47 protein-coding genes and 2 tRNA genes (1 of these 49 running past the window's edge) are annotated in these 45,413 nt (G+C 67.6%); 20 read left to right on the top strand and 29 right to left on the bottom strand.

Annotated features, from left to right (window positions below):
* Positions 1–85 precede the first annotated feature (85 nt).
* Entirely contained in the window at positions 86–1,372 is a 1,287-nt protein-coding gene (locus VK92_RS28820; protein WP_048022923.1) for a D-amino acid dehydrogenase, read from the bottom strand.
* Between the two features lie 145 nt (positions 1,373–1,517).
* Between VK92_RS28820 and VK92_RS28815 the strand changes: the two genes are divergently transcribed.
* Positions 1,518–2,006: an Lrp/AsnC ligand binding domain-containing protein gene (locus VK92_RS28815; protein WP_042975180.1), complete on the top strand. Its 489-nt coding sequence runs from the start codon at positions 1,518–1,520 to the stop codon at positions 2,004–2,006.
* 90 nt (positions 2,007–2,096) lie between these two features.
* A complete protein-coding gene (locus VK92_RS28810; RefSeq protein ID WP_048022924.1) occupies positions 2,097–3,284 on the top strand; it encodes a PA0069 family radical SAM protein in 1,188 nt (395 codons plus the stop codon).
* 49 nt (positions 3,285–3,333) lie between these two features.
* Here the strand turns inward: VK92_RS28810 and VK92_RS28805 are convergent, their stop codons facing one another.
* Together VK92_RS28805 and VK92_RS28800 are read right to left on the bottom strand one after the other, a co-directional pair.
* Positions 3,334–3,801, bottom strand: coding sequence for an NINE protein (locus tag VK92_RS28805; RefSeq protein ID WP_048022992.1), 468 nt, complete (start codon positions 3,799–3,801; stop codon positions 3,334–3,336).
* A 109-nt stretch (positions 3,802–3,910) separates the two neighbouring features.
* Positions 3,911–5,050, bottom strand: a complete 1,140-nt coding sequence (locus VK92_RS28800) for a PQQ-dependent sugar dehydrogenase (RefSeq protein WP_048022925.1) — start codon at positions 5,048–5,050, stop codon at positions 3,911–3,913.
* Positions 5,051–5,203: 153 nt separating this feature from the next.
* Between VK92_RS28800 and rpsP the strand changes: the two genes are divergently transcribed.
* From rpsP to VK92_RS28770, 6 genes are all read left to right on the top strand, one after another.
* On the top strand, positions 5,204–5,458 hold the full coding sequence (rpsP, locus tag VK92_RS28795) for a 30S ribosomal protein S16 (RefSeq protein WP_006476550.1): 255 nt from the start codon (positions 5,204–5,206) through the stop codon (positions 5,456–5,458).
* Positions 5,459–5,500: 42 nt separating this feature from the next.
* On the top strand, positions 5,501–6,178 hold the full coding sequence (gene rimM, locus VK92_RS28790; RefSeq protein WP_048022926.1) for a ribosome maturation factor RimM: 678 nt from the start codon (positions 5,501–5,503) through the stop codon (positions 6,176–6,178).
* A gap of 1 nt (position 6,179) precedes the next feature.
* On the top strand, positions 6,180–6,974 hold the full coding sequence (trmD, locus tag VK92_RS28785) for a tRNA (guanosine(37)-N1)-methyltransferase TrmD (RefSeq protein ID WP_006476548.1): 795 nt from the start codon (positions 6,180–6,182) through the stop codon (positions 6,972–6,974).
* 133 nt (positions 6,975–7,107) lie between these two features.
* Positions 7,108–7,500 carry a 50S ribosomal protein L19 gene (gene rplS / locus VK92_RS28780; protein ID WP_006753174.1) on the top strand — a complete coding sequence of 131 codons (393 nt, stop codon included), beginning with the start codon at positions 7,108–7,110 and terminating at the stop codon, positions 7,498–7,500.
* 87 nt (positions 7,501–7,587) lie between these two features.
* Positions 7,588–8,274: a CoA pyrophosphatase gene (locus VK92_RS28775; RefSeq protein ID WP_021159741.1), complete on the top strand. Its 687-nt coding sequence runs from the start codon at positions 7,588–7,590 to the stop codon at positions 8,272–8,274.
* A 120-nt stretch (positions 8,275–8,394) separates the two neighbouring features.
* Positions 8,395–9,333: a CobD/CbiB family protein gene (locus VK92_RS28770; protein WP_021159740.1), complete on the top strand. Its 939-nt coding sequence runs from the start codon at positions 8,395–8,397 to the stop codon at positions 9,331–9,333.
* Positions 9,334–9,400: 67 nt separating this feature from the next.
* Here the strand turns inward: VK92_RS28770 and VK92_RS28765 are convergent, their stop codons facing one another.
* From VK92_RS28765 to VK92_RS28755, 3 genes are all read right to left on the bottom strand, one after another.
* Positions 9,401–9,718, bottom strand: coding sequence for a putative signal transducing protein (locus tag VK92_RS28765; RefSeq protein WP_048022928.1), 318 nt, complete (start codon positions 9,716–9,718; stop codon positions 9,401–9,403).
* A gap of 67 nt (positions 9,719–9,785) precedes the next feature.
* The gene (gene rsgA, locus VK92_RS28760; RefSeq protein ID WP_021159738.1) at positions 9,786–10,727 is read right to left on the bottom strand and encodes a ribosome small subunit-dependent GTPase A; all 942 of its coding nucleotides are present in this window, start codon (positions 10,725–10,727) and stop codon (positions 9,786–9,788) included.
* The gene (locus VK92_RS28755) at positions 10,724–11,983 is read right to left on the bottom strand and encodes a M48 family metallopeptidase (RefSeq protein WP_048022930.1); all 1,260 of its coding nucleotides are present in this window, start codon (positions 11,981–11,983) and stop codon (positions 10,724–10,726) included. Before VK92_RS28755 ends, rsgA begins: the two co-directional genes overlap by 4 nt.
* Positions 11,984–12,100: 117 nt before the next feature.
* Here VK92_RS28755 and orn point away from each other — a divergent pair, with 117 nt between their 5' ends.
* The gene (gene orn, locus VK92_RS28750; protein ID WP_048022931.1) at positions 12,101–12,721 is read left to right on the top strand and encodes an oligoribonuclease; all 621 of its coding nucleotides are present in this window, start codon (positions 12,101–12,103) and stop codon (positions 12,719–12,721) included.
* 34 nt (positions 12,722–12,755) lie between these two features.
* Here orn and mog read toward each other — a convergent pair whose 3' ends face one another.
* The gene (mog, locus tag VK92_RS28745; RefSeq protein WP_048022994.1) at positions 12,756–13,370 is read right to left on the bottom strand and encodes a molybdopterin adenylyltransferase; all 615 of its coding nucleotides are present in this window, start codon (positions 13,368–13,370) and stop codon (positions 12,756–12,758) included.
* Complete coding sequence (gene yjgA / locus VK92_RS28740) at positions 13,354–13,956, bottom strand: ribosome biogenesis factor YjgA (protein WP_272481918.1); 603 nt, start codon at positions 13,954–13,956, stop codon at positions 13,354–13,356. Before yjgA ends, mog begins: the two co-directional genes overlap by 17 nt.
* A 127-nt stretch (positions 13,957–14,083) precedes the next feature.
* Here yjgA and pmbA point away from each other — a divergent pair, with 127 nt between their 5' ends.
* Positions 14,084–15,454: a metalloprotease PmbA gene (pmbA, locus tag VK92_RS28735; protein WP_027788039.1), complete on the top strand. Its 1,371-nt coding sequence runs from the start codon at positions 14,084–14,086 to the stop codon at positions 15,452–15,454.
* Positions 15,455–15,540: 86 nt separating this feature from the next.
* Here the strand turns inward: pmbA and VK92_RS28730 are convergent, their stop codons facing one another.
* The gene (locus VK92_RS28730) at positions 15,541–16,041 is read right to left on the bottom strand and encodes a dihydrofolate reductase (protein WP_048022935.1); all 501 of its coding nucleotides are present in this window, start codon (positions 16,039–16,041) and stop codon (positions 15,541–15,543) included.
* A gap of 270 nt (positions 16,042–16,311) precedes the next feature.
* The gene (locus tag VK92_RS28725; RefSeq protein WP_048022937.1) at positions 16,312–16,638 is read right to left on the bottom strand and encodes a hypothetical protein; all 327 of its coding nucleotides are present in this window, start codon (positions 16,636–16,638) and stop codon (positions 16,312–16,314) included.
* A gap of 501 nt (positions 16,639–17,139) precedes the next feature.
* Here VK92_RS28725 and VK92_RS28720 point away from each other — a divergent pair.
* Together VK92_RS28720 and VK92_RS28715 are read left to right on the top strand one after the other, a co-directional pair.
* The gene (locus tag VK92_RS28720; RefSeq protein WP_021159730.1) at positions 17,140–18,537 is read left to right on the top strand and encodes a sigma-54 dependent transcriptional regulator; all 1,398 of its coding nucleotides are present in this window, start codon (positions 17,140–17,142) and stop codon (positions 18,535–18,537) included.
* A 41-nt stretch (positions 18,538–18,578) separates the two neighbouring features.
* On the top strand, positions 18,579–19,550 hold the full coding sequence (locus tag VK92_RS28715) for a thymidylate synthase (RefSeq protein ID WP_048022996.1): 972 nt from the start codon (positions 18,579–18,581) through the stop codon (positions 19,548–19,550).
* A 103-nt stretch (positions 19,551–19,653) separates the two neighbouring features.
* Here the strand turns inward: VK92_RS28715 and VK92_RS28710 are convergent, their stop codons facing one another.
* Both VK92_RS28710 and VK92_RS28705 read right to left on the bottom strand, forming a co-directional pair.
* Positions 19,654–22,197: a DUF6600 domain-containing protein gene (locus VK92_RS28710; protein ID WP_048022997.1), complete on the bottom strand. Its 2,544-nt coding sequence runs from the start codon at positions 22,195–22,197 to the stop codon at positions 19,654–19,656.
* A 162-nt stretch (positions 22,198–22,359) separates the two neighbouring features.
* Positions 22,360–23,067 carry an ArsR/SmtB family transcription factor gene (locus tag VK92_RS28705; protein ID WP_048022939.1) on the bottom strand — a complete coding sequence of 236 codons (708 nt, stop codon included), beginning with the start codon at positions 23,065–23,067 and terminating at the stop codon, positions 22,360–22,362.
* Between the two features lie 195 nt (positions 23,068–23,262).
* Between VK92_RS28705 and VK92_RS42610 the strand changes: the two genes are divergently transcribed.
* Positions 23,263–23,403: a hypothetical protein gene (locus VK92_RS42610; RefSeq protein ID WP_006753078.1), complete on the top strand. Its 141-nt coding sequence runs from the start codon at positions 23,263–23,265 to the stop codon at positions 23,401–23,403.
* Between the two features lie 130 nt (positions 23,404–23,533).
* Entirely contained in the window at positions 23,534–24,046 is a 513-nt protein-coding gene (locus VK92_RS28700; protein ID WP_012328135.1) for an acyl-CoA thioesterase, read from the top strand.
* 71 nt (positions 24,047–24,117) lie between these two features.
* Here the strand turns inward: VK92_RS28700 and fumC are convergent, their stop codons facing one another.
* From fumC to VK92_RS28685, 3 genes are all read right to left on the bottom strand, one after another.
* On the bottom strand, positions 24,118–25,512 hold the full coding sequence (gene fumC, locus VK92_RS28695) for a class II fumarate hydratase (protein ID WP_048022942.1): 1,395 nt from the start codon (positions 25,510–25,512) through the stop codon (positions 24,118–24,120).
* 155 nt (positions 25,513–25,667) lie between these two features.
* Entirely contained in the window at positions 25,668–27,056 is a 1,389-nt protein-coding gene (norM, locus tag VK92_RS28690) for a multidrug efflux MATE transporter NorM (RefSeq protein ID WP_048022944.1), read from the bottom strand.
* A 134-nt stretch (positions 27,057–27,190) separates the two neighbouring features.
* Complete coding sequence (locus VK92_RS28685) at positions 27,191–27,409, bottom strand: RNA-binding S4 domain-containing protein (RefSeq protein ID WP_021159725.1); 219 nt, start codon at positions 27,407–27,409, stop codon at positions 27,191–27,193.
* A gap of 269 nt (positions 27,410–27,678) precedes the next feature.
* Between VK92_RS28685 and VK92_RS28680 the strand changes: the two genes are divergently transcribed.
* A complete protein-coding gene (locus tag VK92_RS28680) occupies positions 27,679–28,080 on the top strand; it encodes a hypothetical protein (protein WP_027788030.1) in 402 nt (133 codons plus the stop codon).
* A 123-nt stretch (positions 28,081–28,203) separates the two neighbouring features.
* On the opposite strand, the gene VK92_RS28675 is transcribed toward VK92_RS28680, so the two are convergent.
* The 8 genes from VK92_RS28675 to fdxA all read right to left on the bottom strand — a co-directional run bounded on the left by VK92_RS28675 (position 28,204) and on the right by fdxA (position 32,587).
* Positions 28,204–28,986 (bottom strand): DUF4088 family protein, encoded by a 783-nt coding sequence (locus VK92_RS28675; protein ID WP_021159723.1) that lies wholly within the window; start codon positions 28,984–28,986, stop codon positions 28,204–28,206.
* 161 nt (positions 28,987–29,147) lie between these two features.
* On the bottom strand, positions 29,148–29,486 hold the full coding sequence (locus tag VK92_RS28670; RefSeq protein WP_021159722.1) for an AzlD domain-containing protein: 339 nt from the start codon (positions 29,484–29,486) through the stop codon (positions 29,148–29,150).
* Entirely contained in the window at positions 29,483–30,250 is a 768-nt protein-coding gene (locus VK92_RS28665) for an AzlC family ABC transporter permease (protein WP_048022946.1), read from the bottom strand. The genes VK92_RS28670 and VK92_RS28665 overlap by 4 nt, the downstream gene beginning before the upstream one ends.
* Before the next feature lie 122 nt (positions 30,251–30,372).
* Positions 30,373–31,272 (bottom strand): AraC family transcriptional regulator, encoded by a 900-nt coding sequence (locus VK92_RS28660; protein WP_021159720.1) that lies wholly within the window; start codon positions 31,270–31,272, stop codon positions 30,373–30,375.
* 61 nt (positions 31,273–31,333) lie between these two features.
* Positions 31,334–31,819, bottom strand: a complete 486-nt coding sequence (locus VK92_RS28655; protein WP_027788025.1) for a CreA family protein — start codon at positions 31,817–31,819, stop codon at positions 31,334–31,336.
* Positions 31,820–31,938: 119 nt separating this feature from the next.
* Positions 31,939–32,014: transfer RNA gene (locus VK92_RS28650), tRNA-Asn, on the bottom strand.
* A gap of 71 nt (positions 32,015–32,085) precedes the next feature.
* Positions 32,086–32,161: transfer RNA gene (locus VK92_RS28645), tRNA-Asn, on the bottom strand.
* 102 nt (positions 32,162–32,263) lie between these two features.
* Positions 32,264–32,587: a ferredoxin FdxA gene (fdxA, locus tag VK92_RS28640; protein WP_011351384.1), complete on the bottom strand. Its 324-nt coding sequence runs from the start codon at positions 32,585–32,587 to the stop codon at positions 32,264–32,266.
* 300 nt (positions 32,588–32,887) lie between these two features.
* Here fdxA and pncB point away from each other — a divergent pair, with 300 nt between their 5' ends.
* The 5 genes from pncB (at position 32,888) to rmuC (ending at position 38,858) form a co-directional block, all read left to right on the top strand.
* Positions 32,888–34,087 (top strand): nicotinate phosphoribosyltransferase, encoded by a 1,200-nt coding sequence (gene pncB / locus VK92_RS28635; RefSeq protein ID WP_048022948.1) that lies wholly within the window; start codon positions 32,888–32,890, stop codon positions 34,085–34,087.
* An 88-nt stretch (positions 34,088–34,175) separates the two neighbouring features.
* On the top strand, positions 34,176–34,838 hold the full coding sequence (locus VK92_RS28630; RefSeq protein WP_048022949.1) for a LutC/YkgG family protein: 663 nt from the start codon (positions 34,176–34,178) through the stop codon (positions 34,836–34,838).
* A gap of 43 nt (positions 34,839–34,881) precedes the next feature.
* Entirely contained in the window at positions 34,882–36,312 is a 1,431-nt protein-coding gene (locus tag VK92_RS28625; RefSeq protein WP_048022950.1) for a sodium:proton antiporter, read from the top strand.
* A gap of 81 nt (positions 36,313–36,393) precedes the next feature.
* On the top strand, positions 36,394–37,383 hold the full coding sequence (locus VK92_RS28620) for a 2-hydroxyacid dehydrogenase (RefSeq protein WP_021159714.1): 990 nt from the start codon (positions 36,394–36,396) through the stop codon (positions 37,381–37,383).
* Positions 37,380–38,858, top strand: coding sequence for a DNA recombination protein RmuC (rmuC, locus tag VK92_RS28615; RefSeq protein WP_048022952.1), 1,479 nt, complete (start codon positions 37,380–37,382; stop codon positions 38,856–38,858). Before VK92_RS28620 ends, rmuC begins: the two co-directional genes overlap by 4 nt.
* Before the next feature lie 88 nt (positions 38,859–38,946).
* Here the strand turns inward: rmuC and VK92_RS28610 are convergent, their stop codons facing one another.
* The 6 genes from VK92_RS28610 to VK92_RS28585 form a co-directional block, all read right to left on the bottom strand.
* Positions 38,947–39,432, bottom strand: a complete 486-nt coding sequence (locus VK92_RS28610; RefSeq protein WP_027788021.1) for a GNAT family N-acetyltransferase — start codon at positions 39,430–39,432, stop codon at positions 38,947–38,949.
* Positions 39,429–39,704: a hypothetical protein gene (locus VK92_RS28605; protein ID WP_006401288.1), complete on the bottom strand. Its 276-nt coding sequence runs from the start codon at positions 39,702–39,704 to the stop codon at positions 39,429–39,431. The genes VK92_RS28610 and VK92_RS28605 overlap by 4 nt, the downstream gene beginning before the upstream one ends.
* 39 nt (positions 39,705–39,743) lie before the next feature.
* A complete protein-coding gene (gene moeA, locus VK92_RS28600) occupies positions 39,744–41,042 on the bottom strand; it encodes a molybdopterin molybdotransferase MoeA (protein ID WP_048022954.1) in 1,299 nt (432 codons plus the stop codon).
* 105 nt (positions 41,043–41,147) lie between these two features.
* On the bottom strand, positions 41,148–41,765 hold the full coding sequence (gene mobA / locus VK92_RS28595) for a molybdenum cofactor guanylyltransferase MobA (protein WP_048022956.1): 618 nt from the start codon (positions 41,763–41,765) through the stop codon (positions 41,148–41,150).
* A gap of 27 nt (positions 41,766–41,792) precedes the next feature.
* Entirely contained in the window at positions 41,793–42,905 is a 1,113-nt protein-coding gene (gene moaA / locus VK92_RS28590) for a GTP 3',8-cyclase MoaA (protein WP_021159709.1), read from the bottom strand.
* Between the two features lie 131 nt (positions 42,906–43,036).
* A protein-coding gene (locus tag VK92_RS28585) for an Rne/Rng family ribonuclease (RefSeq protein ID WP_048022958.1) crosses the window boundary here: on the bottom strand, positions 43,037–45,413 show its 3' portion. Its footprint extends 758 nt past the window's final position; only the last 2,377 of its 3,135 coding nucleotides appear in the window; its start codon lies beyond the right edge, outside the window; the stop codon is at positions 43,037–43,039.

Raw genomic sequence — 45,413 nt, 5'->3', positions numbered from 1 at the left:
CCTTAACTGAACGGCATTAGCCCCCCGGGGCGCCTTTCTTTTTGATGCCGGCCGGCAGGCCCGCATTGCTGCGGGCGGCAGCGGCTTATGCGTAGGCCGGGCGCGTCTGGCCTGCCACGTCCTTCAGGTAACGGTGTACCGACAGGTCGTCAGCCTGGATCGCAGGCATCTTGCCCGAGATCAGGTCCGCGAGCAGTTGGCCCGAACCGCACGACATCGTCCAGCCGAGCGTGCCGTGGCCGGTGTTCAGGAACAGGTTCGACACCGGCGTGCGACCGACGATCGGCGTGCCGTCCGGCGTCATCGGGCGCAGGCCCGTCCAGAACGTTGCCTTCGACGTGTCGCCGCCGCCCGGGAACAGGTCGTTCACGCACATTTCGAGCGTTTCGCGGCGCGCGGCGCGCAGCTTCTTGTCGAAGCCGACGATTTCCGCCATGCCGCCGACGCGGATGCGCTGGTCGAAACGCGTGATCGCGATCTTGTAGGTTTCGTCGAGCACGGTCGACACGGGCGCGGCCGCTTCGTTGACGATCGGCGCGGTGATCGAATAACCCTTCAGCGGATAGACGGGGATCTTCATCAGGTTCGAGATGAAGCTGGTCGAGTACGAGCCGAGCGCGACGACGTACGCGTCCGCACGCACCGTCTCGCTGCCGCACTGCACGCCGGCGATCTTGCCGCCCGCGATCGCGAGCGCATCGATCGGCGTGTTGTAGCGGAACTTGACGCCGAGCGATTCAGCGAGTGCCGCGAGGCGCGTCGTGAACAGCTGGCAGTCGCCCGTTTCGTCGCCCGGCAGGCGCAGGCCGCCCGTCAGCTTGTGCGAAACGGCGGCGAGGGCCGGTTCGGCATTCTTCAGTTCGGCCGGCGACAGCAGTTCGAACGGCACGTTCGCTTCCTGAAGGACGGCGATGTCCTTCGCTGCACCGTCGAGTTGCTGCTGCGTGCGGAACAGTTGCAGCGTGCCGCCCGTGCGGCCTTCGTACTGGATGCCGGTATCGGCGCGCAGCGCCTGCAGGCAGTCGCGGCTGTATTCGGCGAGGCGAACCATGCGGCCCTTGTTGACTGCATAGCGCTCGGCCGTGCAGTTGCGCAGCATCTGGTACATCCACTGGAGCTGGAAGCGCGTGCCGTCGAGGCGGATCGCGAGCGGCGCGTGTTTCTCGAACATCCATTTGACGGCCTTCAGCGGCACGCCGGGGGCGGCCCACGGTGCGGCATAGCCGGGGGAGATCTGGCCAGCGTTCGCGAAGCTCGTCTCGAGCGCCGGGCCGGCCTCCCGGTCGATCACCGTGACTTCATGACCGGCGCGCGCGAGGTAATACGCGCTTGCCACGCCCACCACACCGCTGCCCAGAATGACGACTCGCATAGCTGCTCCAGATGGAAGGGACCAGATCGAGGCCGGGCGCACCTGCGGCTCCGTGTAACCTCTAGCTGATCTAGTTTTTTGCGCTATGGTATTGTCGAATGTGTAGGTTTTGTTATCGTATTTTTCAGGTTTTCAGCATAAACAAATGAGAACGCAACGTCAGCCCGTACGCTCGCTCGACAAGCTCGACCGGCGCATCCTGAAACTGCTCCAGGACGACGGCCGGATGGCGATGAAGGACCTCGCGGAACAGGTCGGACTGACCGTCACGCCGTGTATCGAGCGTGTGCGGCGCATGGAGCGGGACGGCGTGATCACCGGTTATCACGCGCGTGTCGATCCTCACCAGTTGGATGCCTCGCTGCTGGTGTTCGTCGAGATCACGCTCGGCCACAAGGGCGGCAACATGTTCGAGCAATTCCGCCGGGAAGTGATGAAGATCGACGAGGTGCTCGAGTGTCATCTCGTGTCCGGCGATTTCGACTACCTGATCAAGGCGCGGATCGGCGAAATGGCCGACTACCGCAAGCTGCTCGGCGACATCCTGCTGCAGTTGCCGGGCGCCGTGCAGTCGAAGAGCTATGTCGTGATGGAGGAAATCAAGGAGACGCTGACGATCGCGGTGGGCGACTGACGTACCGGCAGCAGTCCGCCGGGCCCTTTATCCCGCCCTTGGCACGCTGCGCCCAATACTGTATAAATGTACAGTATTGGGCGCAGGCGAATGGGTGGGCATATGGACGATCGATCCGACAACGAATTTCCGATAGCGCCGCCCGTGCCCCGCAAGGGGCGCGGTGCGGTCGACAACCTGCAGGGGCGATACGAGATCGCGCAGCGTGAAGCGGTCGACGACGGCTGGACACACGAGTCGGACGATGCCGATTTCCCCGCGCCGCTGCGCACGCAGGTATTCGAGGAGCGGGCGAAGAGCATCCTGACGCACAACCAGTCGCCCGATATTCCATTCAGCGTATCGCTCAATCCGTATCGCGGTTGCGAGCACGGGTGCATCTACTGCTTTGCGCGTCCGACGCACAGTTATCTCGGCTTGTCGCCGGGGCTCGATTTCGAAAGCCGCATCTATGCGAAGGTCAATGCGGCCGAACTGCTCGAGCGCGAGATTTCGCGCAAGCGCTACGTGCCGGAGCCGATCGCGCTCGGCGTCAATACCGACGCCTACCAGCCGGTCGAGCGCGACTTGCGCATCACGCGCAGCGTGATTCAGGTGATGCACGATCGCGGGTTGCCGTTCGCGGCGATCACGAAGTCGTCGCTGATCGAGCGCGATCTCGACTTGCTCGCGCCGATGGCCGAGCGCAAGCAGGTGATGGCGGCGGTCACGATCACGACGCTCGACGCCGATCTCGCGCGCACGCTCGAGCCGCGCGCGGCGACGCCGGCGCGACGGTTGCGTACGATTCGTGCGTTGAGCGAGGCGGGCGTGCCGGTCGGCGTGAGCATTGCGCCGATGATTCCGTTCGTCACCGAGCCCGACATGGAGCGTGTGCTCGAGGCGTGCGCGGAAGCCGGCGCGACGCATGCGAGCTACATCATCCTGAGGCTGCCGTGGGAAGTCGCGCCGCTGTTCAAGAACTGGCTGGCCGCGCATTTTCCCGACCGCGCGGAGCGCGTGATGAACCGCGTGCGCGACATGCGCGGCGGGAAAGACTACGACTCGGATTTCTCGAAACGGATGAAGGGCGAGGGAATCTGGGCCGACCTGCTGCGGCAGCGCTTCCGCCAGGCCGTCAAGCGGCTCGGGCTGAACGAGCGCACGAACGGCATTCTCGATCTGTCGCAGTTTCGCGGCACGCCGGCCGCCGCGGCGCCGGTGCCGCGTGTCGCTGTGCGTTCAGCCGGCACGCGATCGACGCACGCGCGCGACGACATGCAATTGAACCTGTTCTGATCGGCGCGCCAAGCCGGCGCGGGGTGCCGGTGCGTCGCGTTCGTTGCGCTTACTGCGAAATCTGCTTGGCTGCTTCGACCTGCGACTCGAAATACGTCTGGAACGACAGTGCGAGCGCGGTCATCAGCAGGAACGCGCCGATCAGCAGCGAGAAGATCACCACGAAGATCACGGTCCAGCCCGACTTGCTGTGCCTGCCCGTCTCCGCGTTGAATTGCGCGTCCCATTTTTCGTCGGGACGCAGCCCGTAGACGAGCGCGGCGAGGAAGGCGGCCAGCAGCGAGATTGCGCCGGGTACCGCAAGCCACCAGCCGAGGCCGGCGCTGCGCTGGGTCTCGGCGAGCAAGAGGAAGCCCGGGATGCCGACGATCGTCGCGAGCAGGTGCGCCCAGCCGTACACGTCGCGAAAGCCATACAGATAGAAGCGGTGCGCGCCGAGCGAACCGAACAGGAACGCGAGGGCGGCGGTGAGCGTCTTGGAGCGGAAGCGGCGGGACGGTGCGGTGCTGCTGGACATGGATGGCGGCGTATTGTCGTTGGCATGGGCGGCCGGCGGGCCGGCGCGGGCGCGCGGCCCGGCACGCATTCTACGATGCCCGGTCGGGGCCGGTCATCCCTGTACTGCGTCAAGGTGCCGCATAGGTCACGCGATAGATTGCGCCCGCGTAGTCGTCGCTGACGAGCAGCGAGCCGTCCGGCAGCGGCAGCACGTCGGCAGGGCGTCCCCATACCGTGCCGTCGGGCCGCAGCCAGCCGGTGACGAACGGAGTCTGGCGCGCGTGGCTGCCGTCTGCCGAGACCACGACACGCATCACGCGGTAGCCGACCTTCGTGCTGCGGTTCCACGAGCCGTGTTCGGCGATGAACACGTTGTTGCGGTACGACGCCGGAAACATCGGCCCTGTATAGAAGCGCATGCCGAGGGCCGCGACGTGCGCACCGAGTTTCAATACGGGCGGCACGTAGCGGCGGCAAACGTCGGGGCTGCCGAATTCGGGGTCAGGCGTGTCGCCGCCATGGCAGTACGGGAAGCCGAAGTCGAGGCCTGCGCGCGGTGCGCGGCTCAGCTTGTCGTCGGGCACGTCGTCGCCCATCATGTCGCGCCCGTTGTCGGTAAACCACAGCTCGCCCGAATCGGGGTGCCATGCGAAACCGACCGTATTGCGTATGCCGCGGGCGACAACCTCGTTCCCGCTGCCGTCCGCCTTCATGCGCGCGATGATCGCGTAGCGGCTGCGATCGGCGAGACAGACGTTGCACGGTGCGCCGGTCGGCACGTACAGCTTGCCGTCGGGGCCGAACGCGATGAATTTCCAGCCGTGATGGTGTTCGGCCGGCAGCGCGTCGGTGACGACGGCGGGTGCGGGCGGCGTGGCGAGCCGGTCGTCGATGCGATCGAGCCGCAGGATGCGCGATACGGCTGATATATAGAGTGCGCCGTCACGGTAGGCGACACCGACGGGCATGTCGAGCCCGGACGCGATCACGTAGCGCGCGCTGATCCGGCCCTCGTGCATCACGAACGCGTGCACGCGGCCTTCCCGCGTGCCGACATACAGGATGCCGCGTGGCGACCACGCCATTTCGCGAGCGGTCGGTACCGCGTCGGCCAGCACTTCGACGTGGAAGCCGGGCGGCACGACGAGTTCGCCCACCGGCAGCGGCGCGGCTGACGCCATTGCGGATACGAGGCAGGCAAAGCCGGCAAGCAGCGCCGCGAAACGGTGCTGCGCGCGGCACATCGAGGCGGCGCGAAGGGGCGGCATGACGGTGTGGAACGTCCCGGACACGACGATTCTATGCCCGGCGGACAGGCCGCCCGCGGATTTTTTGCGCGTAAGTGTTTGTTGTACCTCTGGTTTCCGGCTATAATCGCGTGTTTCAGTAGTTTCGAACCCGGTTTTCCCGAAGGACATCATATGGTTATCATCCGTCTGGCTCGTGGCGGCTCGAAGAAGCGCCCGTTCTACAACATCGTTGCTACCGATTCGCGCAACCGTCGTGACGGCCGCTTCATCGAGCGCGTCGGCTTCTACAACCCGGTCGCCACGAAGGGCGAATCGCTGCGTATCGCTCAGGATCGCCTGACGTACTGGCAAGGCGTTGGCGCGCAACTGTCGCCGACCGTCCAGCGTCTCGTGAAGGAAGCGCAAAAGGCGCAACCGGCTGCCTAACATGGCACGGTGTGCCGGTCGTGCCGGCTGTGAGGTGCATTGATGGCGGGTCACGATTCCGGTAATGCAAGGCGCGGGCGTGCGTCGTTTGGCGCATTCGTCCGCAAGCCGGTCGAGCGCGGCGTTGTCGCGAACGCCGGTCAGGCTGCCGAGCAGGGCAGTCTCGAAGTGGCGCAGGCCTGGCCCGACGATGCCGTCGAGGTCGGGGCAGTGGTCGACGCCTATGGCCTGAAGGGTTGGGTCAAGGTGGCGACACATGCCGACGCCGGTCGCGGTGGCGATGCGCTGCTCAAGGCGCGCCACTGGTGGCTGGAGCGCGGTGCGGAGCGGCTTTCCGTCCGCATCCTGCAGTCGAAGACGCACAGCGACACTGTCGTTGCGCAACCCGCGGGCGTGAGCGACCGCGATGCCGCGCTGGCCATGCGCGGTTTTCGCGTGTTCGTGCGCCGGGAAGATTTCCCGGCATTGGCCGCGGACGAATTCTATTGGGTCGACCTGATCGGTCTCGATGTCGTCAACGAGCAATCGGTGGCGCTCGGGAAGGTGAGCGGGATGATCGACAACGGCGTGCATTCGATCATGCGTGTCGAGTATCCGGCGACCGGCAAAGACGGTCAGCCGACCACCGACGAGCGGTTGATTCCGTTCGTCGGCGTATACGTCAAAACGGTGGATCAGGCGGCGCGTCGCATCGTCGTCGACTGGGAAGCCGATTACTGAAATGAACCAGGTTACCGAGAGCGCGGTGCAGTTCGACGTCGTCACGCTCTTTCCCGAGATGTTCCGTGCACTGACCGACTGGGGGATCACCAGCCGGGCCGTCAAGCAAGGGCGCTTCGGGTTGCGCACCTGGAACCCGCGTGATTTCACGACGGACAACTACCGCACGGTCGACGATCGTCCGTACGGCGGCGGTCCGGGCATGGTGATGCTGGCCAGGCCGCTCGAAGCCGCGATCGATGCCGCGAAAGCGGCGCAGGCGGAACAGGGTATCGCGAGCACGCGCGTCGTGATGATGTCGCCGCAAGGCGCACCGCTCACGCACGATCGTGCGGTGCGGATGGCGCAGGAACCCGGCGTTGTCGTGCTGTGCGGTCGCTACGAGGCGATCGACCAGCGCCTGCTCGACCGTTGCGTCGACGAGGAAATCAGCCTCGGCGATTTCGTGCTGTCGGGTGGCGAATTGCCGGCGATGGCGATGATGGATGCCGTCGTGCGGTTGCTGCCCGGCGTGCTGAACGATTCGCTGTCGGCCGTGCAGGACAGCTTCGCCGATGGCCTGCTCGATTGTCCGCACTACACGCGCCCCGAGGAATACGACGGCGTGCGCGTACCGGACGTGCTGCTCGGCGGGCATCATGCCGAGATCGAGAAGTGGCGGCGCCAGGAAGCATTGAGGAATACGTTGCGGAAGCGGCCGGACCTGATCGTCCGGGCGCGCCGCGAGAAGTTGTTGAGCCGGGCCGACGAGGCGTGGCTCGCGAACCTCGCACGCGAAGCGAAGGACGCCTCCTGAGGCGGCTGCGCGAGCGGGAATTGGCGGTGCCGTACATGCGTGTGCGGCGCCTGATGTGAATCCATCCTCTATCGGGGCCAGGCCTGGAAGCAGGCGGGTGTGAACGCCGACACGATGGCATAAGGAGTCAGTAATGAATCTGATCGCAAAACTTGAGCAGGAAGAAATCGAGCGCGCGCTCGCCGGCAAGACGATCCCCGAATTCGCCCCGGGCGACACGGTGATCGTGAACGTGAACGTGGTTGAAGGTAACCGCAAGCGCGTTCAGGCCTACGAAGGCGTCGTGATCGCTATTCGCAACCGTGGCCTGAACTCGAATTTCATCGTCCGCAAGATCTCGTCGGGCGAAGGCGTCGAGCGTACGTTCCAGACGTACTCGCCGCTGCTGGCAAGCATCGTCGTGAAGCGCCGCGGCGATGTGCGTCGTGCGAAGCTGTACTACCTGCGCGAGCGTTCGGGCAAGTCGGCTCGTATCAAGGAAAAGCTGGTGTCGAAGGATCGCGCCGCAGCAGCTTCCCAAGAGTAAGAGCTGTAAGGAAAAAGCACCCACCCGGGTGCTTTTTTCATTCTGGCGCGACAATATGCTCGATACGACACAAACACGAGAGCCCCATTGAATCGCCGCCCCATCATCGATCCCGAAGTCCTGCCGGTCGAAGGCACCGGCGCCGGCCTGCCGGCCATCGATTCCCGCCTGATGACACCGTCCGGCCTGCGCGACCGTTTCGCGCGCACGCTCGAGTGGAGCGTCGAGCCCGACGAGGCGAGATTGCAGGAGGGCGTCGATCCGCGTAGCGCGGCCGTCCTCGTCCCGCTCGTCGTCCGCGAGTCCGGCCTCACCATGTTGCTGACCCAGCGCGCCGACCACCTGAACGACCACGCCGGACAGATCAGCTTCCCCGGCGGTCGCCGCGAACCGTTCGATCGTGACGCGACCGCAACCGCGTTGCGCGAGGCGAAGGAAGAGATCGGGCTGGCGGACGAGCGTGTCGAGATCCTCGGCGCATTGCCCGACTACCTGACCGGCACGGGCTTCTGCGTGACGCCGGTGGTCGGCCTCGTGCATCCGCCGTTCACCGTGCAGGCCGACACGTTCGAAGTGGCCGAGATTTTCGAGGTGCCGCTCGCGTTCCTGATGAATCCCGCCAACCATCAGGTCCGGGTGTTTCGCTGGGAAGGCGGCGAGCGTCGTTTTTTTGCGATGCCCTATCCGAATGGCGAACCCGGCGGGCATTACTTCATCTGGGGCGCAACTGCCGGCATGTTGCGCAATCTGTACCGCTTCTTGGCCGCCGGCTAGGCGCGCACGGCGGCTGGCGCGCGCGGCCGGCTGCCGCACGACCGCGCCGGCAGCCATCCGGTGCTTACGCTGTGCTATCGTTATGCAAAAAATGACATAACTCCGAAGACGGCGCCACGCATGACTTTCTTTTCGGTTCTCCTCGCCCTCATCATCGAACAGGTCCGCGCGTTGTCGCCGAACAATCCGGTGTTCGCGTTGTTCCAGTTTCATGCGGAAACCGTCGCGCATGGTCTAGACGCAGGCAAGCAGAAGCACGGCATCCTCGCATGGCTCGCAGTCGTGCTGCCGTGGGTGCTGATCGTCGCGCTGATCTATTTCCTGCTGTACAAGGTGAGCTTCGTGCTCGCGTTCATCTGGAACGTCGTCGTCGTGTATTTCACGCTCGGCTTCCGCCAGTTCAGCCACTACTTCACCGACATCCACCTCGCGCTCAACAACGATGACGTGCCCCGTGCGCGCGAAATCCTGCACGAGTGGACGGGTATCGACACGGTCGACATGCCGGTCGGCGAAATCGTCCGCCATACGCTGATTCACGCCGTTGTCGCATCGCATCGCCACGTGTTCGGCGTGTTCTTCTGGTACGTGCTGCCGATCGGCCCGGCCGGCGCCGTGCTGTACCGGATTTCCGAATACCTCGCACGCAGCTGGTCGACGCCGGGCGACGACCGCACGGCGGCCTTCTCGACGTTCGCGCAGCGCGCGTTCTTCGTGATCGACTGGATTCCCTCGCGACTGACCGCACTCGGCTTTGCAATCGTCGGTAACTTCGAGGACGCGATCTACGCGTGGCGAAACCATACGCGCCAGTGGCCCGATCCGAACGACGGCGTCCTGCTCGCAGCCGGTAGCGGCGCGCTCGGCGCACGCCTCGCAGGGCCGCTCGCGGAACCGTCGAGCCTCGATGCGCTGGCGGTCGGTGACAGCGGTCCGTTGACGGTCGGTGACGATTGCACGCCGCGCACGCTGCAATCCGCGGTTGGCCTTGTCTGGCGCGCCGTGATCCTGTGGATGATTCTGCTGCTGATGCTGACACTGGCCGTCTGGGTGTCGTGACGGGGCAGTGCGGTACCCGATGAAAGACAAAAGGCCGGCTCGATGCCGGCCTTTTTTGCTGTGCGGGTCAATCGTCGCGCGGGTCGCGCACGGCGCCACATTGCCAGCAGGCCGTGAACTGGGCCTCGAGCGCCTCGCCGCACTGCCGGCAGCGCCAGGGCGCGGCGCCGGCCGACGGGCCATGCGAAGCGGCATCGAGGAGCCGGCGCGCGAGCGCGTCGTCGCGTTCGTCGGCGAGCCACAGCTCGGGCGTGCACGCGTCGGCAGGCAGGCCGCCGAGTGCGCCGGTCGCGTAGCAGTTGTGCAGCTCGCAACCGATGCCGGCCACCTGGAGGACGTTGGCCCAATGCTGCGCCGTCGCGAGATCGGGTGCCTTGAAACGCATCGCGGCTCCTGTCGGTGAGGGCCGGCCCGCATGGCACCGGCTGGCCGCCGCGCGCGTGCCGCGCGGGTCAGCGGACGATCTGGCTTGCCTCGTGCACGAGTTGCGCATACAGCGCATGCCGTGTCGGCGCGATGCGGCCGTCGGCGACGGCTTCGAGAATCGCGCAGCCGGGTTCGTGCAGATGATGGCAATTATAGAAACGGCAGTCCGCGAGCAGCGGCCGGAACTCCGGAAACGCGCGCTCGAGACGGCCTTCCGTCAGGTGGTAGAGGCCGAATTCCTGGAAGCCCGGCGAATCGATCAGGGCGCCGCCGCCTTCCAGCGGGTAGAGGCGCGTGAACGTCGTCGTGTGACGGCCGCTGTTGAGCGCGGCCGAAATCTCGCGCGTGGCGGCTTCGGCGTCGGGAACGAGCAGGTTCACGAGCGTCGACTTGCCCATCCCGGACTGGCCGAGCAGGATCGTCGAATGCCCGGCGAGGTGCGGCATCAGTTGTGCGCGCGCGTCGTCGGGCGAGCCTTTCACCGACAGCTCGAGCACGTCGTAGCCGAGTGCGCGGTAGGGTGCGAGGCGCTCGCGCGCGACCGGCAGCGCGGCTTCGACGTCGATCTTGTTCAGCACGACGAGCGGCTTCAGCTCGTTCGCCTCGGCGGCAATCAGCGCGCGGCCGAGCAAGTCCTCGCTGAAATAGGGCTCGGTCGCGAGCACGATCAGCAACTGGTCGAGATTGGCCGCGAACAGCTTCGACTTGAACTGGTCGGAACGGTACAGCAGGTTGCGCCGTTCGCCGATCTCGACGATGACGCCCTGGTCGGCCGAGGCGAGTTCGTATGCGACCCGGTCGCCGACCGCGATATCGCTCTTCTTGCCGCGCGGGAAGCACTGCAGCATCGGGCCGCCATCGTCGGGCGCGACGATGTAGTGGCGCCCGTGCGCCGCGATCACGCGGCCTTCGGCACGCTGCGCGCCCGACGCGCGCGGGGCCGGCTTGCGGGAGGTCGGCCGGCTCATGCGTGCTGCAGCAGGCGGTCGATCCGCTGCGAGGCGGGCGGATGCGAGTAGTAGAAGGCCGTGTAGACAGGGTCGGGCGTCAGCGTCGACGCATTGTCCTCATAGAGCTTCACGAGCGCGCTGACGAGATCCTGCGCGTCGGTCTGGCTGGCCGCGAATGCGTCGGCCTCGAATTCGTGCTTGCGCGACGTGAGGCTGCCGAACGGCGTCGCGAAGAACAGGAACACGGGAATCGCGAGGAAAAACAGCACGAGCGCGGCGCCCGCGTTGCTCGTGTCGAGCGACGGCGTGACGCCGAGCCCCGTGTAGAACCACGTGCGCTGTGCAAGCCAGCCGAGCAGCGCGAGCAGCACGAGGCTCAGCACGAACGACACGAGCATCCGCTTCATCACGTGGCGGCGCTTGAAGTGGCCGAGTTCATGCGCGAGCACGGCCTCGATTTCCTGGCCGGACAGGCGTGCGAGCAGCGTGTCGAAGAACACGATCCGCTTCGAGGCGCCGAAGCCCGTGAAGTACGCATTGCCGTGCGCGGAGCGGCGGCTGCCGTCCATCACGAACAGGCCCTTCGCCGCGAAGCCGCAGCGCTTCATCAGCGACTCGATGCGCGCGCGCAGCGCGTCGTCCTTGAGCGGTTCGAACTTGTTGAAGATCGGTGCGATGAAGGTCGGGTAGATCAGCAGCACGAGCATCTGGAACGCGACCCAGACGATCCAGGTCCACAGCCACCACAGGCTGCCGGCCTGGTTCATCAGCCACAGCACGACGAACAGCAGCGGCAGGCCGAGCGCGGCGCCAAGCAGCGAATTTTTCAGCATGTCGGTGAAGAACAGCCGCTTGGTCATCCGGTTGAAGCCGAAGCGCTGTTCGATTCCGAACTGGCGGTAATACTCGAACGGGACGTCGATCACGCTCGTGATCACGAGCACCGCGGCGACGAGCGCGACCTGCTGCCCGTAGCCGCGGCCGAGCCAGCCGGTGAGCAGCGTGTCGAGGGCGCCGACGCCGCCGAGCAGCGTGAGGCCGACCAGCACGGCCGCGCTGACGACGATCTCGAGCATCGTCAGCCGGGTGCGCTCGACCGTATAGTCGGCCGCGCGCTGGTGGGCGGTCAGCGGGATGGTCGCGCTGAACTGCGCGGGGACGCCGTTGCGGTGCGCGGCGACGAAGCGGATCTGCCGCGACGCGAGCCACAGCTTGGTGACGACCATCGCGAGCACGGCGAGCGCGAACAGCAGGGTGAACGAAAAGGGTGACATCGAAGGCGCCAAAGGGTTCTATGCGAGAATTATATGTTCTTGCGGACCGGGCCCGCTGATGCGATGCCGGCCGCCCGGGCGGCGCCGCGCGCTGCCCGCCATTTTCCAGGATGACTCATGACCGATACCGCCGCTTCCACCAGCCAGCCCGCGCTCGTGCGCAACGAGTTGAACCTCGTCTGGCTCGACATGGAGATGACGGGCCTCGACCCGGATAACGACCGCATCATCGAGATCGCGGTCGTCGTGACCAATTCCACGCTCGACGTCGCCGTCGAAGGCCCCGTGTTCGCGATCCACCAGAGCGACGAAACGCTCGCGAAGATGGACGACTGGAACAAGTCGACGCACGGCCGCTCGGGCCTGATCGACCGCGTGCGCGCGTCGACCGTGACCGAGGCGGACGCCGCCGCGCAGCTGCAGGCCTTCCTCGCGCAGTACGTGTCGCCCGGCAAGTCGCCGATGTGCGGCAACTCGATCTGCCAGGACCGCCGCTTCATGGCGCGCTGGATGCCCGAATTCGAGCGGTTCTTCCACTACCGCAACCTCGACGTCAGCACGCTCAAGGAGCTGTGCCGCCGCTGGCAGCCGGCGATCTACAAGGGGTTCCAGAAGCGGGCGATGCACACGGCGCTCGCGGACATCCACGAGTCGATCGACGAGCTGAAGTACTACCGCGAGCATTTCCTGATTCCGGCCGCGTCGGCTTCGGCAGGCGAGTCCGCGCCGGCCGCCTGAGCGGGCCGGCACGCGCCCGGCGCCGGGTACAGGCTCAGCGCCGCGCGCTTTTCGGCCGGAACGCCGCAACCACCGCGTCGTCGGTCTCGATATACGGGCCGCCGATCAGGTCGATGCAGTAGGGCACCGCGGCGAAGATGCCGGGCACGGTCGACTTGCCGTCGGCATCGCGCAGCCCTTCGAGCGTTTCCCGGATCGATTTCGGCTGGCCCGGCAGGTTGATGATCAGCGCCGCATGGTCGGCCTGGGCCGTTTCGCGGATCACCGCGACCTGCCGGGACAGGATCGCGGTCGGTACGAAATTCAGGCTGATCTGCCGCATCTGTTCACCGAACCCGGGCATTTCCTTCGTCGCCACGGCCAGCGTGGCCTCGGGCGTCACGTCGCGGCGCGCGGGGCCCGTGCCGCCGGTCGTCAGCACGAGGTCGCATCCCGCGACGTCGACGAGCTCGGCGAGCGTGGCGGAGATCGTGGGCGCATCGTCCTGGATCAGGCGCGTTTCGGCGCGCCACGGCGACGTAAGCGCGCCGCCGAGCCATTCCTGCAACGCCGGAATGCCCTTGTCTTCGTAGACGCCCGTGCTCGCGCGGTCGCTGATCGACACGAGGCCGACGACGAGCTCGTCCGGGTGGTTACGCTTCGTCGTCATGGTCGTCTCCGGCGTCGTCCGCCGCTTCGTCGTCCGCATCGGACGCGCCGCCGGCGGCCTTGATCCACTGGAACAGCTCGCGGAAATAGCGCGGCGGCTTGCCCTGCTGCGCTTCCTTGCGTGCGTTGCGGATCAGCGTGCGGCCTTCCTGGATATCGGCTTCCGGGTGCTGGCGCAGGAATTCGGTCAGCGCGTCGTCGTTCGCGAGCAACTGTTCGCGAGTGCGTTCGATCCAGTGCAGGCGGGCCGTCGCGGCCTTGTTCACGCCACGCTGCGCGTCGAGCGCGGTGCGCAGCGCGGCCGTCTCGTCGTCGGTCAGCGAGCGCATCACGCGGCCGACGTACTGGAGCTGGCGGCGCTTGCCTTCGTGATCGGTGATCCGGCGGGCTTCGCGCACGGCGTCCGCGAGATCTTCGGGCATCGGCATGCGCTTGAGGGCGTCCTTCGGCAGGTCGACGAGCGCCTGGCCGAGCTCCTGCAGCGCGTGCATTTCGCGTTTCAACTGGGATTTGCTGGGGCGATCGTAGCCATTGTCGTCGTCCTCGACGGCATGCTCGATCGGCTGGATTCGGGTTTTGCGTGTCATGGACGGCATTGTATCGCGCCGCGGACACGCCAAGCTTGTCGGTGTCCGGCCCCGGACCTTGCTATGATCGCGGGATACGCAATATTTTGAACATGCGGGCGCCCGCCCGCCACCGGATATCAAGACGATGGCAGCCAATCTCGACGTACAAGCGCGCTATTTCCCGCACACGCAGGACCAGCTCAAGGAAATCGCCTCGGACATCCTTCGCCATGCGAAGGCCCTCGGCGCGACGGATGCCGCGACCGAAATCTCGGAGGGCGACGGCCTGTCGGTGTCGGTGCGCCGCGGCGAAGTCGAAACGATCGAGCACAACCGCGACAAGATGGTCGGCGTGACCGTGTTCATCGGCAAGAAGCGCGGCAACGCGAGCACGTCGGATTTCTCGCCGGGCGCGATCAAGGATACCGTCGCCGCCGCCTACAACATCGCGCGCTTCACGGCCGAGGACGAGGCCGCGGGCCTCGCTGAAGCCGAGCTGCTCGAAACCGACCCGCGCGACCTCGATCTGTACCACCCGTGGGCACTGACGGCCGACGAGGCCGTCGAACTCGCCCGCCGCGCGGAAGATGCCGCATTCGCGGTCAGCCCGCAGATCCGCAACTCGGAAGGCGCGAGCGTGTCGGCCCAGCATTCGCAGTTCGTGCTCGCGACGTCGCGTGGCTTCCTGTCCGGCTACCCGTACTCGCGCCACTACATCGCATGCGCGCCGATCGCGGGCAGCGGCCGTCACATGCAGCGCGACGACTGGTATTCGTCGAAGCGCAGCGCGACCGATCTCGCGGCGCCCGAAGCGGTGGGCCGTTATGCGGCCGAACGTGCGCTTGCGCGGATGGGCGCGCGCCGTCTCGACACCCGCAAGGTGCCCGTGCTGTTCGAGGCGCCGCTCGCGGCCGGCCTGCTCGGCGCGTTCGTACAGGCGGTGAGCGGCGGTGCGCTGTATCGCAAGACGTCGTTCCTGGTCGACAGTCTCGGCAAGCCGGTGTTCGCGCCGCACATCCAGGTCGTCGAGGATCCGCACGTGCCGCGCGCGATGGGCAGCGCGCCGTTCGACGAGGAAGGCGTGCGCACGCGTGCGCGCAGCGTCGTCAAGGATGGCGTGGTCGAAGGCTACTTCCTGTCGACCTATTCGGCGCGCAAGCTCGGCACGCAAACCACCGGTAACGCAGGCGGCTCGCACAATCTCGCGCTGCGCAGCTCGAACACGCAGCCGGGCGACGATTTCGACGCGATGCTGAAGAAGCTCGGCACGGGCCTGTTGCTGACCGAGCTGATGGGGCAGGGCGTGAACTACGTGACGGGCGACTATTCGCGCGGCGCGGCGGGCTTCTGGGTCGAGAACGGCGTGATCCAGTATCCGGTCGAGGAAATCACCGTCGCGAGCACGCTGCAGGAAATGTTCCGGCATATCGTCGCGATCGGCGCCGATTCGATCGTGCGCGGCACGAAGGAAACGGGCTCGGTGCTGATCGAGCAGATGACGATCGCCGGGCAGTAAGCGGCGCGCGGCCTCGGCCGCCATCAAACAAAAAAAGCCCGACGGCGTGAGTGAGCCGGTCGGGCTTTTTTATTGCGCGCGATGCGTCAGCCGCGCTTGCGCTCGTAGACGACGAACGCATAGCCGAACGTGTTCGGCGCGGCCGCCTGGTGCGCGTCGCGGGACACTTCCTGCCAGTGCGCGGCGTCGGGTGCCGGGAACGACGCGTCACCGTCGAAGTCGGCATCGATCTCGGTGACGACCAGCTTGTCGGCGAGTGCGAGACCTTCCGTGTAGAGTTGCGCGCCACCGATCAGGAACGCCTCGGGCACCCCGTCGCGCGCGGCAAGCGCCAGCGCATCGGCGAGCGACGTGACCGTGTCGCAGCCGTCGAAGCGTCGCGCCGCATCGCGCGTGACGACGATGTTGCGGCGGCCCGGCAGCGGCCGGCCGATCGACTCGTGGGTCTTGCGGCCCATCACGATCGGTGCGCCCATCGTCGTGCGCTTGAAGAAGGCGAGATCCTCGGGAAGTTTCCAGGGCAACTGGTTGTCGCGGCCGATGATGCCGTTGCGGGCACGCGCGACGATCAGGGTCAACGTCGTCATGAAGGTGGGGAGAGGAAAACCGGAATGGCGCCGATTCTACCGGAACGGCGGCGCGCACCGGTTCAGGGTGCGCGCATCCGCCTTCCGGCGCTGCGCGCCGCGACGGTCGAAGCCACGCGGCGCGGCGACGGAATGAATAAAAAGCGTGCCCGCCGGGGGACGGAGCACAAAACCGTTTCGTGTCGAGAGATCGCGAATGCAGCCTCTGATCGATGCTCTCCGGCTTGCCCGGATCGATACGTCATCCTGATCAAATGGTTCGATCGACGGTCACTGATGCGTACTGCCTTGTGCGGTGCCTTCCATCGCATGCTGCACGTCGCCCGGCTGCGGTATCGGGAGCGGCATCGGCAACTGGGGCGGCGGGGGGATCTCGTCCCACAAGGTCACCGATGTCCTGCCGGCCGGCAGCGGTTGCGGTGCCGACACGGTCACGATGCCGAACCCGACGCCGTGCTGCATGCCCGGCGCGTTCGATGCAAGCAGCACGGCGTGATCCGGCTTCGAGCTTTCGTCTGCGTGTACGGGCGTGGGCGGGCCGGCGGCCGCGACCGCAATGGTCATCGGCACGAAAGAAAGTAAAAGATGTTTTCGCATGGTCGCTGTCTCCGACGGTTTCCCTATTCAGCGAAATGCATGCCATCGCGCCGCGACCGTTGTCGAGACTGCGATTCGTGCGCAAGCGTTGCGAATTGTGGCGGAAAACGGCTGAAAATGTTTCAGGCCTGAAACGAGGGGGCTCGGGAATACTGCGGATTCAATCGATACGCTTCAAGGACGAAAATCGTCGCATGCGTCGATGACTGCACGCATTGCTGCACAGGTGCTATGTGCAGACGATTGACATACATCGACCTCCTGAGCGATTCGGCCGTATCGCCCACGGCACTGAAATCGGATTGTCGTATTCAGTGCCTATAACTAAGCTATCTTGATCAAAATAACTGGACGCGAGATAAGCGCCATCATGCGAGGCTTTGTCGTTGCCGAGCATCGGCATGGCGAATCGAGCCGCCTTCGGCTGCCCCGATTCGATCCTTTCGCACGCATACTGACGTGCACGGCAATCGTTAGACGGTTGAGGAACGGGGTGAGCATATGGGAGTCGATCAGCGGCATGTGATCTACTATTCGCGCGAGCCGAACGACGCGTTGCGCGGTCATTTCGACGAATGCGGCTGGCGTGTCGATCTCGCGGAGACCGTGCGGGACGTACGGCGCGTCGTGCAGCACGGTGTCGCAACGGCCGGGCTGCTCGATTTTTCGCCGGGCTTCAAGCCCTCGGACCTGCGCGAACTCGAATCCTGTCTGAGCATTCAGCACATCGGCTGGATCGCGGCGACGCGCCGCGGCCAGTTGCAGGACGCCACGCTGCGCCATCTCATTCGTGACTACTGTTTCGACTACGTGACGATGCCGTACGAGACGGCGCGGATCGTCGAGACCGTCGGTCATGCGCACGGCATGGTCGCGCTGACCGAAACCGCTGCGCCGCCCGTCGGCACGGGACGCAGCGAGGGCGAGATGGTTGGGACCTGCGATGCGATGCTCGGGCTCTTCAGGACGATTCGCCGCGTCGCGGCGACCGACGCACCTGTGTTCATCTCCGGCGAATCGGGTACGGGCAAGGAGCTGACGGCGGTCGCGATTCATGAGCGCTCGTCGCGCGCGCACGCGCCGTTCATCGCGATCAATTGCGGCGCGATCCCGTCGACGCTGCTGCAGGCCGAGCTGTTCGGCTATGAGCGCGGCGCGTTCACCGGCGCGAACCAGCGCAAGATCGGCCGCGTCGAGGCCGCCAACGGCGGCACGCTGTTTCTCGACGAGATCGGCGACTTGCCGCTCGAAAGCCAGGCAAGCCTGCTGCGCTTCCTGCAGGAAGGCAAGATCGAGCGGCTCGGTGCCCACGTATCGGTGCCCGTCGACGTGCGCGTGATCTGTGCGACGCACGTGGACATGGACGCAGCGCTGCGCGAAGGGCGGTTCCGCGAGGACCTGTTCCATCGCCTGTGCGTGTTGAAGATCGAGGAGCCGCCGCTGCGCGCGCGCGGCAAGGATATCGAGATACTTGCGCGTCACATGCTCGAGCGTTTCAAGGGCGACGCACATCGCCGCCTGCGCGGTTTTTCGCCTGATGCGGTCGCGTCACTGTACGGCTATTCGTGGCCGGGCAACGTGCGTGAACTGATCAATCGTGTGCGCCGCGCGATCGTCATGTCGGAGGGGCGGATGATCACCGCCGCCGATCTCGAGCTGAGCGAATTTGCGACACTCGCACCCGTGTCGCTGCTGGAGGCGCGTGAGGCGGCCGAACGGCAGGCGATCGAGCAGGCGCTGTTGCGCCATCGTGGCCGTTTCGCGGATGCCGCGCGCGAACTCGGCGTGTCGCGTGTCACGCTCTACCGGCTGATGTGCGCGCACGGCATGCGCGATCGCGGCGACACGCTGGCAGGGTTTTCGGCGCCGTTGCAGGAGCTTCCGCGTCACGCTTGCTAAAATTGGCGGGTACGGCCGCCCTCGCGGCCGAAGGAACCCGCATGAAACAGTATCTCGATCTCGTTCGCACCATTCTCGATACCGGCACCTGGCAGGAGAACCGCACGGGGATCCGCACCATCAGCATGCCGGGCGCGATGCTGCGCTTCGACCTGCAGCAAGGCTTCCCGGCCGTGACGACCAAGAAGCTCGCGTTCAAGTCGGCGATCGGCGAACTGGTCGGTTTCCTGCGCGCGTCCCGCAGCGCGGCCGATTTCCGCGCGCTCGGCTGCAAGGTGTGGGACGCGAACGCGAACGAGAATGCCCAGTGGCTTGCGAACCCGTATCGCCAGGGCGTCGACGATCTCGGTGACGTGTACGGCGTGCAATGGCGCCAGTGGCCGGGCTACAAGGTGCTCGACGCGGGCGCCGACGCGCAGATCGCCGATGCGACGCGCCGCGGCTTCCGGATCGTGACGCGTTTCGACGAAGACGGCGCACCGAAGGTGCTGCTGTACAAGGCGATCGACCAGTTGCGCCAGTGCCTGGACACGATCATGGAGAACCCGTCCGATCGTCGCATCCTGTTTCACGCGTGGAACCCGGCCGTGCTCGACCAGATCGCGTTGCCCGCGTGCCATCTGCTGTACCAGTTCCTGCCGAACGCGACGAAGCGCGAAATCTCGCTGTGCCTGTACATCCGCAGCAACGACGTCGGCCTCGGCACGCCGTTCAACCTGACGGAAGGGGCCGCGCTGCTGGCGCTCGTCGGCCGGCTGACCGGCTACACGCCGCGCTGGTTCACGTACTTCATCGGCGACGCGCACATCTACGAGAACCAGCTCGACATGCTGCAGCGCCAGCTCACGCGCGAGCCTTACGACAGCCCGCGGCTCGAGATTTCCGGGCGTGTTCCGGAATACGCGAAGACGGGTGTTTATGAGCCCGAGTGGCTGGAACGGATCGAGCCGTCGGATTTCTCGCTCGTCGGCTATCGCCACCACGAGCCGCTGACCGCACCGATGGCCGTCTGATCGCGCGGCCCGGGACGCGCGGGAGGAATCGATCCGCTTCCCGCAGGAAAATGGCCCGACCGGCTGATACCGGTCGGGCCATTTTGTTTCACGTTTGCGGCGCCTACTGGCGGTGACGCTCTTCGTGGCCGCCTTGCGGCGGCGGGTTGCTCGGGTGTGGCGCCTCGACGTGCGGCGCCGGTTGCGGCCGCGGTTCCATGTGCGGTGCGGGCATCGACGGGCGCGGCTCCATGCGTGGCGCCGGTTGCGGTCTCGGCTCCATGCGCGGCGCCTGCGGTTGCGGGCGCGGCATGTCATGCACGGCGGGGGCCGGCGGCCGGTACTCGTTCACACGTGGCGGGGCGACTTCGCGGTGCGGCGCCGGTTGCGCGAATTCGGGATGCGATTGCGGCGCGGGCGCCGCGCGCTCCGGTTGCGGTTGCCCATGCTGCGCCGGTGTCGGGAATTCGGGGCGCGGGCGCGGCTGCGGAATCTGCGCCGTATTGTCGAGCCTTGGTTGCGGCAGTGCGCGCGGCGTTTCGTTCCGGCCACTGGGCTGCGCGCCCTGCAGCGCCGGCGCGCCCTCCGGATGCGGGATCGCCGCGCTGCGCACCGGCGGCAGCGCATTCTGTCCCGCCGCATGCAGTGCGGTAGGCGGAGCGGGGCGCTGGCGCTCCATCGGTGTGTGCGGCTGCATCCACGCGGGCGACGGCGCCTCGGCCGCGTGCGCATTGCCGATGCCGGCCGGACTGTTGTTCGCTACCGGCGGATGGGGGACACCGTTACCGGGCCCGAACGCCTGATGTGGCGCCGGGTTGCCGGGTGCCTGCGGCATGCCGCCGTTGGCGAAGTGCGGTGCGCCGGGGTTTTCGCCGTTCGTGGGCCGCGTGGCATTCGGCACGCCGGGCATCGGTGTTCCCGGCCGCCCGGCCTGCAAGGCGGCCGGCTGGCCTTCGCGAGGCGCGCGAGCCGGCTGCACGACGGGGCCGTGCGGATTCACGAGCTGCACGTTGTGCATCGCCCATGCGCCGCCACCCGGTTTGCCCGGTACGCGGACCGGACGCGCCGTATAGTCGGCCGGCACGTTCGTCTTCACGACGGGCGCGCCGGCACCCGGCACGCGCCCGCCTTGCTGCGCGAGGTGGGCGGCGGCCTGGTCGCGATACGCGGCCGGCACGGCGGGATTGCGCGTGGCGACGTACGGATGCTGGGCAATTGCCGCCGGCGGGCGGTAGCTCGCATTGCGCAGCCCGCCGGTGAAGCTCTGGCGCACCGGCGCAATGCCCGGCGTACCCGGCGTGACATGCGCATTGCGCCATTGCTGCGGGTCGACGTGCTGCGAGAAGTGCGCGACAGGCTGGCCGTGCACGAACGCGGCAGCCGGTACGGCCGTGATCGCGTGCGGCGCACGGAAGTTGACGTAGGTCTTGTTGATGTTGGTGATATTGGTGATGTTCGTCACGTTCACGGTCTTGTTCACGTTGACGTTGTTCACCACGATGTTGCGGTTCACCCGGTCGTAGTAGTGCGGGCTCCAGCCGCCCCAGCCCGGATGCCACGGTTCGCCCGGGCCGAGCGCGAACCACGCGCAGCCGGCCGCGGCGACGCCGCCCACCGTGAGCGCGACGCTCCAGTCGGGGCCGCCGCCACCGCCGACGAACGCGACGAGTGCCGGTGCATAGGCCGGCGGCTGGCTGACGGCCAGCGGGCCCGGTACCCAGGCCCAGCTATCGTCCACGTACGCCCAGCGGCCGTAGTGATACGGCGCGAAACCCCATGGCGCGTCGTCGACCCACGTCCAGCCCCACGGGGCCTGCCAGATCCAGTGGCCGTCGTGATACGGCGCCCAGTCCGCCGGCGTATCGTTCGGCACCCATACCTGGCCGTAATTCGGGGTGTTGCGCCACGTGCCGTTTGCGTCGAGATCCTGGTAGCCGGGAATGTCACGGGACACATAGCGGGCAGACACCGAGCGTTCCTCGGCCGCGTCGCGGCTGGCGGCCCACTGGTCGAGCGCATCGGGGCCGGGGGCGGCGGCTTGCTGCGCGACCTGCAGGTCGGTGCCCGTGAACACGACCTGCTGCCCCGGTGACAGCGGATACTGGCCGTTGCTGCCGTAGACGGTCGCACTGCCGCTGCGCACCGTGACCGTCGTGCTCGCGCCGTTCGGCGCGACGTCGACGCGATAGTCGCCGGGGCCCGTGATGCCGAGCGCGAGGTTCGGCGTGTCGATTTCGTACGATCCGCCGGCCGGCAGATCGCGCACGTGAGTCGATACGGTGCCGAGCCCCACTTTCAGCTGGGTCGTCGTGTCGTCGAGGTTCAGCACCGACAGGCTCGTCGACTCGCCGAGCCGCACCGCGGTCGAGCCGATGTGCAGTTCCGACCGCGCACCGGCATCGTTCCAGAGCTGGTCGCCGGTCGTCAGCGGCCGGTTCACGGCGGCATACGACCACGTATCGGTGCCGGCCGGCTCGGTCGTCACGGCGCCCGACAGGTAATTGAGCCGTGCGACACGGCTGGGCGGATCGCCGCCCGGTTGCCGTGCCGCGGCCGCATATGGAGGGGCGTCGGCCGATTGCGCGAATGCGGGGGGCAGGGCCGCAAGCGCGACGAACGCGAGCAGTGTGCAGCGGGCGGTTCGCTTGAGCGTGAACAGGGTGGCCATGGTGAGCGTCTTCGTCATTGTCGCGGCGCGTCGATTCGTGCCGTTGAGTTCACAATATCCGCTCGGCCTGTTTCAATGCTCGGTGTTTTGTAAGTCGAATGGCACGCGATGTAACAAAACCTGTCGATCGCGCGCCGTTGTCGTGCAGACGCAATGCGGGCGTCAAGCGGACGTAAGCCACTCGTCGAAAACCTGCTGTCCGGGCACGGTGACGCGCAGCACGCGCGGCCGTGCCGCACGCTCGATCCAGCCGTGCGCGCAGAAGCTCTCGAGCAGTGCCGCACCGAGCGCGCCGCCGAGGTGTGAACGCCGCTCGCTCCAGTCGAGGCATCCGCACGCGAAGCGGCGCCGGCGCGTGCGCTGCTGTGCGACGTCGATGCCCCATTGCGCAAGCGCCTGGGTGCCGAGTTCGGTGGTCTCGATCGCATCGCCGTCCGCCTGCAGCCAGCCGCGTGCGGTGAGCCCGTCGAAGATGCGCACCGCGAGTTCGCCGGCCATGTGGTCGTAGCAGGTGCGCGCATAGCGCAATTCGGCCGGGACCGTGCGGGACGGCGGCGGAACCGCGCGATGCGGCGCGGCCGCGCGGGCGACGTTCGCGAGTGCCTCGAGCGATGCCGCGATGTCGGCCGATGCGATCCGGTAGTAGCGGTGCCGGCCGCGCACGTCGAGCGCGAGCAGGCCGCCTTCGGTCAAGCGCGAGAGGTGGGCGCTTGCGGCGGAGGGCGACAGCCCCGCGATCATCGTCAGCTCGCCTGCCGGTCGTGCGCTGCCGTCCATCAGCACCCACAGCATCGCGGCGCGTCCTGGGTCGGCGATCAGCGAACCGATGCGGCTCAGGCCCGGAAAGTGGTGGTCGTCTTGGTCGGTCATCGTCGTGTCTCGTCAGGCGGGATGGTCTCCAGTGTAGTGGGCGCGCGCATTCGATGTTTCGGTTCCGGCTGAAATGTCGGATGCAGACTTGCCGGCGGCGTCGATGCGGCGAACCGGGCCGCGGCCGGGTGCGGCGCGCGCGTAGAATGGCCGAAAGCGGCGGCAGCGGGCTGCCGCACGTGACACGACGCAACGATGAAGACGATTTTCTGTTTGCTGGCGGCGGCGCTCGTCTGCGCGGCCTGTGCGCAGGGCGGTGCGGGCGCGGCCGGCGAGCGCGGCGGCAGCCTCGAGATGTACGGGACGATCGATCAGGGCATCACGGTGCGCCGCTGACCGGCGCCGGCCACAGGCACGCCGGGCACGGCCCCCACGGCCGCGCCACACGGGGCGCCCCGCGACGCGTTGCCGCAGTGCAACGTATAATCGGCCGATTACAGCGCCCCTGCCGCCTGGAGCCAACACGATGTCCCAACCGTCCCCCGTACCGGCCGCCCTCGACCGCACCGAAACCGTATTCCGCTTCCTCGCCGAACCGTCGTCCGTGAACTTTGGCGGCAAGGTGCATGGCGGCGCGCTGATGAAGTGGATCGACGAAGTCGCGTATGCGTGCGCGGCCGTCTGGTCGAGCCGCTATTGCGTGACGGTCAGCGTCGGCAACATCCGCTTCCAGCGTCCGATCCTGGTCGGCAATCTCGTCGAGCTGAAGGCGCGCGTCGTTGCGACGGGCCGCACCAGCATGCACATCCATGTGTCCGTCCATGCCGGGGATCCGAAGGGCGGCGTGCTGCGCCAGACGACCGATTGCCTCGTCGTGTTCGTCGCGGTCGACGAGAACGGCAACCCGGTGCCGGTGCCGCCGTTCGTGCCCGAGACCGACGAGCAGAAGGTGCTCGCGAAATATGCGGCCGACGTGCGGGCCGCGCTCGACAAGATCGTCGAGATGAAGCCGGAAGAAGTCGCGAAAGGCGCGGTCTGACCGCGGCGGGCGCCGCGCATCGCGCCGCGCCCGCGATTCCGTAGAACGTCGTACCGCCGATCGTCTTACCGTCAGCGCGACCCGATCATCTGCTCGGGGCGCACCCACGCATCGAATTCCGCCTCGGTCAGGTAGCCGAGCGCGAGCGCGGCGGCCTTCAGCGTCGTGCCTTCCTTGTGCGCCTTCTTTGCGATCTGCGCCGACTTGTCGTAGCCGATGTGCGGATTGAGCGCCGTCACGAGCATCAGCGATTCGTTCAGCAGCAGGTCGATCCGCGAGCGGTTCGGCTCGATGCCCACCGCGCAGTGGTCGTTGAAGCTCTGCGCGCCGTCGGCGAGCAGCCGCACCGACTGCAACACGTTGTGCGCGATCATCGGCCGGAACACGTTCAGCTCGAAATTGCCGCTCGCGCCGCCGACGTTGACCGCGACGTCGTTGCCGAACACCTGGCAGCACAGCATCGTCACGGCTTCGGACTGCGTCGGGTTCACCTTGCCCGGCATGATCGAGCTGCCCGGCTCGTTTTCCGGAATCGACAGTTCGCCAAGCCCGCAGCGCGGCCCGCTTGCGAGCCAGCGGACGTCGTTCGCGATCTTCATCAGGCTGGCAGCAACCGTCTTCAGCGCGCCGTGCGCGAACACCAGCGCATCGGCAGCAGCCATCACCTCGAACTTGCTCGGCGCCGTCACGAACGGCAGCTTCGCGAGCCGGCCGATTTCATCGGCGACACGCACCGCGAACTCCGGATGCGCGTTCAGCCCCGTGCCGACCGCGGTGCCGCCGAGCGCGAGCTCATACAGGTGCGGCAATGCCGATTCGACGTGACGGATGCCCTGGTCCAGCTGTGCGACATAGCCGGAAAACTCCTGGCCGAGCGTGAGCGGCGTGGCGTCCTGCAGGTGCGTGCGGCCGATCTTCACGATGTCGGCGAAGGCCTTCGACTTCGCGTCGAGCGTCGTGCGCAGCGTGCGCAGCGCCGGCAGCAGGTGGTTGACGATCGCGTACGCGGCGGCGACGTGCATGGCGGTCGGGAACACGTCATTCGACGACTGGCCGCGGTTCACGTCGTCGTTCGGATGAACCTTGCGCGCTTCGCCGCGCTCGCCGCCCATCAGTTCGCTCGCGCGATTCGCGATCACCTCGTTGAGGTTCATGTTGGTCTGCGTGCCGGAGCCCGTCTGCCACACGGCGAGCGGGAATTCGCGCGGATGCTTGCCGGCGATGATCTCGTCGGCCGCGTCGATGATGGCGCGCGCCTTGTCGTCGGCCAGCACGCCGAGCGACTGGTTCACGGCCGCCGCGGCGCGCTTGACGATCGCGAGCGCGTGGATCAGCTCGGGCGACTGCTTCTCGGTCGAGATCCGGAAATTCTGCAGCGAGCGCTCGGTCTGCGCGCCCCAGAGCCGGTCGGCCGGTACGGCGATCTCGCCGAACGTATCGCGTTCCATCCGAACTGCTTCGTTCATGATCCACTCCTCCAGGAAAGGGGAAAGGCCGCGCGTCGTCGCGCGGCATCAGGCATAACCAGACGTATCGTGAGGCAGTCGCGCCGCTGGCGCGGCGTCTCGAGGTCTTCAGCCGACTAGCATAGCGCCGGCCGGGATTTCGCGTCGTGTCGCGCTCAGTGCGGCGACGTCGTGAGCGACGCGCTCTTCAGATGAAAGCGCCACCCCATCAGCACGGCCACGCTGGCAAGGCCGGCCGCGAGACCCCACCAGAGGCCGCGGGCACCGAGGCCCACGTGGAACGCGAACCAGTAGCCGGTCGGAAAACCGATGCCCCAGTAGCCGAGGGTCGCCGCGAGCATCGGGATGCGCGTGTCCTTCAGGCCGCGCAGCGCGCCCGACGCGACGGTCTGCGCGCCGTCGACGATCTGGAACACCGCGGCGATGCCGAGCAGCGACGCGGCGAGCGACACCGTGGCCGCGTTCGACGGATCGTCGAGGTTCAGGTACAGGCCGACGATCGCGTGCGGCGCGACGATCAGCACGATGCCCGACAGCGTCATGAACGCGACACCGAGGCCGAGTGCGACGAAACCCGCGTGCCGCGCGGCGACGGGCGCCCCCGCGCCGACCCAGTAGCCGACGCGCACGTTGGCGGCCTGGCCGATCGCGAGCGGCACCATGAAGGCCACCGACGCGACGTTCAGCGCGATCTGGTGCGCGGCCAGCGACGTCGCGCCGAGCACGCCGATGGTCAGGCCGGTTGCGAGGAACAGCGTCGACTCGACCCCGTACGTGATCGCCACCGGCCAGCCGATGCCGATCAGCTCGCCCATCATGGGCAGCTTCGGGCGCGCGGCGGTGACGAAATGACGGAAACGCTGCCGGCCGTGCAGCAGCCAGATCAGGGCGAGCGCGGTGAGCCAGATCGTGATCGTCGTCGCGACCGCCGACCCGAGGAAGCCGAGGCGCGGCAGCCCGAACGCGCCGTGGATCAGGCCGTAGTTCAGCACGGCGTTGACGCCGACGCCGCCGATCGACACCCACAGCAGCCGCCGCGCCGCGCCGATCGCCGGAAGGAATGCGCGCATCAGCCCGACACCGATCAGGCTGCCGAGCGCGGCGAAGCGCAGGATGCCCGTGTATTCGCCGACGTGATGCGCGAGCAATGGCGGCTCGTGGAACATCAGCAGGATCGGTTCGGACAGCGACAGCGCGATGATGGCCGGAATCGCGAGCAGCACGGACAGTGCGAAGCCGGTCCAGTAGATGTGCGGTACGCGCTCGTCGGCCTTGGCGCCGCGCGCGTGCGCGACGCTGACGCTGACCGACGACAGCACGCCTTGCAGCACGGTCACGATGACGAAGAAGAAGTTCGCGCCGAGCCCGCCGGCGGCGAGCGAATCGGGGCCGAGCGAGCCGAGCAGCACTGTGTCGGTGACGCTCATCGCCATCTGCGAAAGCTGCGCGATCGCGAGCGGCGCGGCGAGGCGGGCGGTATCGGCGGCATGACTGGACAGGGACGGCGGCGCGGCGGCCGCCCGCGTAAGACCGGAATGCGACATGGAGTGGGCGCTCGCGCGGGTGCGGGCCCGCGCTATATGTATTTATTTTGAGAGACGGCTAGCTTACGGCTTTATTCGAACCGTGTCGAACGCGCGCGCCGATGGCCATGTCGCAGGCAGGGGAACCGTCGGCCCTAGGCTTCGCGCACCGCAATGCGCGTGTCGCCGAGCAGGACGACCTGGCCCGCGCGGATCTTGCAGGTCTTGCGCAGTTCGACCGCGCCGTCGACTTTCACCGCGCCGGACGCGACGATCAGCTTCGCGCTGCCGCCGCTGTCCGCGAGGCCGGTGATCTTGAGAAGGTTGTGCAGCTCGACGTATTCGCCGGTCAGCGTGAAATCCAGGTTGGGCATGACGAAGAAGGTGCGCAAGGCGCGGGAGGAAACGCTCCGCATCATACGGCACCACGGGCCGGCACGCGAGCGCGGGCCGCCGCGGCATGCAGTTGTTAAGGACTGTGAGCGACTCGTCAGCAAATGAAACGGTGGGTAACAGTCTGAGAGATTCGAGAACCGGCCGGGCGCGCCGCGGGTCTTTTTCGTACCTGCTGCGTGTTGCGGCAGGGGAAGCGACGGACCGCATCGCTGCGGTTCGGGCTCACAACTTCCTGAGGAGAATTGCCATGTCCAAGATTCGTACGATGCTGATCGGTGCCGCGCTGACGGCGTTCGCCACTTCGGCCGCATTTGCCCAGACGGGCACGGCGGTGCAGGGCACGGCCGGTGCCGGCGTGCAGGCGCAGACGCCGGCGGCGGGTGTCGGTGCCGGCATGCAGGGCAGTGCGGGCGCGAACGCGTCGGGCAATGCCGCCGGCGGGGCAACCGATGCGGTCGGCGCGGCAGCCGACGGCGCGAAGGATACGGCGTCGTCGGCCGTCCACTCGGCCAAGAAGCACACGAAGCATGCCGCGAAGTCGGCCAAGAGCCATGTCGGTTCGGCCAAGGCGAAGGCCGGCGAAGCGACCGAAGGCGGCGCATCGGTCGGTGCGGAGGGCGGGGCATCGGCCCAGGGCGCCACGCAGTAAGCGGTGCCTGGCGCCGCGCGACGCTTGTCCCTGGCGGTGCGTCGCGACGGCGGTCATCCAGCGGCCCGGTTCGCATTGCGCGAACCGGGCCGTTTTCGTGTGTCGATGCGCATGGGGGCGCCGTTACGGACGGCGCTGTCCTTGCCCTTGTCCCGGACCCTGTGCCGGCCGCGCGGCAGCCGGGGTGAATACGCTGCGCAGCCACGCGGCGAGCCGTGCGAAGACGTCGTACGGCTCCTCGACGAAGATCTCAGGCTTCAGCAGCCGCAGGTATTCCATGATCTGCTGCGCTTCCTGTTTCTGGAACGAGCCGTGCGCGAGCCCGAGCCGCAGCAGCCCGCGCAGTTCGCCGAGCTTGTCGCGCGCGGTGCTGCCGACGCTCATCTCGCACGCGAGCTTGGCCTCGTAGACCCGTTGCCGCAGCGATTCCGCGAGGCGCCATGCCGGCGTCTGCATCAGTTCCTCGAGTGCCTGGATATCTTGCGCCGCGCCCTTGATCTGCGACGCGAGCGGGTCGATCAGCGACGGGTCGCCCTGCGCTTCGGCGACGATCGCCTTCGCCCAGTCGCGGCACGCCTTCGCGAGTTCGTCGGGGGTCCATTCGGAGCGGCACGCGAAGCCGAAGCCGAATTCGCCGGCCTGTCGCATCAGGATCGCGACGACGTCCGGGAATTCCTTGTCGAGCGTGCGTTTGGCCCACGCGTACTGGCCGCCCTGCAGCATCCGCTGCACCGCGTGCTCGGTCAGCGGCACCATGTTGTCGAGCAGTTTGGCGCGCAGGAAATCCTCGAACGACGGCGTCGCGAACTGCGGGTCGAGTTTCAGCGACACGCGGACGAACGCGTCGTAGTCCTTGCGCAGGGACTCCAGCGTGTCGTCCTTGAGGGAAAGGGTGATCTGGCCCATGAATCGTCTCGATGGCGGCCCGCGCAAGCCGGCGGCCGGCACGGCGCACCGGGGCGGGCGCAGCGTCGACTGACCGGTGCGCGCCGAGGCCGGTGGCGGGTCTTCATCCGCTATATCGGCCTGCCGGGCGGAAACTTGAGCGCGCGTGACCGAGCGTGTGCTCAGGCGGGCAGCCAATGGGGCAGCACGACCCCTTGCCAGAAAAAGAACACCGCGAGCCCTGCCGCGATCGTCACGAGCGGGCGGCGGGTCGCTGCCGACACGAGCACGGCCGCCAGCGCGCCGACGAGCTGCGGATTGCGCCAGGTCAGCTCGGCCGTGCCGCCGTGCGGCGAGACGGTCATCGGCACGATGATCGCGGTCAGCACGGTGACCGGCACGAAGCCGAGCGCGGTCCGCACGAGCGGCGGGAAGGCCAGCCGTTCGCCGAACAGGAACAGCGTCGAGCGGATCGCGTACGTGATGACGGCCATCCCGAGAATCAGCAGCGCGTAGCTCACGATGCGGCCTCCGTGCGCGAGCCGGCACGCGATCGTTCGTGCAGCAGCATGAGCGCGACGCCGATCGCGACGCCGGCGGCGACCGCGCCGAGCAGTCCGAGCTTGTACGGCCAGCCCTGCCAGAAGTACGCCAGCGTGCCGGCCGTCACGGCCGCCGCGAAATAGCGCAGGGTGCCGAGTTGCGGGACGACGATCGCAATGAAGGTGGCCGCCATCGCGAAATCGAGGCCGAGCGACTGCAGCCCCGGGAACGCCGCGCCGAAACCGATGCCCGCGAGCGTCCAGACCTGCCAGTTCAGGTACATCGCGAGCCCCGAGCCGAAGAAGTAGTGGGGGCCGATCGCGCCGGGCGGGAAATGCCGGTAGTGCGCATAGGCGACCGCGAACACCTCGTCGGTCATCAGCGCGCCGAGCGTTGCGCGCCAGCGCAGCGGCAGGTGCGCGACATAGGGCGCGAGCGTTGCGCTATACAGCAGGTGACGCAGGTTCACGATCAGCGTGGTCGCGAGCACGACGACGAAGCTTGCGCTACCCGCGATCAGGCCGAGCGCGATGAACTGCGCGGAGCCCGCGAACACGGCGAGCGACATCAGCGTGCCATGCCACGCGGCGAGCGGGCCGCCGCCGACGAGCGTGCCGAAAATCACGCCGAACGGGGCGGCGCCAATCATCATCGGGATCGTGTCGCGCGCGCCGTCGAGCCATTCGTTGAACGGGCGGCGAGCGGGCGATGCGGGTGTCGGGTTCAAGGGGTGCTCCTCCATGAGCGGGAGGATAGCGGGCGGGGGGCGAGCCGGCTTGTATGTTCTTGCGCTTGGGCGGCGCGCCGGTGCTTGCCTGCTTGCAGGCGCCGGCGGCATCGCGTTGGCGGGCCGGACGCCGCGCGTCAGCTCGCCTGCCAGCGCCCGGGCGGTACGCCGAACATGCGTTTGAAATGCCGTGTGAAGTGGCTTTGGTCGACGAAGCCGCTGGCTGCGGCGACGTCGGCGACGGGCACGCCCGCGCGCAGCGGCGCCAGCGCGCGCTGCAGGCGCAACTGGTTGCGCCACGCATGCGGCGGCATGCCGTTCGTGCGGGTGAACAGGCGCGCGGCGTGGAACGGCGACAGGCCGGCCGCCTGCGCGACCTCGTCGAGCGTCACCGTGCACGTCAGATCGGCGGCGAGCCGTTCGCGCATCGCGTCGACGCGGGGTTCGTCCGCCGCGAGCGGCGCCGGTCGCGGCAGGGCGTCCGCATGGCGCACGATCAATGTCGACAACGCATCGAGCATCGCCGTTTCGGCGGCGAGCGGATCGTAGATGCGGGGTGCGCCCGTCGCGGGAACGTCAGCTGCTTGCCCGTGCGCCTGCGAGGGCAGTGCGTGCTCGCTGCCGGCCTCCATCATCCGGTGTGCCAGCGTGAGCCGCGCCGCCAGGTCGGCGTCGCGAATCACGTCGGGCGCAAACCACGGCGCGTCTTGCGGGCGGCCGGCGATCGCGCTGGTGAGTTCCCGGATGAAATCGACCGGGATGTAGCTGACGCGATAGCACCAGCCCTCGTCGGCGGCACGCGACCCCGTATGCACTTCGCCCGGATTGATCACGGGCACGGTGCCGGTTTCTGCGACATGGCCGCTGCCGCGATAGGTGTAGCGTTCCGCGCCTTCGAGAATCACGGGGATCGTGTACGCGTCGTGCCAGTGGGGCGCGAACGTGTGGTCGCGATAGGTGGCCGTGACGAGATCCGCATCCGGCAGCAGCGGCGTGCGCCAGTAGCGTGCGGAGTCGGGAAGGCGGGTGGCGGACATGAGCGGGCGCGGAGCGGTCGAACCGACAGTGTATCGCTCGCGCGCCCGGCAGGCGCGGGCCTTACTTGACCGGAATCGTCGTGCCGGCCGGCATCGGCACCGCGGTGACGGCGTTCTTCGGGCTGCCGCTGACGATGCGGTCGCTGTAGGTCAGGTAGACGATCGTATTGCGCTTGGTGTCGACCACGCGCACGACGTGCAGGGTCTTGAAGATGAACGACATGCGCTCGCTGAACACGTCGGTCTGCTGCTTGAGCGGCTCCTTGAAGCTGATCGGGCCGACCTGCCGGCACGCGATCGACGCTTCGCTCGGATCCTCGGCGACGCCGAGCGTGCCCTTGATCCCGCCGGTGCGCGCGCGCGACACGTAGCAGGTCACGCCGTTCACGACCGGATCGTCATACGCCTCGACGACCACGCGATCGGAGCCCGTGACGCGGAAATGGGTGTTGACGCTGCCGACTTCCTCCGCGTGCGCGAGCGGTGCCGCGGCGAATGCGGAAAGCAGGAGGGCGAGTGGTGCTGAGCGGAGGAGACGGTGCTTCATCGACGGAACCGGATGCGAATGCGGGACAGAGACTCTAGCATGCGCGCGACCGGGCGACGAAAACCGAAAGGCGGGCCGGAAAAACAAAAGGCCCGTCGAATGACGGGCCTTTCGCTATTTGGCTCCCCGACCTGGGCTCGAACCAGGGACCTACGGATTAACAGTCCGGCGCTCTACCGACTGAGCTATCGGGGAATAAATCGGTACATCTGCTTGTTTGTCTACCAGCAAAAAGCCCGTCCACTTTCAACGGGCCTTTGCGTTTTTGGCTCCCCGACCTGGGCTCGAACCAGGGACCTACGGATTAACAGTCCGGCGCTCTACCGACTGAGCTATCGGGGAACAAACAACAACAGCAGAGAAACGAGATTGTATGGAGCGTTGATCAACCTGTCAACACTTTTGGGCCGCGGCGCACAAAAATTTTTTGCGGCCGCTGCGCGATCAGCGCTCGAGCAGGTGCAGTTTGTCCTGCACGTCCTTCCACTCGTCCGCGTCGGCCGGTGCCGGCTTGGTCTTCGTGATCGACGGCCAGTCCTTTGCCAGCTCGGCGTTCAGCGCGGTGAACTGCTGCTGGTCGCCCGGAACGTCTTCTTCGGCATAGATCGCATTGGTCGGGCACTCGGCGACGCACACGGCGCAGTCGATGCACTCGTCCGGATCGATGGCGAGAAAGTTGGGACCTTCACGGAAGCAATCCACCGGGCATACATCCACGCAGTCCGTGTATTTGCACTTGATGCAGCCTTCGGTCACAACGTGAGTCATTAAAACGCTCCTGCTTGGCGGTATATATGGGGTGGCGTTTGCGCCAAAACCGGCATTGTAACTGAAGCGCAAAACCCGCATGGCGTGGTCGGCTATCCGGCTTATATCGTTTCGTGATTAGTTTATGGCGGCCCGCAGAAGGGACTCGCCGACGGGGCGCGTGTGCCGTACGGCGGCGCGGCCGGGCAGGGCGACCGGCGGTTTCGCGATGGTCGGGCCCGCATTCGGGTAACATGGCCGGCAGACCGGGCGGCGCGCGGTGCGCCGGGGCCCTGTCACGATACTGGCGGTGCCGTAATCATGATCATCACTTCGCTGCTCGACACGGATCTCTACAAGTTCACGATGATGCAGGTCGTCCTGCATCACTTTCCTGCCGCAAACGTCGAGTACCGCTTCCGGTGCCGTACGCCCGGCGTCGATCTCGTGCCGTACATCGACGAGATCCGCGACGAGGTGCGCGGCCTGTGTTCGCTGCGCTTCACCGACGTCGAACTCGACTACCTGCGGCGCATGCGCTTCATCAAGAGCGATTTCGTCGACTTCCTCGCGCTGTTCCACCTCAACGAGAAGTACATCTCGATCACGCCGTCGCCGAAGGGCAACGGCGAGATCGACATCGTGATCGAGGGGCCGTGGCTGCACACGATCCTGTTCGAGATCCCGGTGCTCGCGATCGTCAACGAAGTCTATTTCCGCAACACGCAGCGCGAGCCCGACTATCGCGAAGGCCGCGAGCGGCTGTGCGAGAAGATCAAGCTGCTCGGCGCGAAGCCCGAGTTCGCCGACTGCAAGATCGCCGACTACGGCACGCGCCGGCGCTTCTCGAAGGTGTGGCACGAGGAAGTCGCCCTCACGCTGCGCGACGGGCTCGGCCCGCAGTTCGCCGGCACGAGCAACGTGCTGTACGCGATGAAGCACGGCATCACGCCGCTCGGCACGATGGCGCACGAGTATCTGCAGGCGTGCCAGGCGCTCGGCCCGCGGCTGCGCGATTCGCAGATCTACGGCTTCGAGATGTGGGCGAAGGAGTATCGCGGCGACCTCGGGATCGCGCTGTCGGACGTCTACGGGATGGACGCGTTCCTGAACGACTTCGACATGTACTTCTGCAAGCTGTTCGACGGCGCGCGCCACGATTCGGGCGATCCGTTCGAGTGGGGCGAGCGCATGCTGCGCCACTACGAGGCGAACCGCTGCGACCCGCGCACCAAGGTGCTCGTGTTCTCGGATGCGCTCGACATCCCGAAGGTCATGCAGTTGTACGAACGGTTCCGCGGCCGCTGCAAGCTCGCATTCGGCGTCGGCACCAACCTCACGAACGACCTCGGCTACGTGCCGCTGCAGATCGTGATCAAGATGGTTCGCTGCAACGGGCAGCCGGTCGCGAAACTGTCGGATACGCCGGGCAAGAGCATGTGCGACGACAAGGCGTATCTCACGTACCTGCGCCAGGTGTTCGGCATCGCGCAGCCGGTCGAGGAAGACGCGTCGAAGTAAGCATCGGCCGAACGGCCAAAACTGCGTCGCGGCGAAGCCGGCCGGTATAATCCGACGGTATCGCCCGCCAACGTCACGAGGACCGTTCATGGACACTTCCGCTGCCCGTCGCCAGATCCTCGCGCGCATTCGCGCGGCGCAGGGGCGTGCGGCCGAACCCGATGCGGCCGAGCGCGACGGCGTTGCCGACTATCTCGCCCGTCATCCTGAGGGCCCGCGTCCGCCGGCGCTGGCCGACCTCGTCGCGGCATTCGTCGACGAAGCGGCCCGTCTGTCGACGACGGTCGACGAAGTCGCGGCGCTTGCCGATGTGCCGGCCGCCGCAGCCCGCTACCTGTCCGCTCACGGACTGCCGACGCAGGCCGTCGCATGGCGCACGCTGGCCGATTTCGACTGGGCGGGCGCAGGCCTGTCGGTCGAATGCCGCAAGCCGCGCGACGGCGATCTGGTCGGCCTTACCGGCTGTTTTTGCGCGACCGCCGAAACGGGCTCGCTGGTGCTGCTGTCCGGCCCCGACACCTATGCGTCGGCGGGCCTGCTGCCGGAAACGCACATCGCGATCGTTCCCGCGTCGCGGATCGTCGCCGGTCATGAGGACGCCTTTGCGCTGATCCGCGCGGAGCGCGGCGAATTGCCGCGCGCGGTCAATTTCGTGTCGGGCCCGTCGCGCACGGGCGATATCGAGCAGACCATCGTACTGGGCGCGCACGGCCCGTACCGCGTTCACGTGATCGTCGTACGGGGCGCATGACGCGCCCGCCGCATCCACCACCATTCGAACAAGGAAGTTCTGCATGAAACGACATGCCGCCTGGGCGGGCATGGCGTCGGGGATCGCGCTTGGCGCCGTTCCCGCGCTTGCATCGGCCGCAACGCTCGACGGTGCCTCGCTGTCTGCCCTCTGGGGCATTCCGTTCGCCGGAATCCTGCTGTCCATCGCACTGTTCCCGCTCGTCGCCCCCGTCTTCTGGCATCACCATTTCGGCAAGATTGCGGCCGCGTGGGCGGTCGTGTTCCTGATCCCGTTCGGATTCGCGTTCGGCGCGGGCACCGCGTTCGGCACGCTCGTGCATGCGCTGCTCGAGGAATACATTCCGTTCATCGTGTTGCTCACCGCGCTCTATACGGTCGCGGGCGGCATCTGCGTGAACGGCAATCTGCACGGATCGCCGAAGCTCAATACCGCGATCCTCGCGCTCGGCACGCTGCTCGCGAGCGTGATGGGCACGACGGGGGCCGCGATGCTGCTGATCCGGCCGCTGCTGCGCGCCAATGACAACCGCAAGCATGTCGTGCACGTCGTGATCTTCTTCATCTTCCTCGTCGCGAACGCGGGCGGCTCGCTGTCGCCGCTCGGCGATCCGCCACTGTTCCTCGGGTTCCTGAACGGCGTGAGCTTCTTCTGGACGACCACGCACCTCGCACTGCCGATGCTGTTCATCTGCGCGGTGCTGCTGACACTGTTCTTCGTGCTCGATACGTACTTCTACCGGAAGGGCGGCGAGGAGCGGCTGGCCGTGCTCGACCCGACGCCGGACGGCGCGGCGCTGTCGATCGACGGGAAGATCAACTTCGTGCTGCTCGCGGCCGTGGTCGCGCTCGTGCTGATGAGCGGCATCTGGAAGCCGGGCATCGCGTTCGACGTATGGGGCACGCACGTCGCGCTGCAGAACCTCGTGCGCGACGTCGCGCTCGTGGGCGTGACGCTCGCGTCGCTCGCGCTGACGCCGCGTTCCGCGCGCGAGGGCAACGCGTTCAACTGGGCGCCGATCGAGGAAGTCGCGAAGCTGTTCGCGGGGATCTTCGTGACGATCGCGCCGGTGATCGTGATCCTGCGCGCCGGCGCCGACGGCGCGTTCGCGCAGATCGTCCACCTCGTCACGGGGCCGGACGGCAAGCCGATCGACGCGATGTACTTCTGGGCGACGGGCATCCTGTCGTCGTTCCTCGACAACGCGCCGACCTATCTCGTGTTCTTCAACCTCGCGGGCGGCGATGCCCAGTCGTTGATGACGACCGGCGCGTCGACGCTCGCCGCGATTTCCGCGGGTGCGGTGTTCATGGGCGCGAACAGCTATATCGGCAACGCACCCAACTTCATGGTGAAGGCGATCGCCGAATCGCGCGGCGTGAAGATGCCGAGCTTCTTCGCGTATCTCGGCTGGGCGCTGGTCGTACTGATACCGGTATTCCTGCTGACGTCGTGGCTTTTCTTCACGGCGTAAGCTGACGATTTTCAACCTTGAGCGGGCGATCCCGGCGGCGCACGGCGCGCTTCGATCCGCCCGCGGCATGCGGAGATGGCGATGCAGAAGATCCTGGTCGCGCGTCCGATCTTTCCGGACGTGATCGAGCGGCTCAAGCAATATTTCGACGTCGACTGGAACAACGGCGACGCACTCGCGCCCGGCGCGCTCGCCGCGCGTCTGGCCGACAAGGACGGCGCGTTGACGGCCGGCGATCCGGTCGGCGCGGCCGAGCTCGCCGCGGCGCCGCGCCTGCGCGTCGTGGCGAACATGGCGGTGGGCTACAACAACTTCGACATGGCTGCATTCAACGCGGCGAACGTGCTCGGCACCAACACGCCCGACGTGCTGAACGAGTCCACCGCCGATTTCGGCTGGGCGCTGATGATGGCCGCCGCTCGCCGGATCGCCGAATCCGAGCACTGGCTGCGCGCCGGCCACTGGCAGAAGTGGGCTTACGACGGGTTCCTCGGCAGCGACATCTACGGCTCGACGCTCGGCGTGATCGGAATGGGGCGCATCGGCCAGGCGCTCGCGCGCCGCGCGCGCGGCTTCGGGATGCAGGTGATCTATCACAATCGGTCGCGTGTCGCGCCCGAGATCGAGGCCGAGCTGAACGCCGAATACGTATCGAAGGATGCGCTGCTCGCGCGCGCCGATCACGTCGTGCTCGTGCTGCCGTACACGCAGGAAAACCACCATACGATCGGCGCGGCCGAACTCGCGAAGATGAAGCCCACCGCGACGCTGACCAACATCGCGCGCGGCGGGATCGTCGACGACGCGGCGCTGGCCGTCGCGCTGCGCGACGGGACGATCGCCGCCGCCGGCCTCGACGTGTACGAAGGCGAGCCGACGGTGCATCCGGCGCTGCTCGAGGTGCCGAACGTCGTGCTGACGCCGCATATCGCGAGCGCGACCGAAAAAACGCGCCGCGCGATGGCGAACCTCGCCGCCGACAACCTGATCGCCGCGCTGGGCGAGGGGCCGCGCGCGGGGCGGCCGCCGAATCCGATCAACCCTGACGTGATCGGGAAGCCGCGCGCATGACGATGACGTTGTTGCTTGCGGCGGTCGTCGTGCTGGCCGTCGCGCTCGCGGTGGCGATCGTCGCGCTCATGCGTGGCGCTGGCCGTCACGACGATACGGCGGTACTGGGCGACCAGATCGAGGACGCCGCGCACGCGCAGGCGCGCGCGGTCGAGCGGCTCGAACGCGAATTGCGCGGCGAGATCGTCGAGCACGCGCGCGGCTCGCGCACCGAGCTGGCCGGCAGTTTTGCGCAGCTTCAGCAGACGCTCGCCGCGCAGCTGACGAGCGTGGCGACCGTGCAGCACAACCAGGTCGAAGGCTTCGCCCAGCAGCTCGGCAAGCTCGTCGCCGGCAACGCGCAGCAGTTCGACGCGATGCGCGAGAGTTTGCAGCGTCAGGCACAGCAGGCGCGCGAGGAGCAGACGGGTGCGCTCAGGCTGTTCGGCGACACGTTGAACCGGCAGCTCACGCAGCTGACCGAGGCGAACGATCGCCGGATCGGCGAAGTGCGCGCGACGCTCGAACAGCGGCTGAAGGAAATCGAGACGAACAACGCGGCGAAGCTCGAGGAGATGCGCCGCACCGTCGACGAGAAACTGCACGCGACGCTCGAGCAGCGGCTCGGCGAATCGTTCAAGCTCGTGTCGGACCGGCTCGAGCAGGTGCATCGCGGGCTCGGCGAGATGCAGACGCTCGCGGCGGGCGTCGGCGATCTGAAGAAAGTGCTGACCAACGTGAAGACGCGCGGCACCTGGGGCGAAGTGCAGCTCGAGGCGCTGCTCGAGCAGATGCTGACGCCCGAGCAGTACGCGAAGAACGTCGCGACGGTGCCGAAGAGCAGCGAGCGCGTCGAGTTCGCGATCCGGCTGCCGGGGCGCGATGCCGGTACGCGCGACGCGCCGCCCGTGTGGCTGCCGATCGACGCGAAATTCCCGCGCGAGGATTACGAGCGGCTGATCGACGCGCAGGAGCGCGCCGATGCGGCGGCGGTCGAGGAAGCGGCCCGCGCGCTCGAAGCGCGTGTGCGGCTCGAGGCGCGCACGATCGCCGAGAAGTACGTCGCGCCGCCGCACACGACCGATTTCGCGCTGCTGTTCCTGCCGACCGAAGGGCTCTATGCGGAGATCCTGCGTCGCCCGGGGCTGACCGACCTGCTGCAGCGCGACTATCGCGTGACGGTGGCCGGCCCGACGACGCTCACCGCACTGTTGAACAGCCTGCAGATGGGTTTCCGCACGCTCGCGATCGAGCAGCGGTCGAGCGAGGTGTGGCAGGTGCTCGGCGCGGTAAAAACGGAATTCGGCAAGTTCGGCGACGTGCTCGCGCGCACGAAGGCGCAGCTCGAAACGGTCACGCGCTCGATCGAGTCCGCCGAGCAGCGTACGCGCGTGATGAACCGCAAGCTGAAGCAGGTCGAGGCGCTGCCGGGCGACGCGGCGGCCGGGCTGCTCGGTGCGGAAGGTAGCGACGGCGCCGATGCGGACGACGCGTGACGCGCGTTGCCGATACCGGCCGGAACGAAAACGGGCGCCGCGGCGCCCGTTTTTTCATGCAGCGATTGCCGGTGCGGCCGCGATGCGCTCAATGCCCGGCGAGCGTGTCCAGCGCGTCGCCCGTCACGCGAACGATGCGCCAGTCGGGCAGCACGGTGGCGCCCATCTTCTCGTAGAAATCGATCGCAGGCTGGTTCCAGTCGAGAACCGACCATTCGAAGCGCCCGCAACGGCGCTCGACGGCCAGGGCCGCGAGGTGACGCAGCATCGCGGTGCCGAGGCCCGTGCCGCGTTGCGACGGCTGCACGTACAGATCCTCGAGATAGAGGCCACGACGGCCGAGGAACGTCGAGTAATTGTGGAAGAACAGCGCATACGCGACGATCGCGCCGTCGTGTTCGGCCACCCGCGCTTCGGCGGCAGGCCGCGCGCCGAACAGCGCGTCGGCGAGATCGGCCTCGGTCGCGACGAACAGATGCGTGAGCTTCTCGAATTCGGCGAGCTCGCGCATCAGCGCGAGGATCGCCCCGACGTCGCTCGCTTGCGCCGCACGGATCAGCGGTGTGCCGCTCACGCTTCCTCCGGCGGATCGGACAGCACGATCTCGATGCCGCCGAAGCGCGATGCGACCCAGTTGTATGCGTGGCACGCGATCCACAGCAACACGAAGCCGAGGATGGCGTTCAGCAGCAGCGCGCTCAGGATCGTGCTCAGTTCGACCATCCCGTAACGAACGTAGGCGACGAGAATGCCGAGCAGCACGATCGGCACGCTGAACGTCAGGTAGACGAGGATCAGCGCCTTTGCGGTCTGCCCCGCGGCGATCGACGAAATTTGTTTCTTCATGTGCGGATTGCCCCCGTAGAGATATACCGATAGTGGAATTCAGATCAGGCCGTCGAACGGCAGGATGTCGACCGGGGTGCCCGCGTCGACTGCTGCGGTATCGTGGCCCAGGACGATGAAACAGTTGGCGGCCGAGAGGCCGCTCAGCGACGCGGAACTCTGCGAGCCGGCAGGTGCGACGTGCCAGCGGCCGTCGGCGGCGCGTGTCGCGATGCCGCGCAGGTAGTCGGTGCGGCCCGGGCGCGTCTTCAGCGCATGCGTGCTGAGTGCCGTATGCATCGCCGGCGGCTGGGCCTGCGCGCCGGCCAGCGTCAGCAGTGCGGGGCGCACGATCGCGTAGAACGTCACGGCGGACGCGACCGGATTGCCGGGCAGGCCGAAGAACAGCGCGTGACCGGTGCCACCGGCCGCGCGTGCGAGCGTGCCGCACGCGAGCGGCCGGCCGGGACGCAGCGCGAGGCTGGCGAACGTCACGTCGCCGAGCCGTGCCATCACGTCGCGCGTGAAATCGGCTTCGCCGACCGATACGCCGCCGGACGTGATCACCGCGTCGGCCTGCGCGGCGACGGCGTCGCGCAATGCGGCTTCGAGCGCGGCCGGGTCGTCGCGGACGATCCCGAGGTCGACCGCGTCGACATGCAGTCGTTCGAGCATCGCGATCAGCATCCCGCGATTGCTGTCGTACAGTGCGCCGGGGCCGAGCGGCTCGCCGGGCTCGCGCAGTTCGTCGCCGGTGGAGAACACGGCGACGCGCACGCGCCGGCGCACCGTGACCTCGGTGATGCCGAACGACGCAAGCAGGCCGAGATCGGACGGTCGCAGGATGCGGCCCGCGGCGAGTGCGCAGGCGCCGCGGGCGAGATCCTCGCCGGCCTTGCGGCAGTTCGCGCCGCGCGCGATGTCATGTGCGACGAAGCGAATCGTGTCGCCGTCGGCGTGTACGCGTTCCTGCGGAATCACGGTGTCGCATCCGGCCGGCATCGGCGCGCCCGTCATGATGCGCACGCATGATCCGGCCGCCACGGTGCCGTCGAACGGATGGCCGGCGAGCGCGGTGCCGGCGACCGTCAGCGCGACATCCGCTTGCGGCGCCGCGTGCGTGCCGGTGCTGCCGTCGAACGCGTAGCCGTCCATCGCCGAGTTGTCGTAGGCGGGAATGTCGAACGGCGCGTTCACGTCGGCCGCGAGCACGCGGTCGAGCGCATCGCGCAGCGCCACCGTCTCGCACGCCGCGACGGGCACCGCAAAGCGGCACGCGAGTGCCTGCGCGTCGGCGAGCGACAGCGGGGCATCGGAATCGGGGGCGCTTCGGGAGGCGGGCGAGGATTGCGTGATCATCAGTCGGACTGCGCCGCAAGGCGTATCGGGTTCGTGGCCGGTGGCGCGAGGAGGGTGCCTGGGCGCGGGTTTCGCGTGCGGCGGGCGGGAACCGCGCGAGTGCCGTCAGCGGCGGGCCAGCGCGGCGAGTTCCTGCCAGGAGTTGGCATTGTAAAACGCACGCTCGTCGTGAAACTCGACTTCGACCGTCTTGTGGCGTGCGTACCACGCACGCACCTTGCGGTCGCCGGCCGCGAGCCGGGCGGCGAGATCGTCGGCCAGCGACGTGCGCAGCAGCGCAAACGTCGGCTGCGGCGAGCGCGCCTGCTGCGCGTCGACGGTCACCGCCATGGCGATGTCGGCCTGCTGCGCGTCGAGCGCCGCGTGCAGCCGTGCGACGAGGTCGGCGGGCAGGTAGGGCGTATCGCATGGCGAACACGCGACGAGCGGCGCGCGTGCCGCCCGCATGCCGGCGAGCAGGCCCGCGAGCGGGCCGGGGAAGTCGGGCGTTTCGTCCGCGACGATGCGCGCGTCGAACGGCGCACCGAGTTCGGCATAACGATCGGCATGGCGATTCGCGCTGATCAGCGTTTCGTCGACCTGTGGCGAGAGGCGGCGCAGCACGTGCAGCGCGAGCGGCGTGCCGTCGAGCAACTGCAGGCCCTTGTCGACGCCGTCCATGCGTGTGGCCCGCCCGCCTGCGAGCAGCAGGCCGGCGATCGAGGGAGAGGTGGAAGCGGGCATCGCGAGAAGGCGGAAGGGCAGCGTGCGTCAGCCGCCGATATACGACATCTCGACGCGCTTGCCGGCGCCGTCGGGCACGGTGTCGGCAGACGCGCTGCCGCGCAGCTGCGAATAACGGTCGGTGCGGGCCTGCCAGATGCGGGCGATCGCGGTCGCGATCTCGGCGTCGCTCGCGCCGCCGCGCACGAGTGCGCGCAGGTCGTGGCCCGTCGACGCGAACAGGCACAGGTACAGCTTGCCTTCGGTCGACAGCCGCGCGCGCGTGCAGTCGCCGCAGAAGGCCTGCGTGACGCTCGAAATCACGCCGAGCTCGCCGCTGCCGTCCGCATAGCCCCAGCGCTGCGCGGTTTCTGCCGCCGTGTGCGGCTCGAGCGGCACGAGCGGGAAGTGTTCGGCGATGCGTGCGATGACGTCCGCCGACGGCAGCACCTCGGTCATGTTCCAGCCGTTCGACGTACCGACGTCCATGTATTCGATGAAGCGCAGGATCACGCCGGTACCGCGGAAACGCTCCGCCATCGGCAGGATCTCGCTGTCGTTGGTGCCGCGCTTCACGACCATGTTGACCTTGACCGGCGCGAGGCCCGCGGCCTGGGCGGCGAAGATGCCGTCGAGCACGTCGGCGCTTGCGAACTCGGCATCGTTCATGCGCTTGAACAGCGTATCGTCGAGCGCGTCGAGGCTGACCGTCACGCGCGTGAGCCCGGCGTCCTTCAGCGCGCGCGCCTTGCGGGCGAGCAGCGAACCGTTGGTCGTGAGCGTCAGGTCGAGCGGGCGGCCGTCATGCGTGGTCAGACGTGCGAGGCGTTCGATCAGGAATTCGAGATTCTTGCGCAGCAGCGGCTCGCCGCCCGTGATGCGGATCTTCTCGACGCCGTGTGCGACAAAGAGTCGCGCCACGCGTTCGATTTCCTCGTGCGTGAGCAGCGCGCTGTGCGGCAGGAACGGGTAGTCCTTGTCGAAGACGGCGCGCGGCATGCAGTACACGCAGCGGAAGTTGCAGCGATCCGTCACCGAAATGCGCAGGTCGCGCAGCGGCCTGGCGAGCGTGTCGGCCAGCGTGCCGTCCGGGGCGTGCGCGACGCCGGAGACGTCCGGCATCCCGCTGACGTCGGCGAGAGGAATGATGCGTCGGGACATGTTGAAAGAAGTGCGAACCAGACCTCTATTTTAGCCGCAAGCGGCGGGCCGGTCCGGTGGGCGGAAACCCGCAGCGCGGACGTGAAAAAGCCCGCCGGAGGCGGGCTTTTCCTGGTCGGGCGATGTGCCGGTCAGTGATGCGTCGTTTCGACCTGCTGCATCGGGGCCGTATCGACCGGCGGCAGTGCCTTGCGTTCGCGCGGCACGCGAGCCGGGCGCGGGAGTCGCGACGCGGCTTCCTGCGCGGCGGCGAACTTGTCGGCGTCCGTGTTCACCCAGACGAGACCGGCCTGCTCCAGCACGACATCCAGGCTCGCCGAAGCGGGCGCGGCTGCCGGTTGTGCGGAAACCGGTGCCGGTGCCGGTGCTGCGACGGCCTCGACCGGCGCAGCTTCGACCGGTGCCGGCTCGACAGCCGCCGGAGCGGCTTCGATCGCCACGGCCGGCGCGGCTTGTTCGACGGGCGCGGACTGCGGTGCTTCGACCGCGGCAGGCGCTGCCGGCACTTCGAATGCGTCCGTTGGCGAAACCGCGACCGGGGCCGGACCGGCTTCCGTTTCGACGGCCGGTGCGACCGGAGCCGGTTCTGCCGCGTGGGCAACAACCGCCGGTTCGACCGGAGCCGCTTCGACGTGTACCGGTGCCGGCTGCGGCTCGACAGCGGCCGGCGCGACCGGTTCGGCGTGGTGCTCGACCGCTGCTTCGGCGACGACGGCGCCTGCCGCAGCCGCGGCGACGACGACTGCCGGTGCGGCCGTGTGGGCCGGTTCGGCAGCAGCCGGTGCTTCCGGCGTCACGGCTTGTACGGCGGCTTCGCCATCTGCGCCTTGCTCGGCGTGGTCGACGACTGCGCCGTCTTCCTCGCGCTCGCGGCGACCGCCGCGGCGGCCGCGACGGCGACGGCGACGTTCCTCGCCATCACGCGCGCCGGCTTCCGCGTCGGCTGCCGGCTCGGCACCGGGCAGGGCCTCGGCGACGGCCTTGTCGGCTTCCGGTTCCGGATGGGTTTCGCCACGGTTGACCGTTTCGAGCGTAGCCGCATGCTGGGTCGGCTTGCGGCGCTCGCCGCGCTCGCGACGTTCCTGGCGCTCGCCACGGCTTGCGGCTTCGACGCCTTCCGGCTGCTCGGCACGCTCGCGCGGTTCGCGGTTCTCGCGCGGCTCGCGGCTTTCACGCGGCTCGCGGCCTTCGCGCGGGCCACGGCCCTCGCGACCTTCGCGACCCTCACGGCCTTCGCGGATCTCGCGACCTTCACGCGGCTCACGGCCCTCGCGTGGTTCGCGGTTCTCGCGCGGCTCACGTGCTTCACGCACTTCCTTGCCTTCGCGCTCCTGGCGTTGCTGCTGGCCGCGGCCTGCAGCAGCCTGGTCGCGTCCGCCTTGTGCCTGCTGGGTGCCGCCGCGACGGTTGCGGTTGCGATCGCCGCCGCGTTCGCCGCGTTGCTCGGACTTCTCGGCGCGTTCGCCGCGAGCCGGACGGGCTGCCTGCTCCTTCGCCGGTGCCGGGGCGACCGGTGCGGGCGCCGGAGCCGGCGCCACGCCGAACAGGCCCTTCAGCCAGCCGATGAAACCGCCGCTTGCCGGCGCGACGGGCGCGGGCGCGGCAACGGGTTCGACCGGACGCTGCGGTGCCGGGCTCGGTGCCGGACGCTCGGGCGTGATGCCCTTGACCGCGGCTTCCTGCTTCGGCTTCACTTCCGCCGCACGCTTGCTGTAGCCGGTTTCCGACTCGAGCTCGCGGGCCGCTTCCTCGGCCATCTTCCAGGACGCGCGCGGATCGTCGAGGCGCGCGTCGTCGTGACGCAGGCGCTCGAGCTTGTAGTGCGGCGTATCGAGGTGCTTGTTCGGGATCAGCACGATGCCGACCTTGAAGCGCGACTCGATCTTGTTGATTTCCTGACGCTTTTCGTTCAGCAGGAAGGCGGTCACCTCGACCGGCACCTGGCAGTGGATCGCCGCGGTGTTTTCCTTCATCGCTTCTTCCTGAATGATCCGCAGGACCTGCAGCGCGGACGATTCGGTATCGCGGATGTGGCCGGTGCCGTTACAACGCGGGCAGGTCACATGGCTGCCTTCCGACAGGGCCGGACGCAGGCGCTGGCGCGACAGTTCCATCAGGCCGAAACGGGAGATCTTGCCCATCTGGACGCGCGCGCGGTCATGCTTGAGCGCGTCTTTCAGGCGCTGCTCGACTTCGCGCTGGCTCTTCGCCGATTCCATGTCGATGAAATCGATCACGATCAGGCCGCCGAGGTCGCGCAGGCGGAGCTGGCGGGCGACTTCGTCGGCCGCTTCGAGGTTCGTGCGGGTCGCCGTTTCCTCGATGTCCGCGCCCTTGGTCGCGCGCGCCGAGTTCACGTCGATCGCGACGAGCGCTTCGGTGTGGTCGATCACGATTGCGCCGCCCGACGGCAGCGGCACCGTACGCGAGTACGCGGTCTCGATCTGGTGCTCGATCTGGAAGCGGGAGAACAGCGGCACGTCGTCGTGGTAGCGCTTCACCTTCGCG

It is taken from the genome of Burkholderia sp. LK4, from assembly GCF_001043615.1.
GTDB lineage: Bacteria > Pseudomonadota > Gammaproteobacteria > Burkholderiales > Burkholderiaceae > Burkholderia > Burkholderia cepacia.
Note: the sequence above shows the minus strand (reverse complement) of the source record. Positions and strands in the feature narration are given on the sequence as shown.

Bases quoted from the DNA above. Each gene is read 5' to 3' on its own strand.
- norM (WP_048022944.1), bottom strand. From the start codon at position 27,056: ATGTCGCATTCCGGTCTTACGCGGGCGGCCGCCGCGCCGCCGTCCCTG.
- VK92_RS42610 (WP_006753078.1), top strand. From the start codon at position 23,263: ATGAAGACGATTTTCTGTTTGCTGGCGGCGGCGCTCGTCTGCGCGGCC.
- VK92_RS28805 (WP_048022992.1), bottom strand. From the start codon at position 3,801: ATGTCCAGCAGCACCGCACCGTCCCGCCGCTTCCGCTCCAAGACGCTC.
- rpsP (WP_006476550.1), top strand. From the start codon at position 5,204: ATGGTTATCATCCGTCTGGCTCGTGGCGGCTCGAAGAAGCGCCCGTTC.
- VK92_RS28715 (WP_048022996.1), top strand. From the start codon at position 18,579: ATGAAACAGTATCTCGATCTCGTTCGCACCATTCTCGATACCGGCACC.
- VK92_RS28765 (WP_048022928.1), bottom strand. From the start codon at position 9,718: ATGCGTTTCAAGGCACCCGATCTCGCGACGGCGCAGCATTGGGCCAAC.
- VK92_RS28665 (WP_048022946.1), bottom strand. From the start codon at position 30,250: ATGGAGGAGCACCCCTTGAACCCGACACCCGCATCGCCCGCTCGCCGC.
- VK92_RS28800 (WP_048022925.1), bottom strand. From the start codon at position 5,050: ATGCCGCCCCTTCGCGCCGCCTCGATGTGCCGCGCGCAGCACCGTTTC.
- VK92_RS28810 (WP_048022924.1), top strand. From the start codon at position 2,097: ATGGGTGGGCATATGGACGATCGATCCGACAACGAATTTCCGATAGCG.
- VK92_RS28605 (WP_006401288.1), bottom strand. From the start codon at position 39,704: ATGAAGAAACAAATTTCGTCGATCGCCGCGGGGCAGACCGCAAAGGCG.
- VK92_RS28730 (WP_048022935.1), bottom strand. From the start codon at position 16,041: ATGACGACGTTGACCCTGATCGTCGCGCGTGCCCGCAACGGCATCATC.
- VK92_RS28710 (WP_048022997.1), bottom strand. From the start codon at position 22,197: ATGGCCACCCTGTTCACGCTCAAGCGAACCGCCCGCTGCACACTGCTC.
- VK92_RS28815 (WP_042975180.1), top strand. From the start codon at position 1,518: ATGAGAACGCAACGTCAGCCCGTACGCTCGCTCGACAAGCTCGACCGG.
- VK92_RS28630 (WP_048022949.1), top strand. From the start codon at position 34,176: ATGGACACTTCCGCTGCCCGTCGCCAGATCCTCGCGCGCATTCGCGCG.
- rimM (WP_048022926.1), top strand. From the start codon at position 5,501: ATGGCGGGTCACGATTCCGGTAATGCAAGGCGCGGGCGTGCGTCGTTT.
- VK92_RS28770 (WP_021159740.1), top strand. From the start codon at position 8,395: ATGACTTTCTTTTCGGTTCTCCTCGCCCTCATCATCGAACAGGTCCGC.
- mobA (WP_048022956.1), bottom strand. From the start codon at position 41,765: ATGCCCGCTTCCACCTCTCCCTCGATCGCCGGCCTGCTGCTCGCAGGC.
- VK92_RS28700 (WP_012328135.1), top strand. From the start codon at position 23,534: ATGTCCCAACCGTCCCCCGTACCGGCCGCCCTCGACCGCACCGAAACC.
- VK92_RS28655 (WP_027788025.1), bottom strand. From the start codon at position 31,819: ATGAAGCACCGTCTCCTCCGCTCAGCACCACTCGCCCTCCTGCTTTCC.
- rsgA (WP_021159738.1), bottom strand. From the start codon at position 10,727: ATGAGCCGGCCGACCTCCCGCAAGCCGGCCCCGCGCGCGTCGGGCGCG.
- VK92_RS28680 (WP_027788030.1), top strand. From the start codon at position 27,679: ATGTCCAAGATTCGTACGATGCTGATCGGTGCCGCGCTGACGGCGTTC.
- VK92_RS28755 (WP_048022930.1), bottom strand. From the start codon at position 11,983: ATGTCACCCTTTTCGTTCACCCTGCTGTTCGCGCTCGCCGTGCTCGCG.
- VK92_RS28725 (WP_048022937.1), bottom strand. From the start codon at position 16,638: ATGCGAAAACATCTTTTACTTTCTTTCGTGCCGATGACCATTGCGGTC.
- moaA (WP_021159709.1), bottom strand. From the start codon at position 42,905: ATGTCCCGACGCATCATTCCTCTCGCCGACGTCAGCGGGATGCCGGAC.
- trmD (WP_006476548.1), top strand. From the start codon at position 6,180: ATGAACCAGGTTACCGAGAGCGCGGTGCAGTTCGACGTCGTCACGCTC.
- VK92_RS28660 (WP_021159720.1), bottom strand. From the start codon at position 31,272: ATGTCCGCCACCCGCCTTCCCGACTCCGCACGCTACTGGCGCACGCCG.
- VK92_RS28625 (WP_048022950.1), top strand. From the start codon at position 34,882: ATGAAACGACATGCCGCCTGGGCGGGCATGGCGTCGGGGATCGCGCTT.
- rmuC (WP_048022952.1), top strand. From the start codon at position 37,380: ATGACGATGACGTTGTTGCTTGCGGCGGTCGTCGTGCTGGCCGTCGCG.
- fdxA (WP_011351384.1), bottom strand. From the start codon at position 32,587: ATGACTCACGTTGTGACCGAAGGCTGCATCAAGTGCAAATACACGGAC.
- pmbA (WP_027788039.1), top strand. From the start codon at position 14,084: ATGGCAGCCAATCTCGACGTACAAGCGCGCTATTTCCCGCACACGCAG.
- yjgA (WP_272481918.1), bottom strand. From the start codon at position 13,956: ATGACACGCAAAACCCGAATCCAGCCGATCGAGCATGCCGTCGAGGAC.
- VK92_RS28705 (WP_048022939.1), bottom strand. From the start codon at position 23,067: ATGACCGACCAAGACGACCACCACTTTCCGGGCCTGAGCCGCATCGGT.
- VK92_RS28620 (WP_021159714.1), top strand. From the start codon at position 36,394: ATGCAGAAGATCCTGGTCGCGCGTCCGATCTTTCCGGACGTGATCGAG.
- rplS (WP_006753174.1), top strand. From the start codon at position 7,108: ATGAATCTGATCGCAAAACTTGAGCAGGAAGAAATCGAGCGCGCGCTC.
- orn (WP_048022931.1), top strand. From the start codon at position 12,101: ATGACCGATACCGCCGCTTCCACCAGCCAGCCCGCGCTCGTGCGCAAC.
- VK92_RS28685 (WP_021159725.1), bottom strand. From the start codon at position 27,409: ATGCCCAACCTGGATTTCACGCTGACCGGCGAATACGTCGAGCTGCAC.
- moeA (WP_048022954.1), bottom strand. From the start codon at position 41,042: ATGATCACGCAATCCTCGCCCGCCTCCCGAAGCGCCCCCGATTCCGAT.
- VK92_RS28675 (WP_021159723.1), bottom strand. From the start codon at position 28,986: ATGGGCCAGATCACCCTTTCCCTCAAGGACGACACGCTGGAGTCCCTG.
- VK92_RS28820 (WP_048022923.1), bottom strand. From the start codon at position 1,372: ATGCGAGTCGTCATTCTGGGCAGCGGTGTGGTGGGCGTGGCAAGCGCG.
- mog (WP_048022994.1), bottom strand. From the start codon at position 13,370: ATGACGACGAAGCGTAACCACCCGGACGAGCTCGTCGTCGGCCTCGTG.
- fumC (WP_048022942.1), bottom strand. From the start codon at position 25,512: ATGAACGAAGCAGTTCGGATGGAACGCGATACGTTCGGCGAGATCGCC.
- VK92_RS28720 (WP_021159730.1), top strand. From the start codon at position 17,140: ATGGGAGTCGATCAGCGGCATGTGATCTACTATTCGCGCGAGCCGAAC.
- pncB (WP_048022948.1), top strand. From the start codon at position 32,888: ATGATCATCACTTCGCTGCTCGACACGGATCTCTACAAGTTCACGATG.